The organism is Xanthomonas sp. MLO165, assembly GCF_018831305.1.
Classification (GTDB): Bacteria; Pseudomonadota; Gammaproteobacteria; order Xanthomonadales; family Xanthomonadaceae; genus Xanthomonas; species Xanthomonas arboricola.
Map to the genome: position 1 here is coordinate 57,672 of NZ_CP029263.1, position 56,428 is coordinate 114,099.

Consider the following 56,428-nt stretch of genomic DNA (forward strand, 5'->3'; position numbering starts at 1 on the left):
GATGCTCGCTTGAGTCCGGCCGCGAAACCTTCAGCAGTCCATAGATCCGATGTCTTGACCGAATACACCTCGACGACCCTGTCGATTCTTGATGCGAGCGATGCTCGGCGCAGTTCCGGGAGCTTTTCTTGCATGTGTTTGGCGGTATCTAGAGAGATGGACTTACCTTCTGCGCAGTCGGACAGGGACTTTCGCAGTGCTTTTTGGACTTTTCTCCAGGCTGAGGATCCGATTTGCAAGCCATCTGGATCCCCAGAAACGGCATTGACGATGGTCTCCATAGCAGAAAAAGCCATAAAGTAAGCAGTTTCCAGGAAGCTGACATAGGAGTGCGATAAAAATCCGATTCCTCGATCAAGTGACTTGGACTCAGGATGGTCTTTCAGTGTTTGGACGAGAATCGAGAGGCCGCCATCTCGAAGGTTTGAGGAGTCGATAAGTTCGTTATCATTAGTCATTTCCCTGCTCTTGTGCCACTTTCGCCTATAAAAAGCGCGTTTGATTGGATTCTCTGATGTTGCTTTCCAGAGATACTCAATCTCGTATGCGTCGACCGGTTGCCTGTAACAAAGGGAAAGTGCGCTACAGATCGGGAAAATTTCTTCCAGCAATCGGTCATGCAGTGATCTCAAAGTATCGCCCACTTCAAGCTTGAACTTACCGATCAGGCGGACGCGTTGAATACGATGTACGACGTTGTCACCGAATGCCTTTCCATCCAGATAGTCGTAAGCCTCCGTCGCCTCGATTTGGCCGAGGCTTGTCTGCACGAGAATCTGCCCCTCATCTCTATGTAGTGTATTGATGTCGCCGTTACAGTGAAGCTCGATCGATCCAAAGCCGGAGAGGATCCCGCTCGGTTGTAGTTCAACCGTGAAACTCACCTCTAGAGGCTGATCGTCATCATCACGATCAATGCCAATCTCAATAGCGCCAACCTCAAGCGTCATGCCAGTGATGCTTGATCGCCATCGAGTCAGTCCAAGCAGGTTGATCGAGTCTTCACTCTCGTTTATGGCGTGTAGCTTTACTAGGTTGATGTCGATGGCCCTGGTTGCACGATATGCCTCGGCACGTTCTTCTTCGCCTCCTAGAAACAGGATCTCAACGTCAAGGGAGGTTGGATCATGCTTTTGGTAGCGGATCGAAGCAGCGAAACGCAGCGGGATGAGTTGATCCGGCTGGAGCGAAAATTGCCGTTGGATATGCACCTTTCCATCTTTACTCATCGTATTTGTCCGGTAAGTGCTGAATAGAATATTTTCATACCGCAGCTGCATGTTTCACAGCGCGTGAGGCGGTAAGTTGAATCATCTGAGTGCACTTCCATTGGGTAACCCTTACAGTGGCAATGTACGGGAAGATTCGTTGGAAGGTAGTACTCGCAAACGAATAAAAGCTATCTCACAGAAGATGCGCGGCAGCGCGGGCCCTGCACCCATTATGCCTCCGCCCGACTCTGCGGTTCTGTTTAGTAACAAGCTCGCGCGAAAGTCGCCTCGGGCATATTTTTCTATCGCAGCCTATGCCTCGCTTTTTATTGGCTGTGCCATTGCAGCTTCCGGCTGATTCCAGCCACACGCCTGAGCTATCGCAGCGCCCACTCGCCCCCCTGCCATCCGACCTATTGACTACACCTGTCGCCAGGCTTACGGTGGCGACAACTGTAGTCAGGGAGAGCGGCATGCGTGGCAAGACCATCGGGGACCAGGAGCTGGCCCTGCTGCAACACATCGAAGAACAACGGCAGGCCAGTGTCGGCGAAGTGGCGGCCGCATTCGGTGAGCCGCGTGGGCTGGCGCGCTCGACCGTGCTGACCATGATGGAGCGCTTGCGCGCCAAGGGCTTTCTGCGCCGCGAGCAGGTGGACGGCATGTACCGCTACAGCGCCACCAGCGGGCAGGACGCGGTGGTGCGCTCGGCGGTGGGGCAGTTCGTGGAAAAGACCTTGCAGGGCTCGGTGTCGCCGTTCGTGGCGTGGATGTCGCAGCGCGCCGAGGTCAGCGACAGCGAGCTGGCCGAGCTCGAAGCCCTGGTCGCCAAGCTGCAGTCGCAGCGCAAGGAGGATTGAGCATGTCGCCGATGATCGAAGCATTGCTTTGGAAACTGGGCGCCACCAGCGTGCAGACCGCCGTGCTGGCGTTGGCGGTGTGGGCGCTGTGCCGCAGCGTGCGGCGGCTGCCGGCCACCACGCAGACCTGGTTGTGGTGGCTGGTGGGAGTGCAGGCCGTGGTCGGCCTGCTGTGGAACGCGCCGCTGCAGTTGCCGGTGTTGCCTGCAGCCACGCCCACGCCTGCCTTGATTGCCGGCGACAGCCTGGCGCCGATGGTGATGGCCAATGCCACTGCATCCGGCGCCAGCGCGGTGGCCAGTGCGGGCGCGGCAGACGTGCTGCAGGGTGCAGGCGGTCCGTCCTGGGCGCTGTGGCTGGCCGCGTTATGGGTTGCCGGCGTTGCAGTGATGGCGCTCGGCACAGTGCGCGCATACCGACGCAGCCGCGCCCTGGTACGCGCTGCCGCACCGTGCACCGATCGCGCCCTGGTCGCCGCACTGCGCATGGCCGCAGAAGCGCATGGCCTGTCGCAGCCGCCGGAAATACGTCTGTCGCAGCAGATCGCCTCGCCGCAGTTGATCGGGCCCTGGCGCCCGGTCTTGCTGCTGCCCGCCGCACGCCTGCCGCACATGGCCGACGACGATCTGGATATGGCGCTGACCCATGAACTGATCCATCTGCGCCGGCGCGATCTGTGGTGGGGCTTGCTGCCGTCGCTGGCCCAGCACCTGTTCTTCTTCCACCCGCTGGTGCATCTGGCCGCGCGCGAATACGCCACTGCCCGCGAGGCCGCCTGCGATGCCGCGGTGGTCGCAGGCCACCGTCATTGCCGCCACGACTATGGCCGGCTCTTGCTGCAACTGGGCGTGGCACCGCGCCCGCACGGCGGCGTGGCCAGCGCCTCGCCGTCCTTCCTCAGCCTCAAACGGAGATTGCTCATGTTGCAGAACCCGACCTCGTTCCCGCGGTTTGGCGCGGCCTTGATCCTGGGCGCGGTGGCCATCACCGGCGTGCTGCCACTGCGCCTGGTGGCGATGCCCGCCGCGCCGGCTGTTGCTGCCGCATCAGCAGCCGCAACGGCCAAGCCAGCTGCCGGCGCGTCCAGCACAGCGGCACCGGCCACTGCCGCCGCTGCAGCCGCACCGGCAACTGCGGCAGCGAACGCCGCACCGGCAAACGCCGCCGCACCGGCTGCAGCGGCGTCATCCACCAGCCAGACCTTCACCACCACCTCCACGCACGGCCAGATCAACCTGTCGCATGACCCCGACCGTGATGCCTACGTGCTGCTGCAGGGCAACGACAGCGTCATGAATGGCTCGGTGGACGATCTCAAGCATGTGCGTCGCCTGGCCGGCAAGGATGGTCAGCTGATGTGGTTCCGCAAGGATGGCAAGCAGTACGTCGTGCGCGATCCCGACACCTTCAAGCGATTGAATGCGGTGTATGCGCCAGTCACCAAACTGGGCCAGGCGCAGGGCGCGCTGGGCGAGCGCCAGGGCAAGCTCGGCGAACAGCAGGGCGAGTTGGGCGCGCAGATGGCCGAGCTGGGTGCACGTGCTGCCGACGCGGCCGCAAAGCACGTCAATGCATCCTTGCTCGACACCGATGCACTGACACAGCAGGCCGCCGAGCGTGCGGCGCGGGAAGCAGAACGCGCAGTACGCCAGGCCGAACAGGCCATGCAGCGCAGCGGCGCCGACCAGCGGATGCAGGCGCTGGCCAGGCAGCAGGCGGCGCTCGCCACCGAGCAGGCAGATCTGGCCAGCCAGCAGGCCGCCGCCAGCGTCCGCGCCGACAAGGAAGCCCAGCGCATCATGCGCGAGGCGATCGCACAGGGGCTGGCCACACAGATCGAGGGCTGATCGCCGCAGGCCGCTGCTCGCCGGGACTGTGCAGCACGCGTAGACGACGAGCAGCTGGCGCCCTCTCGGCCGGAGGCAGTGACTGGCGTCAAACCGGTTCGGCGCCGCACGCGCCGTGCAGGCACGCGCGGCGGGCGACACACAGCGCTGGTGACTCGGTGACGCCGCGACTCGCCGATACTGCACAACAGGCGCAGACGGCGAGCAGGCAATGACGTACCGGGTGGTGGTGTTGGGGGGCTTCGGGCATTTCGGCGCGCGCATCGTGCGGGCGCTGGCGGCGACGGCGCAACTGCAGGTGATCGCGGCCGGGCGGCATCCCGGCGATGTGGCGGCCAGGTGGCCGGATGTGGCACCCGGTCGCATCGCGTGCTGTCGCCTGGATATCGACGCAAGCGATTTTGCCGCGCAACTGGCGGCCACTGCCGCCGATGCGGTGGTGCATACCGCAGGCCCGTTCCAGGGCCAGGATTACGCCGTGGCGCACACCTGCCTGCAGGCCGGCATGCACTACATCGACCTGGCCGACGGCCGCGCGTTCGTCCGCGATTTCCCCGCGGCAGTGGATGCAGCGGCAAGGCAAGCGCAGCGTGTGGCCATCAGCGGCGCCAGCACCTTGCCCGCGCTGTCGAGCGCGGTCATCGATGCCTTGCTGCCGCGTTTTTCGGCGTTGCATGGCATCCGCATGGTGATCGCGCCCGCGCAAGGCACACCGCTTGGTCTGGCCACCGTGCGTGCGGTGTTGTCGTACTGCGGCACGCCGTTCACATGGCTGCATGAGGGCCGCTGGCAAACGGTGGTGGGCTGGGCCAGACCCATGCGCGTGCAGTTCGCCCAGCTCGCGCCGCGGCTTGCGTCGCCCTGCGATGTGCCCGATCACGATCTGCTGCCCCAGCGCTATCCAGGCGTACAGAGCGTGCAGTTTCGCGCCGCGTTGGAGGTGCCGTTTCTGCAGCGCTGCCTGGCCGGTGTCGCCTGGCTGCGTCAGCACGGCGTGCCATTGCCGATGGCGCGCCTGGCCGAGGTGTTTGCACGTGCGGCACGCTGGTTTGACCGCTTCGGCACCGACCTCGGTGGCATGCGCGTGGAGCTGCGTGGCATGAGCCATCCCCAGGCTGGCGATCCCCGGCCGCTGCGACTGCAGTGGGACCTCACCGCTGCAATGCTGCACGGCCCGGAGATTCCCTGCTTTGCCGCCATCCTGCTGGTGCGCAAGCTTGCCGCAGGGCAGGCATTACCGATCGGCGCGCATGCCTGCATGGGCTTGTTGACCCTGGCCGAATTCGAGCAGGAGTTTGCGGCGTGGCAGATGGTGACCGAGCTGTTGGAAGTGCCTGTGTGAGTGCGCTGGCGCCACGGCCGATGACGGCCTGTTGTCAGGGCGTCTCCAGCATCGGAATCACGTCACGGTCCTGCGCTTCCACTGCCACCAGGCGCTGCATCAGCAGCGACAAGGTCACCACGTCCTGGTGATTGTGCTCGGCCACGCGACGCAGGTTGCGCGCGCTGCCGCCGCGCAGGTAGCTCAACCAGGCGGCCGGCGCTTCGGAGCCGGGCAGGTCGTCTTCGCGCACCACGCGCAGCAGCTGCCGTTCGATGGTGGACAGCTTGCAGTTCTCCCAGGTGCCGCGATAACGGCGCCGGGTGGGGAACAGCAGGTCCACATGGTCCAGCGCAGAGATCGGGTCGCCGCGGCGCGCCAGGCGGTAGCGCGTCTTCAACAACGGCGCGTCGTAGCAGCGGCCGTTGTAGCTGGACAGCACCGTCTGCGGCGACAGCCAGCTGCGGAACAGATCCAGCATCGCGCTTTCGGCCGCCATCGTGGACATCATCAACTGGCGCACGCGCAGCCCGCTGCCCTGCGTAGCGTCGGTGTACCAATCGGCCACGCCGATCATGAAGGCGCGCGTGCCGGTGCCGCCGGCCAGGCCGGTGGTTTCGGTATCGAAGAACAGCAGGTCCATTGGGTCCACCGCGTCCTCGCGCTTGGCGAACGCCAGCGACAGCGCCTGGCGCGGGATCGCCTGCGGCAGGAAGGCTTCGATCAGGTGCAGGCCGGGCGCGATCTCGTTGCCGGGCAGATGCCGGTCGGTGGACGCCGCGCGCACCGGCGTATGTGCCGAGACCGCGCGCTCGCGCAGGCCGATCATCTTGCGCAGGCCGGCGATATCGGTGCGTCGCTGCGGTGGCGGGTTGGATATGGATGCAGCCGGTGTCGCGCGCATCGCCGGCACGCGCACTGCCGCATCGACCGTCGCACCTGCCGGCTTGTGGCGCACATCGTGGTCCACCCAGGCAAACGCCGAGCTATCGCGCGCAGGCGCTGCAGCAACCGGTGCCTGCAGGGCGCGGCGCGTCATGGCCGGTGCTGCGGTGGGCGGGGTGCGCGGTGCACCGGCAGCCTCTGCGCTGCCGGGCTGCGTGCCTCGCACAGTCGCCTCGCGCGACAAAGCGCGTGACCCAGACGCAGCAGCACCCGGCGCAGGCTGGCGTTGCGCACGCGTGGGCATCACCGCATCGTCCTTGCGCGCCGTGGGCGTCAGCCCGCCGACCTGGCGGCGCAGCAGGCGCAAGCGTTCTGCGCTCACCCCAGGATCGCTGCCAGGCACCGGCGCTGCCAGCGCACGCATTGGCTGCGCCGCCGCAGGCATGTCACCTGCGGCACGCGTGTGCGCATCGCCTGCCACTGCATCCGCACCGACTGCATCACCCGAGGTACGCGCCGCCACTGCCGCGCGCAGCGGGTATGCATCGGCCTGCACGTCGACCGCAGCGGAAACATCCGCACCACCCACTGCATCGCCATCTGCAACTGGCGCTGGCACATCGGCATGCCCGGCCTGACGCCGCAACAAGCGCAACCGGTCCGCACTCACGCTCATGCAAGCACGTCCAGCGCCAGGTCGTCGTCCACCTGGGTGGCATGCCGCAACGGCGCATCCGCATCGAACAACAGCGCCAGCACCGTCAAGGCCAACGACTTGGGCGACTCGCCCTTGCCTTCCTCATGCGCGGCCAGCACCGGGCCCACGCAGGCCGGGCAGCCGGCGCTGCAGTCGCAACGCCGCACCAGCTCGTCGGCGCGCTGCAGCAGCTCGGCCTGGCGCAGCCACAGCGGCTCGCTCAGGCCCACCCCGCCGGGGAAGTTGTCGTACAGATACACCGTGGGCACGAAGGCCTGCTGCAATTCCACCGCGCCTTCTTCGCCCTCGTCCACGCCGCGCAGCTGTCCGCGCCCGGTCTGGTCGGCCACCGCAAACCACGCGCCGTCGCCATTGCCCACCGCTTTTTGCAGGTCGCGCGCATCGGCCATCACCGCCACCGTGGCCACCACGTGCAGCGCATAGGCCGCACCCAAGAAACCATCCAGCGCATCCTGCTTGGACGCGAACGCCTTGCCCAACGTGGCCTGCGGCAACTGCCACCACACCGCAGTGGTGTGCAGTTCCTGGTCGGGCAGATTGACCGGCCCGTAGCCGATGTTCTCGTGTGTGTAATAGCGGATCTTCTTGTAGCCGGACACGCGCCGCACCACATGCACCTCGCCGTGATGCGAGTCGCCGCGCCCGGCCACGCCGCCGTCGAAGCGGTCCAGCACCTTCAGCTTGGTGTAGTCGATGCTGTCGGTGTAGTAGTCCACATGGGTGCGCGTGACATAGGCCTTGCGGCCTTCCCAGTCCAGCCGCTCCACCTGGTACGGCGTGCTCTGCACCATGTGGATGGCGCCTTCGTACAAGGTCAGTGCCGCGGCCGAATAATCCACCTCGGCGATGATCTGCTGTTTGCCGTCGCTCTTGTCCACCACCACGAAGTTGCCGTCGGCCACCGAGCGCAGACTCACCGCATTGGCCGGGTAGCTGTCGGCGATCCACTCCCAGCGGTCGCCTTCCTGGTGGATCACTTCGCTCTCGGCCAGCGCTTCCAGGAACACCAGCGGGTCGATCGGCCCGAACGGCTCGCTGGCAATGAACGGCAGCTCGAACGCCGCGCAGCGGATGTGGTCGAACAGGATCAGCGGCTGGTCCGGCGCAATGCGCGCATGTTCGGGCGAGGCATCGGCAAAGAAATCCGGGTGCCGCACCACGTACTGGTCCAGCGGCTGCGAGCTGGCCACCAGCACGCCCAGCGCCGGTTGCTGGCGGCGCCCGGCGCGGCCGAAGCGCTGCCAGGTCGCCGCCACGCTGCCGGGGTAGCCGTTGAGGATCACCACATCCAGCGCGCCGATATCCACACCCAGCTCCAGCGCCGACGTGGACACGATGCCGTCGATATTGCCGGCGCGCATCGCGCGCTCCACCTCGCGCCGCTCGGTGGGCAGGTAGCCGCCGCGGTACGCACGGATGCGTGGCGGCTTGCGCGGGTCGTGGTCGAAGATGTCCTTCAGGTACTTGGTCAGCACCTCCACCATCAGGCGCGTCTGCGCGAACACCAGCGTCTTCAGTCCGCTCTTGATCGCGATGCGCGCAATGCGGTTGCTCTGCGAGCGTGCCGATGCGCGCAGCCCCAGGTCGGCATTGACCACCGGCGGGTTCCACAGCAGCACGTGCTTGTCGCCGGTGGGCGCGCCGGACTCGGTGATCGCATGCACCTGTTCTTCGATCAGGGCCTGCGCGTGCGCATGCGGGTTGCCGATGGTGGCCGAGCACAGGATGAACTGCGGGTTGGCGCCATAGAACGCGCAGATGCGCTTGAGCCGGCGCAGCACATTGGTGACGTGGCTGCCGAACACGCCGCGGTAGGTGTGGATCTCGTCGATCACCACATAGCGCAGGTTCTCGAAGAACTGCGCCCACTTGGTGTGATGCGGCAGGATCGCCTGGTGCAGCATGTCCGGGTTGCTCACCACGATGTCGCCATGCAGGCGGATCGCCTGGCGCGCATCGCCGGGCGTATCGCCGTCGAAGGTGAAGGCCTTCACTCCCAGCTCGCCGGCGCGGTTCAATTCCAGCAGCTCGGCCACCTGGTCCTGCGCCAGCGCCTTGGTCGGGAACAGGTACAGCGCCTTGGCCCCGGAGCTCATCGCCGCGCTCACCACCGGCAACGTGTAGCACAGCGATTTGCCCGACGCGGTGGGCGTCACGATTGCCACATGTTCGCCGCGTTGCGTGGCCGCCCAGGCATCGGCCTGGTGGCTGTAGAGCTGGCTGATGCCACGCGTGCGCAAGGCGTCGGCCAGCGCGGCCGGCACGTCGGCAGGAATCGGCGCATAACGGCCGTCGCGTCCGGGCAGGGTAAAGCTGCCGGTGATGCGGTCGTGGTAACGCCGTTCCAGGCGTTCGGTGAGCAGTGCGCCATCGCGGCTGGGCCGGCCATCGGTGGTGGCCAGCGCGCGTTCGGCGGTTTCGGTGCGGGGAGCGAGGGCAAACGGAGGCATACGGCGGCTCCCAAAGAGGGGCATGAGACAGGGGAGGTGTCTCAGGGTATGAGACCAGCGCCGAACCGGCGAGCCTGTGTCACTGAGCGGATTCAGCAAGCCGGGTATTCTGTTGCCCCCACCGCGTCACCGTTGCCTTGCACGCTGTGGCTCCCCCATCTCGAAGAACCGCCGTGCCCGTTTCCCCCAGCCTTACCGCGCCGCACTACAAGACCCGTTCCGCCCGCCGTGCCGATGTGATCGTGCATGCCGCCGGCCTGTTCCTGGCCATCGTCGGCGGCGCCTGGATGGTCTGGCGCGCGCATGCCAACCAGACCATGCTGCTGGCCACCTGCGTCTACGCGCTGGGGTTGCTGGTGATGTTCGGCTGCTCGGCGGCGTACAACTTCGCCCCGCCGCAACGCCAGCCGATGCTGCGCAAGTTCGACCACGCCGGCATTTTCGTGATGATTGCCGGCTCCTACACCCCGTTCCTGCTGGTCGCCCTCGACGGCACCTGGCGCTGGGCGATGATCCTGGGCGTGTGGGGCGTGGCCTTGTTCGGCGTGTTCGCCAAGCTGTTCCTGCCCGGCATCGCCAAGGGCTTCTGGGTGGTGATCTACCTGTTGCTGGGCTGGGCCGGCATCGTGGTGATCAAGCCGCTGCTCGCCGGCCTGGACAGCACCGTGCTGTGGCTGATCGCCGCCGGCGGCGCGTTCTACACCGTGGGTGTCACCTTCTACGTGCGCAAGTCGCTGGTCTACAACCGCGCCATCTGGCACGCCCACGTGCTGGGCGGCGCGCTCTCGCACTGGTGCGCGATCTGGTTGTGCCTGCAGCCCCTGGGTGGGATGTAGCCTCGCCCGGCACAGCCGACTTGCCCCACCCGCAGTGATACTTTAGTGTCACTGCATGCGCACAGAACTTGTCACCACGCTCAAGCGGCAGGCCACCGAGCTCCTCGCAGATGTCGAGCGCGACAAGGAGCCGATCCTGATCACCCAGCATGGCCTGCCCAGCGCATACCTGGTGGACGTCGCCAGCTATGAACGCATGCAACAGCGGATGGCGATCCTCGAAGGAATTGCCCGTGGTGAAATGGCGGTAGCCGAAGGCCGCAGCCTGAGCCACGAACAAGCCAAACAACGCCTGGCGCGATGGCTGAAATAGTCTGGTCTGAGCCGGCAGTGGCCGACCTGGACGCGATTGCCGACTACATTGCGCTTGAGGACGCTGCCGCCGCAGCGGCACTGGTGAGACGGGTGTTTGCGCATGTCGAGCAATTGGCCGAACACCCGGAGAGTGGAAGCCGGCCGCAGGAGCTCAAGCGCTCCCGCTACCGTCAAATCGTCGAGCCACCTTGCCGCGTGTTCTACCGTGTGGACGGGCAACGCGTTGTCGTGGTTCACGTGATGCGCTCGGAGCGGTTACTTCGGAAGAATCGTCTTTCGCGCTGACAGGCGCGTCTATCTTCCAACTGCATCGCATTGCACACGCGTTGCGGCGCATGCGCCCACACCGCGCGCAGGCACGGCTTACAGCGCCACCCGCTCAATTAAAAAGCGGCTCACACCCTCACAGCTTGGTCTTCATCACCGCCTCGAAGGCCGCATCCGGCGCGATGCTGTCGGAGAGCACGACCACCGAATGCAGCGTGCCCTTTGCCTGCACGTTGTATTCAAAGCCCACCGGCTTGCCGCCGCGGCTGAACACCTCGATCTCGCTGTACTCGCCGAGCCGGCCTTCATAACTCTCGCGCTCCAGCCCGTGCTCCCTGGCAAAGGTGCCGGCGGCGCTGCGTGCACCCTCCCACACCGCGTCCTCGTAGCTCATCGGCTGCAGCAGGCTGATCATGTGGGTCGCGCAGGCGTTGGTGCTGGTGACGCCATAGCCATCGACCTCGCCCAGCAACGGGATCTTGCGGACATCGCGTTTGGGCGTGGCGGTGACGGTGCAGCCAAGCTGCTGCAGCTCGGCAAGGGTGAAGTGCTCGGACTCCGGGCGCGGCGCGCTGGGGGTGGCCGTGCCACCGTTGCAGGCAGACAGCAGGCCCAGACAGGCGAGCGGCAGGAAGCGGCGTAGGGAAACGTGCGACAACGGTGACGTCCTTGTAGTGGGTGGAAGAGCGGCGCGGCTGTCCTCGACATCGGTGCGCAACATGACGCCAACGCGTCACGCAGTCGCCCAGGTCGAGGCAGCCAGGGCGCGCGAGGGTAGCGCGCCAGGCGTCAACGCATGCTGAGAACCATCCACCACGCCGCCGCGCTCATTCCGGCATCACCATGCGGATCGCGCGTGTGCCGATCTCTGCACCGGTGACTGCGTCGATGGCGACCGGCTGCAGCTCGGTGCCGGTTTCCGCATCCAGAAAACGCAGCAGCTTGCCCTCGCCACGGTGTTTGCTGCCCCACGCACCGATCATGAACAGCACCGGCAGGTAATCGCGCCCTGCCTGGGTCAGCACGTACTCCTCGCGCGGTGGGCGGGTGGAATACAGGCGCTTTTCCAGCAGCCGCTCCTCGGTCAGCGTCGCCAGCCGCTTGGTCAGCATGGTCGGGGCAATCCCCAGGCTCTGCCGGAACTGATCGAAGCGGGTCAGCCCGGAATTGGCGTCACGCAGGATCAGCATCGTCCACGCATCGCCCAGGAAGGTCAGGCTGCGCGCGATCGGGCACAGGCTGTCCGACGACGTTTTTGAGTTCATATCATTTCCGTATTGACTCACTATCAAATCGATACTAGCATGCGGCGCATGGGCCGTCCAACCGTGCGTATCAGGCAGGTGACGGGCGCCCAGGCCGCGGCGGCAACCGCAGCATCTATCTGCATCAACGCACACCGCAATGTAGGTCAGCGTCAGGCATCGCGTAGCTGCACGCCGATGGCTGGCGATGTTTCTCCACCTTCCCTAAACCGCATTCCTTCAGAGACACCACGATGAAAAAGACAGTGCTGATCACCGGCGCATCCTCAGGGTTTGGCCTGTTGCTGGCCACCAACCTGCACAAGCAAGGCTTCAACGTCATCGGCACCAGCCGCGAGCCGGAAAAGCACCAGGCCAAGCTGCCGTTCAAGCTGCTGCGCCTGGATATCGACGATGACGCCTCGATCCAGTCGTTTGCCACAACGCTGTTTCAATCGGTCGACCGCCTGGATGTGCTGGTCAACAACGCCGGTTACATGGTCACCGGTATCGCCGAAGAAACCGCCATCGACGTGGGCCGCCAGCAGTTCGAAACCAACTTCTGGGGCACGGTCAAAACCACCAATGCGCTGCTGCCGTATTTCCGCAAGCAACGGAGCGGGCAGATCATCACCGTCAGCTCCATCGTGGCGCTGATCGGGCCGCCGAACCTGTCGTATTACGCGGCCTCCAAGCATGCGGTGCAGGGGTATTTCAAATCGCTGCGGTTCGAACTTGCCCAGTTCAATATCAAGGTCAACATGGTGGAGCCGGTCTGGTTCAAGACCAATCTGGGCCACAACGCAGTGCCTGCCGCCGGCAACACCATTGCCGACTACAACGCTTACCGCACGCAGGCCAACGCGGCGACCCAGAAGGGAATCGACACCGCAGAAGCACCGGATGCCGTGGTGGACACCATCCAGAAGCTGATCCAGGCCAAGGACCCCAAGTTCAGCAACCCGGTCGGAAAGATGACCGGCATGATCCTGTTCCTGCAGAGTTACCTGCCAAAGATGTTTGAAGGCGCGATTTTCAAAAGCATCAAAACAGCCTGAGTGCTGTGCGTTACATGCAGCGCCAAACCAGCTGCTGATTCAATCAAGTAAACCGCGCAAAACCCCGTGTTATCACCCGATCAACGGCTTTGCTAAAGCCGTGACGCATCCCCTTTGCCACGAGTACACGAGAATGAAAGCGTATTTCTGCAAATTCATCCCGCCGCGCGCGGACTTTCTGGCCACCATGTCGGATCAGCAAAAAGCCCTGATGCAGCAGCATGCCGCGTTTCTCGACCAGCGCCTGGCCGAGGGAATCCTGCTGGCGCATGGCCCGGTCATCGATGAAACCGGCGGCTTTGGTCTATCGCTGTATCAGATTGCCGACGACCAGGACATTGCCGCCATCACCGCACAAGACCCGATCATCAAACACGGCGTCGGGCAGTATGCGCATTACCCCATGCTGCATTTGAAGGCGCGCGGATAAAACGCCGCGCTGCATATGGCACGCTCAAATCGTCATCGCAGCAGCGCGTTGCGGTGACGAGCGCGCCGCGCATGCAGCAAGCAATGCCAGGCAAAGGCGTGCTGCGCTCAGGCCACGCTGTCAGTTGCCTGCCGCCCGAACGGGGCGGGCGAGCGCTCTCACCGCACCGGCACCCGCACGCTGGCGCCCAAACCCTGCGTGGGAAACGCCGCTTCCACCGGCGCACGCCGCTGCACCCACATGTCGCCCATCATCCGGTCCAGCCCGCGGTCCAGGCCGGTGACCAGCCCCGCGCCCGGGGTAAAGGTCAGCTCGCCGAAATAGACCTGCCCGTGCTGGATGTACCAGTCCACGCGTACGTAATCGAAGTCGCTTGCCAGCAGCTTGCTCAGCTCCAGCGCCTGTTCCAGCAGCGCCGGCGTGCAGGGTGGTGCGCGCCCGTCGTCGCGGATGCGGTGAAAGGCCTCGTGCAGGTTGCCGACAAAGAAGGTCATGCCCAACTTCGGCGTGTCGAAGCGCCCGTAGATCACCTGCAGTACGTACTGAAAACTGCCGTCCGCCTGCCGGAACATGTGGAACTTGTAGTCCACCGGCACCTGCTGCGCATCGCCGATGTACTGCTCCACCAAAATGCGCGGCGGAATATCGCGGTAATGGATCTCGCGCACCTTGTCGGAGAAGTCGGTACGCAGCCATTGGCCGCAGCGCTCGATGATGCGGCGCTTCTGCTGCGCGTCCGGCTCATCGCGCACCACCTCCACCATCGCCGCGCCATGGTTGGCCTTGATCACGGTCTGCCGCCACTGCGGCAGGCGCAGCAGCTCCTGCGGGTCGGTGCTGTCCAGCAGCAGCGGGATCAGGTGCGCCTCGCCGATCCTGGCCGCCACATACGGGCGCACCGCAAACTTGTCCGCCAGCCGCCGGTACAGCGGGTAATCGCCGTGCACGCACTTGCGGTAGAGGATCTTCTCGTTGAAGCACTTGGGCGCGTACAGATCCGGCAGCCGGCCGAAGGTGTGCAGGTAGTACAGCCGGTCCTGGTGCCGCCAGGGCAGGGTGCGCAGCAGGCCGCGCGCGCCCTTGCGCAGCAGGCGCTTGAGGCCGGCCACGTCGGTGCCCGTGGGCGTGGCGCGGCCGTCGCCCGGAGACGTCGTCAACACCGGCAGTAGCGCAGCCCACGGCTGACCTGCCCCACCGTGCGCGCCCAGCGGCTGCGCCTGCAGCCCCATCCCGTTGTCGGCCATCGCCAGATCCCTCGTCCGTAGTGAAGTGAGACTTGCATCACATTCGAGTGTGATGTGTGTCACGGTATACGGAAAGACGCAGACCAGGGTTGCGAATCGTCTCAAGCGACCCGATTGCGCAAAGATCGCGTCGCTTTGGGCATACAGGCCGGCGCCCGGGCCCGCGCTAGCGCCCGCTTTTGTGCGCCGCGCAAACCTGCGCAGGCCAGGGCCTGCGACCGGCCGCCTGGCGCGTGCGGCACCAGCAACCGGCACAACGCCGCGCCGGGTGCGCCCGCCCGGGCTGCGGGGCAGGCGCGCAATGGCGCACGCATGCCCCGCCACCTGGGCGGCAGTGCGTGGGAGCAAATGCCGGCGCGGCCGGCAAGGGGAGGCAGTCGCATCGCAGGCCGGCATCGCGCAACATCACGCACCGGCACTGCAGCCCGCAACGGATGGCCCATGCACGTCACCAAACTCCTGTCCCTGGCAGCGCTGTGCCTTTCGCTTGCCGCCTGCGCAGACACAGACCAAGCCGCACAAGCCGATAAGGCGCCCACATCGGCGCAGGCAGCAGCCAGCCCCGCCACCGCAGATGGCAACGCCGCCGCACTGCCGCCCGCCCAGGCGGCCAATAGCAGGCCGCCTTCGGTCAGCCAGCAGGCAAGGCGCTATCTCTGCCCGCAGGGCCCCAATGCCTGCCCGGCCGGTGGGCCGTTGATCGCCAACTCCGATGCAGAGGCGCAGTGGCTGCTGCGCCACGGCTACCCGACGGAACACGAACTGGCCCGCTTGGAAACCCTGACGCTGGACCAGCTCAAGGCCGAGTCGCAGGCAGGCAACCAGGCCGCAACGGTGATCTACGGCAAAAAGACCGCACTGGCGGGCCGTTTTTATCAGGGCATCGGCATCCTGCGGCGGGCCGCAGTGGCGGGGAATCTGTATGCGTACTACGGGTTGTCGGACGTATACGTCAGCGACACCGCAAACAAGAACCTGGTCGACAGCCTGGCCTACCTGCGCCTGGCCTATCTGCTGGGCGATGCAAAAGCCTCGGCCGTCATCGCATCGCGTGGCCTGAGCAGTGTTGAAAACGTCGTTGCCGACGAGCGCGCCGCCTCACTGCACAAGACGTTTTCCAAGTACCAGCGCCCCTCGCCACGGCCGCTGGAATAACGCCGGGCGATCAGCCTCCCACATTCAACTGCGGAATCTTGGCAAACGCCTCGGCAATAAAATCCATGAACACGATCGCCCGCTTCGGCACCAGCCGGTTGGCCGCATACAGGATGTGCATGGGCACCGCAGGTGCGGAGAATGCGCCCAGCACGATCTGCAGCTGCCCGGCCTTGAGCCCCTGCTCGAACAACCACTCCGGCCCCTGCCCGATGCCCAGGCCCGCACTTACCGACTCGCGCGCGGCCTCCGGCGAATTGACCCGGATCCGGCCGGACACCGGCACCTCCACATCCTTGAAACGCCACGTCGCCCCGGAGGCCAGCAGGGTGTACAGCACGCAATCGTGCTGGCGCAGGTCCTCGGGCACGCGGGGCACGCCGCGCTCGGCAAGATAGGCGTTGCTTGCCACGCACACGCGCTTGAACGCGCCGATCCGCCGTGCGCGCAGCGCGCTGTTTTCCAGATGACCGATGCGGATGGCGAGTTCCGCGCCCTCGTCGAGCAGATTGACGAAGCGGTCGTTGATCTGCAGATCCAGCTCCAGGCCCGGAAAGCGCCGTAAAAACTCCGGCACCAGCGGCATCACATAGTGGTGCGACAAGGCCGTGGGGCAGGCCACCCGCAGCAAGCCGGACGGTTGCACGTTGTCGTGCAGCGCCATCTCCGACTCGCCCACCGCATCCAGGATGCGGCGCACCTCCGCGTAGTAGCGCTCGCCCTCCGGCGTCAGCACCAGCTTGCGGGTGGAGCGGTTGAGCAGCCGCGTGTGCAGGTGCTCTTCCAGCGCCGCCACGTGGCGGCTGACATTGGGCTGGCCCAGGCCCAGGTCGCGCCCGGCCGCAGAAAAGCTGCCGGTTTCCACCGCACGCGCAAAGCAGGTCATCAGCAGAAACCGGTCCATTTCCCACCCTCATTCATGCGCATACCGCATGAATGGTATGTGCCGGCGCGGTCTTCCGCCACATTCGGCATGAGCGCACGCTGCACCGCATCGAAGGCCAGCCACATGCGGCGGGCCTGCCAACTCCCAGGAGCACCCATGTCCCGTCTAGCAGGCAAACGCACCCTCATCACCGGCGGCACCAGCGGTATCGGCCTGGAGACCGCACGCCAGTTTCTGGCCGAAGGCGCCCGCGTCATCGTCACCGGCAACAACCCCGAGTCCATCGCTAATGCCAAGGCCGCGCTGGGTGCCGAGGTGCTGGTGCTGCGCGCCGATTCGGCCAGCGTCGCCGCGCAGCAGCAGTTGGCGCAGGCGGTGCAGGCGCATTACGGCCAGCTCGACATCGCCTTCCTCAATGCCGGCGTGTCGGTGTGGGCACCGATCGAAGACTGGACCGAGCAGGCCTTCGACGCCTCCTTCGCCATCAACGTCAAAGGCCCGTACTTCCTCATGCAGGCGCTGCTGCCGGTGTTCGCCAACCCCGCCGCGGTGGTGCTCAACACCTCCATCAACGCGCATGTGGGCGCGGCCCGCTCATCGGTGTATGCGGCCACCAAGGCGGCGTTCCTGAGCATGACCAAGACCCTCTCCAGCGAACTGCTGGCGCGCGGCATCCGCCTCAACGCGGTCAGCCCCGGCCCGGTGGAAACCCCGCTGTACGACAAGCTCGGCATCCCCGACGCATACCGCGACCAGGTCAACCAGGACATCGCCGCCACCATCCCGCTCGGCCGCTTCGGCACTCCCGATGAAGTGGCCAAGGCCGTGCTGTACCTGGCCTCGGACGAATCCCGCTGGACGGTGGGCTCGGAACTCATCGTCGACGGCGGCCGCACGCTCAACGGCTGAGTGTTTCGAAGGCAGTGGCAGGCGAACGGCCACGCCCACACCCTTCAAGCGCGACACCGAGCGCTGCAGTGTGCGTCCACGTTGCGGCGCAAGTGCAGCGACTCAATAATGCGCACGCCCTCTTCAGCGGATGACACGTGCGCGCTTTATTCGTCTATGCCGCTGTCCCCGCGATCCTGCTAACGGCGGTGGCAACCGCCCACGCAGCCCCTGCCGCTGAGTTATGCGAGGTCTTGCGCGCCTTTGTCGGTGCAGTACAGCCGGGCCAGACACGCAGTTTTGCGTTCCACACCTCGTGGGGAACCAACTTCAAGCATGCGCAAGAGCAGGCGCTTTCCGCCAAACGGTGTGAGCACGGTAGCGACCCCGCCGCGCAGGCGGTTTGTGCCTACCTGATGCAGCATGGGCAAACAGAGCTTGCAGACGCCACGGTAATGGACTCGGTGGCCTGCCTATCGAGCGGCACCACATTTGATAGCAGCCTGAGACTGCATCACGCCGAGCTGTCCTTTCGTCATGAGGCCATCAACGCAGGCGCGACGGTCACAGTCACCTTTGGCGATGAGGCGGAACAGGGCGGCAGGGTGTTTCGACTTCAGGCAGAAGGCGACTAGGCGCCGCCCTACATTTGCTCAGAGGCGCAACGCGCGTCGAGATACCAAGCAACCGCTCACTAACCGCGCGTGCGGTTGCGTCATGCGGCTGTGGAAGGTCCGCATCCGGGCACGTGCTACCGGCGCAACACGCCGGCATGCCGCGTCAATGAATCTGCAACGCCGCAATCTTGCCGCCCACCAGCTGGAACACATGCTCCAGCTGAAGCGGGCTCTGCGGGAAATCGCCAGACACCTGCGCGGTGACACTCACTTGCTCGCCTTGGGTGTGCACGCCAACCGGCACCGCACGATACGGCGTGGTGGCCTGCGCCTGTGCCAGCCAGGCAGCAATGGCGGCAGCGCCACGGTGCTGGCGGTGCTCGTCGTGCACCACCGCATCGTCGGCCAGGTGCGGCAGCAGCACCGCGGCATCGCCGGCATTGCTGGCAGTAAAAAAGCAGGCAATGGCGTTGGGCAGGGCAAGCGACATGGCGGCGGTCCGGTAGAAACGGTATGCCATGATCAGCAGCGGCATCACCTGCCGCAAGAACGCACGCAAAGGTAAGTCACGCACCCATGGGAAAGCCGCACACCCCGGACACCGCCGCGTGCGATGTCGAAGCCCTGCTCAAACTCATCGAAGGCCGCTGGAAACTGCTGCTGCTGTTCCACCTGTTCGACGGCAAGGTGCAGCGCTACTCGGACCTGGAGCGGCTGATTCCCGCCATCTCGCAGAAGATGCTGGCCCAACAGCTGCGCCAGCTAGAACGCGACGGCCTGGTGCTGCGCACCGTCTACGCGCAGGTACCGCCGCAGGTGGATTACCGCCTGACGCCGTGGGGCCAGGCCCTGTGCCCTGCGCTGGATGCAATGCTCACCTGGGGCCAAGCGCGGCAGCCGTTGCCCGACACGTCGTCGCAGTAAACGCTTTGCGCACTGCTGTGCACGCGGACCTTAAAACATCAGGCACACAGCACCGCCCATATCGCCAGATAACTGGCCCAGATAACACAGCGGCGGTCTTGCAGACTCTGCCGTCTCGCGCGCTGCAACCAGACTTGTACGGCCAACATAATCGGCCTAGTTTCGCCTCGCTACCATTCGGGTGGTGAGGCGGTCACAAGCATGGCGACCAACGAAAAAACCGGCCCTAAAGCGGCCCAGGCCGCAAGCAAGCCTGCGGGCGGAGGTGGAGTATGCGTTTCGGGTGATCAAGCGCCAGTTTGGCTACGTCAAGGCGTGCTATCGCGGCTTGGCGAAGAACACCGCACACGTGGTGACCTTGTTTCCGCTGTCAAATCTACGGATGAAGCGAATGCACTTACTGCCTGCGATGGGGAGCATGCGCCTGTAACACAGCGATTCCCCACGGACCACGCAGGGAATGACGCGAAATCCAAAACCCCGAACGCGACACCTCGGGAAAATGCCACATCCTCGTTGTCAGATTTCGTTGATCAGAGCATCTCTAAGGCCATGTGCGACAAGTTCTAAGCCGATAGTAGCTTCCCCGATGCCGCTCACCATACAGGCACAGGGCCCGAGCGGACACATGCAGTGAGATAGCTGTCTCAACCAGCTAGTCAGCACAAGCTTGATATGCTCAGATCAAAGCCAGGGGTAGGGTCGATCGCGCATGTACGTAAGTAGCCTTTCTTTAAGAAATTATCGCAACTTTCGTTCGGCGAAGTTCAAATTTGTAGAAGAGGGGGCTAATACAATAATTGGTGAGAATGCTGCAGGAAAATCAAATGTTTTCAACGCGATGCGGCTCATCCTAGATGAGTCAATTCCATCGAACGCTAGATATCTCGCAGTTAATGACTTCAACCGATCAATCGGCGATCCACGAGGGCACTGGATAGTTATCACGCTTGACTTTGGAGGGCTTGGAGTAACTGATGAGGAGCTGGTCATTGCACAGCACGCGGCACAGCTTACCGGCAACTCAGCGTTCGGAACATACAGCTTCGTATTTAGGCCGAAGTACCACATCAGGAAGCTGCTATTCGATAAAACTCATCTGCTTAGAGGAAGGGCTGAGCGTATCGAAGCTTTGCGCGACATTGTGGGTGGCATCGCCATAGATAAAGAGTATTACGAAGCCGTTGCGTTCACAAGATCGTCGGCTGACTTCAGTTGCGATGATATTTATTCAAAGTTTGTCGGTGATTTTTCTAACGCTAGGTTCCCCGATCCAGATGACGAAGATGCGTCCCAAATTGGGAATTTGAAGCCTGCGTATTTTTCCTTGGTTAAAGAAGTGGCTTGCACCTTTGTAAAGGCTATGCGGAATGTGGTGGCTGATTTAAGGTATGCTCGTAGCAATCCGCTTCTGAGTTTGCTTTCCAAGGCCGGGGGCGGCGAAATTGACGTAGATGACGCTAGGAAAATCGTCAATACTGCAAAGGAGCTAAATTCTCTGATCGGAAGATTGGATCAGATTAGAAGCCTCAGTGGAGGTATACGAAAAACAATATTAGAAGCTGTCGGGCAAACTTATTCTCCGAGCATTGAGATTTCATCGAACGTACCTGAAGAGATGTCGGCATTGATCCAGTCTCTCGGACTATTAGCCGAGGACGGTATCGCCGATGTTGGTACAGGGTCGTTAGACGACATTAGCTTGGGTGGGGCGAACTTAATCTATATCGCTTTGAAGCTTCATGAGTACGAAAGTCAGATAAAGAAAGAAGGGAAGATCGCGCATTTTCTGCTCATTGAGGAGCCAGAGGCTCATATTCATACGCATATACAGAAAACTCTCTTCTCTAGATTTTCCTCTCGTAAAACCCAGATTTTTGTATCAACTCATTCGAGTCAAATAAGCTCGGCTGCACGTCTGTCTGGGACAAATGTTATATCGCGGAAAGCGGGGTGCTCAGAGGTATTTTGGCCGGGCGAGGGCTTAGAGAAAAGTGAGACTATAAGAATCGAACGTTATCTTGACGCGGTCCGCAGCACTCTTCTGTTCGCCAAATCGGTAATCATATGCGAAGGGGACGCGGAGCAAATATTGATACCGTTTCTTGTAAGGCAGGTGTTAGGCGTTTCTCTCGATGAGATGGGCATAAGCCTGCTCTGCATCGACGGGACCGTTTTTACACATGTCGCATCCTTATTTCATTCGCAGCGACTCCGTAACTATTGTGCGATCATCACCGATCAGGATTCGGCGTTCATTCGCGAGCCTACTGAATATGCCAGTCAGAAATATGTTGATCATCTATTGGCCTCGGAGGAATCCGGATTGCAAAGGGCGAGAGTGCTTGCCGAACAATTCGCGAACAATAAATATGTCGCTACTTATTTCTCAAAGAATACATTCGAGGTAGACCTCTTTGCAGCTGGAAATGCCAGTTTATTTATCAAATCAGTAGAGCAAATGTATACTTTGGAGCGTACAAAAAGGGACGTGATTGCTGATCTAACGTCGGTTGATAAGAATCGTCAATACTTTAGGGCGCTGCAGCTGGCTGAGAAGGCCGGTAAAGGCTGGTATGCCCTCCTGCTGAGCGACGGCGTTGATAAGTCTGCACGGATACCAGTTTACATTCTGCGTGCCCTTCGTCATGCCCTCACCGAGCAGGCGACTACTGGGTTATATCGTCAGATGATTGATTATCGCTTGAAAGCAATTGGGTCTTCATTGGCGCATGTTGAGGGTGACGTAGGAGAAGACATTGCCGACATTATTTCCACTTTTGAGGATATGTGCCCACACGACTGTCTTTTGGAACTTTTCAAGTGAGATTGCTCGAATCCCTATCCGAAGAGCAAATGGAGGTTGTCAAGTTTAGTGGCAATATCCTGCTTACGGCCTGCCCGGGTTCTGGTAAAACGAGAACCGTGGCCGCCAAGATTGCCCATCGAATCTCAAGCAGGCGCGGTTTCAATAAGCGCTGGATCCTAGCGATCACACATACTAGGGTTGCCGCAGAGGAGATTCATGAGCGATTAGATAAATCAGGCATCGAAGATTCGCAGCTGTGGATCGGGACAATACATTCGTTTTGTTTGGAATGGATCATAAAGCCATTTGCAGGCCTTAATAAACGTGTCTCAAAAGGGTTTAGGGTCATAGATGAACACGAGCAACGTCAATTAATTCGTAGAATAAAGGCCCAGTTGGGGATAACGAGTTGGGGAGATTTCCCGACTCGTGTTGATCGAAATTTCATGTTGCCAGAAAACTTGCATTCATCGGATCGCGACGCTGCAGTGTTGTATCACGAGGCCCTTTTAAGTGGCCGTCTTATAGACTTCGATCTGATACTTAGTATTGCTCAAAACATGGTTTTGGTCCATCCTGAAATAGGCAGGCGTTTAGCGGGAGTTTTTGAGTCAATAATGGTTGATGAATATCAGGATCTGAGTCAGCAGCAATACGACATAATATCTTCGATAACGCGTGCTGGCATTTCTGAAATTATGCTGGTTGGTGATTCTGATCAGGCAATATTTACTACGTTAGAGGCGGTCGTAAAACGAATTGATGCTCTGAAAGAGCAGTTGTCGCTAAGGGATATGACCGAATTTCATTTAACTGGCTGTTATAGAAGTAGTCAGAAAATTATTGACTTCTATCAACGATTTCAAGAGGTTCCGTATCGCATCGCCAGCCTGAAGCCTAATGTAGATGCGGGCTCAAGCGTCTCATATTGCTTAGATATCGATCGAGCTTTGCTGCCCGGGTACCTTGCCCGCTTGATTGAGGGGCATCTCGAGCGTGGGGTTTCTGCTTCTGAAATTGTAATACTTGCACCCAGCTGGCGTGACGCAGCTTGGGTCGGGAGACAATTGCGCCCTCTGCTTCCCGACATCAAGATTGATTGTCCGAATAGCTCGCCTCTCCCCAATTCCTTTGAAAATCCATGGCATTCCTTGACTCGGTTAATCACGACTCCCGCGGGTCCGGAAAACTATGGCAGGCGTCGTCGTATAGCTCAGGCCGTCTCTTTAGATCTAATGGGAATGGGCGTTGATCTAAAGGGCGCTAATCCGACGCGAGTTATAATGGCAGCAGCCAATTCGGTGAGTAGGCCTTCTGGTGGAGGGATTTCTGATTTCATACGGGGGGCTGTAGAGCAGTTTTGCTCTTCCATCGGAGTTGATATCTCAGCTGCGCCGCAGTTATCAATTAATCTAAATTCCTATTTAGCCGCCCTCGCCGATAGGATAGAATTTTTAGAAGTTGAAGATAATGCTTATAAATTATTTTATGGAGTTCACGCTACGAAAAGCTGCAAGGTGAAGACCTTTCATTCGACGAAGGGTGAGGAGTATGAGGTCGTTATTGCAACTGGGCTTTTAGTGGGAAAGATGCCACATTGGAATGATGTGATCGACAAATCCAAGGCCCACACAGACTACATCACGAATAGACTTCTATATGTTGCAGCATCTAGGGCGATGCATTATCTGCATTTGATTTCGGAGGCCGGTCATCATACTAAACGAGGCGCCCCCTTGCGCCCAACCCCGCAAATTAGATGGGGGGCGACGGATTGAGTTGGTATTGGGATCAGCTCGCACATCTTCGCGCGCTGATGGTCTGTGATGCAGTGCGCAGTATGAGATTTGTGGCGTTCAGGTTTTCCTGGAAGTGCCGATACACGCTCTTCGTGCTAATTGGTAGTGTATGACCATCAATATTATTATTGCCGCATTGGTAGGCGCTCTCTCACCTTTGCCCCAAGAGTATTCCCCAGAGCAGGCTCTGGTAGCATTTGAAATTCTAAAGGATGATGATTTGCAATTTGGGCAGGGTGCAAGTGTAAGTAGGACCATGCCGACTGAAGTTGCACGACTGAGAAGTACCGCTCACCTTGAAACTCGGTGTGGGCCGCTGTTCTCTACTACTGCGAGAAATCTTCCTAATGGATATCTTGTTAGGTTGGAATTTGTTAGTGATAAAATACGTGTGAGTCTGGAGCGGCATGTTCCCCAGAATTTTGATGAGGAGGTCCGAGCATTGAAAAAGGGGCAATGCATGGAAGTAACGCCACTTGATCGGATTGTTTTTGCGGCTAGTTTCGTCATTGACGCTGAGACAAACGATGCAAAGCGGGAAGTTGAACTTGGTGATGGCTACAAGCTGAGATACATCAGCAGCATCGACAGTCGCTAGGGAAATTCTGAACGGAATAATCCTGTCAGGTTTACTTATCTAATCCGGCGCCCCCGCCACCCACCGCAGCATCCGACACCTGCTCCGACCCAATCGCTAGCTGAAGGGCGTGGTGTCGCTTGCCATAGACTTGTACGGCTGCCGAGCTCGCGCGACGTACTTGTTCATTGCTTTACCGGTGACTGAAGCTTATGCCTTGTGCATGCGCCCCTGCGCGTGCGTCTACGCACTACGCTGCCGTTGCCGGTACGATGCATCGCGCGGTGGTGGTGATGCGGTCCATTGCATTCCGCCTGTATGCAATGACCCTAGCCCGGGCGTTATGCAATGCGGGTGGGTCAGGTCGTTTGGTGATCGCTGCACGCTTGGCAGCACACATGGCGCCTTGCATCGAAGGAAACGCACTACAAGGTATTGCTCAAGTCACCCAGCACATCATCCACCTGCTCAGCCAAGTGCTGAAGGCAGTGCGCCCACTGCTGGAGTGGAATGGCCGGCATGCCCATGGCGCCTTCGTCGCGAGCGCGCGGTGTAGCCAAGGTGGCGAGCAGGCGCAGTTGGTCGCGTACGCGCAGCAGGTGGTATTGCGTGCCTTCGGACATCCAGTAACCGGGTTCGTTGTGCATGCCGCTCTCCTTGCCGTGAGGCAGCTCCCGCTGCACTACGCAGCGGGATGCCGGGAGGCTAGAAACCGCACACAGCCGGCGGGCTTATTCCCCTTGCGGGTGTTGTATTCGCCGCCCTCCCGGCGTAGGAACGCCGAGCAGTGCCAGGCCAGATGGCCGAGCACAAAAAACCCACCAAAACTCGGAGGTGGGTACCGCTGTGTGGGGAGTTTCTAGGCTCCGGCTCGAAGTGTGCGGGTGGTGCAGGGCAGGGTCAAGCCGAGGTGACCGTCCGAGTGCGGGGAAGCCGTCTACATAGGAGAATTCTCTGGCTAAGCGCAGCACTGCAATGAGTCGCTGCAACCAGTTGACACACCACCCAACGCGTAGCAATCTCGCTACAAGGAGCCTAGAAACTCCTCACACAGCGGCACCCACCTCCGTCAAACCGGTGGGTTTTTTGTGCCTGCAGTTTCTTGCATGCGTAATCGGCGTGACACTTGCGTCGGAAAGCGGCTAGTGCGAATCCCTTTGGGAAAACGCCCGCCGTCTGTGTGCGGTTTCTAGCCTCCCGACATCCCGTCGCGTCGTGCGACGGGGCTTGTTCGTCAAGGAGGGCTTTGCCATGCGTCGATCCCCATCCCGTTCCACGCCTGCGCGCAAGCGCGCCACGGTGCCGCCGCCCACCGAAGTCGTCTGGCGCTCGCTGGATCCCTCGATCCAGCCGCGGCGCTACCTTGAGCGCACGCCCATCCCCGAACCCCGCGCCGAACCCCGCACACCACGGCGGCCGGGCCGCCCGCGTGCGCCGCAGCAGTGCACCGTCGGCTATGGGTACTATCCCGACAGCCACCAGCGCATTCCCACCCTTCGCCTGCGCGGCCGCTGGCTGGAACAATTGGGCTTTGCCATCGGCAGCAAGCTGCACATCCGCCAGCGCGATGGCGAGCTGGTCATCAGCGTTGTAAGACCCACGCTGATTACGCCGCAGCGCATGCGCGCACCGCATGTGCCCGGCCAGTTACTGGAGACGTCGCATGATGAGTGAGGGCATGACCGGCGCATCGCGTGCAGACCGCCACGGTGTCATCGGCCGGGCGGTCGCGGCACGCGCATACGCCGCAAGCGCGGCGCCGGTTGAGCGATACGGCAGCCGCCCGTGGCGCCACCGCAGCGCCTACGCCGTGCGCGAGCTGCCGGCCCGCGCGCCCATGGCGGGCATCTACGCGCTTGGCCGTTTCACCACGCGCTGGCAGGTGCGCGAGGAGCGCGCACCGCCCAGGGAGCGCTTCGACCAGGCCGTGGTACAGCTGCAGGCGGAGCTGCTCACCTACATGCGGCGGCGCCTGCGCGACCCGCACACCGCCGCCGACCTCGCCCAGGAAGCGCTGCTGCGCATGCTGGCCTACCGCGACACGCCAGACATCCACAGCTACAAGCTGCTGCTGTACCGCATCGCCCACAACGTGGTGCTGGAGCATTGGCGCACGCGCCACCGCAGGCACGCCTCCCGCCATGTGCCGCTGGAGGGCAGCGAACCGCTTGCCGCCGCCGGCACGGCGGTGGACCAGCTGGTGGACGCCCGCCACACCCTGCAGCACCTGCACACCCACACGCTGCCCGCGCTGCCGCCCAAATGCCGCCAGGCCTTCATGCTCAACCGCTTCGACGGCCTCACCTACCCGGAAGTCGCCGCCGTCATGGGCATCTCGGTCAAGATGGTGGAAAAGCACATCAGCCGCGCCCTGGCCGCCTGCCGCGCGGCGGTGGGAGAGTAACGCCAGGGCAATGCATCGCTCGGGTTGGCAATCACGGCCAGTCAAGGCCGTTCACCACCAGGAGCTAGAGTCTCTCCTGGTCCACTCAGGAATCCAACTCGCCGGACTTTATGGAAAATCTCTGCAAGTCTCTTATTGCCGCTTTTGTCTTCTTGGAGTTTTCCGGCAATGACGTCGTTGATCCGGACTCGGCGGTTGCAGCGATGGAGGCGATGACAGCAGAGCTGCAATCTTCATCGGCAGAAGAAAAGGAAGCCCTCACTCGGACATGCGCGCAACAGGCAGCTGCGTTTCGCTCAGCCTCTCACGATGCGCGTATCGCACAGTTCATTGCAGACCTTCCGCAAGCCACAGGCTTGATCGAATACGATGGCTGATAGCTCAATTATTGGCGCTAATCCAGCGTCAGGCGAGGATGGTGTGACGCCGCATTCCGACCGTACACCAGTCGTCGGGCGCCATGAGAGCTCTGTCACTCGCTAGCATCAGGCGTCAAAGCGCATCGACGGAAGTGAGAAAGATTGACGGTAGTCCGTGACTCGGCAAGGATCCTCGCCCTATTTGGAATTTCTTTTCCTGGGTCGCGTCATTTTATTCTTACCGACGCCGCTTCGCTCATCGTTAAAACTCTAGGTATCCCATGAAACAACGTGTGGTGTTTGTAGATGTTGATGACACATTGGTTCGCACCTTCGGCACCAAACGCATTCCCATGCCGCCTGTCATCGCCCGCGTGCGGGAGTTGCACCAGCAAGGAGTAGCGCTTTACCTCTGGAGTTCCGGGGGCGCAGAGTATGCCCGCGACTCGGCAGTGGAGCTGGGCATCGAAGAGTGCTTCGAAGGCTTCTTGCCCAAGCCAGATGTTTACTTGGACGACCAGCCCGTTCATGAGTGGCGCTACTGCCAGCACGTGCTCCCAGGCAATGCTAACGACGCATAACGAGGCATCAAACTAGCTGCTCGGACAGGTGCTACAGGCACTGTGCCCATTGCTGCAGCGGAATCGCAGTTGCATCTAGCGTGCTGGCATTTGGTGCGGTACAGCCGCCCAGCTGGCAGCGTCCAACCTGTGTCGCGTTACTGCAGCGTTGCGTGGATGGCCGCTGCAGTTGGTGCATAGGGCGAGGGCGGCTGGCGCGCGGCGTTCTGCGTACCGAACGAAGCGAGCAGGAAGAGCAGCCCCAACACGGCCGGTACCGTGTCCTTGGGCTTGCGCACACCCAGATGCGCCATGCCCGACAACAGCAGATGGTAGAACATGCCGGCGTAGGCCAGATCGCTCAACGCGGTGTTGAAGCGCCACACAATCGCCACCGGGCCCAGGATCTTGATGACGATCATCCAGGGCACCAGCAACGGTGCCGAATACCCCAGCTCGGCTTGCGCCTTGCGCACGAACTCGCCCTTGGCCAGATACATGCCGGCAGAAGCCAGGTACAACAGGCACAGCAGTGCGGTACTGATCCAGTAAATAGAAATGCTCATGGTGTTTGCCAGTCAATATTTAAATGCAACCGGGCATCAGAATGTCGCCTAAGATATCGATTGAAAAGTAGGATGAATCACCAGGGCTTAGTATGAAAAAGCAGACCATTGAGGACGGCGAGCACAACATGCACGAACAGATGCGTCGCGCATTTGCGTTGCTGTCTGGCAAATGGAAGCTGGAAATCATGTGGCTGCTCAATCAGCGCGTGTATCGCTTCGGCGAGCTGCGCAAGGCCATCCCCGGTGTTACCCAACACATGCTCACGGCGCAATTGCGCGAGCTGGAAGCAGATGGCCTGGTCACGCGCACCGTGTTTGCGCAGGTGCCACCGCGCGTGGAATACGCCATCACGCCAAAGGCGCGCGGACTGGGCCCGACGATGGAAGCGCTGACCGCGTGGTGGCAGCAACATGGCGACAGCGTTGCGAAGCGGCCCGCTGCACGCGGGCGCAAGGCCGGCGTTTAGGAGGAAGCCCAGGGAGTGCGTTGTGCGCGTGCACGTGTCTTGATCACCGTTGCGGCGACGTGCACACACTCCTGGCCGTCAGCCTGGTAACTCAAAAATCATTTCCAAACCCTAAAATGCCAACGCCCCGATCATGTCGGGGCGTTGGTGCGATCTCTCGCCGAAGTGGAATCCACCGTCTACGTCGTGCGTGACGCCTGACGGCCAATCCACTGCTTCAGCGCGGCGGGCGTAATGCCTGCCTATAGTGCTGACTTGCCAGCGTTACTTGGCGGCGTCGCGCACTTTGTCGGCGACCTGGCCAGCCTTGTTCTGCACCTTGCCGACATTCTTTTCGGCAGCGCCTTCCAGCTCGGTGCTCTTGTCGCCGGTGACACGGCCAACGGTTTCCTTGATGGAACCCTTGACCTGCTTGGCGGTACCTTCGATACGGTTCTTGTCCACGGGGTGCCTCATACGGTTGGGGATGTTGCAGCCCAGTCTGTACCCGCAGGACGTGAGTGCGACGTGGGCATGCCGTCATCCCCGCGTCAGCACGCCCAGCTGGCGCGCAGCGCCACCGCGGGGCACGCGCGCGTCTGCACGGCTTGCTGAGGTCGCTGCGTGCAACAATGCGCGCACTTTCCGCCAGGCAATGCCGTCACGTGAGCACACAGCGCCCCGCCACCGAGTCCGCCGGCCTAGAGTTTCTTGCGGGGGGCGGCGAGATGGGCGCGTTGATGCGCACACACGACTGGGCCGCCACGCCGCTGGGGGCACCGGAGACCTGGCCACAGTCGCTGCGTTCGTCGTTGTCGGTGGTGCTCAACTCCACCCTGCTCGGTGCGGTGCTGTGGGGGCCGGAGCTGCGCATGTTCTACAACGACGTGTACGTGCAATCGATGGGCGACCGTCATCCGCAGGCGCTGGGCCAGCCGGTGACCGAGGTGTGGAAGGAAACCTACGCGCCTATCGCGCAGGACTTCGCCCGGGTGATGCAAACCGGTGAGGGCTTCGGCCAGGGAGTCATCGCCTTGCCGATGCTGCGCAACGGCGTCAACGAGATGACCTACTGGAATGCCACCGCCTCGCCGATCCGCGGCGAAGACGGCAGCATCGTGGGGCTGATGAATATCGCCATCGAAACCACCGCACAGGTGGCGGCCGACCGCAACCGCGACATCCAGCACGCGATGTTGAGCAACGAGAACACCCACCTGGTGCACGAGGTGGTCAACCGCACCAGCGAGCGCGATCGCGCGCTGGAGGCGGAAACCGTGGCGCGCCGCAATGCCGAGCGCGTGCAGCTGGCGCTGGCGGCCGGGGCGATCATCGGTACCTGGATCTGGGACTTGCCCACCGACGCGTTTTCGGTGGACGAGGCGTTTGCGCAGAACTTCGGCTTCGATCCGTCCACCAGCCGCAGCGGCCTGTCGCTGGAGCAGGTGATCCAGACCGTGCACCCGGACGACCGCGAGGGGCTGCGCGTGGCCATTGGCGAAGCACTCGCCCGCGGCGGTGCCTACGCGCACCAGTACCGGGTCAAGCGGCGCGACGGAAAGTACTACTGGCTGGAAGCCAATGGCCGGGTCGAAAAGGGCGCCGATGGCACGCCGCTGCGCTTTCCCGGCGTGTTGCTGGACATCGAGGCGCGCCACGCGCTGTCGGAAGAGCGCGACCGCGCGCTGGCGGCACTGCGCGAGCTGAGCGACACGCTGGAGCAGCGGGTCACCGAGCGCACGCGCGAGCTGATGACGGTGGAAGAGGCGCTGCGCCAATCGCAGAAGATGGAAGCGGTGGGGCAGCTCACCGGCGGGCTGGCGCACGACTTCAACAATCTGTTGGCAGGCATTTCCGGCGCGCTGGAGCTGATGAGCCTGCGCATCGAACAAGGCCGCTTCCGCGACCTGGAGCGTTACGTGGCCACCGCGCAGGGCGCCACCACGCGCGCGGCCGCGCTGACCCACCGGCTGCTGGCATTTGCGCGGCGGCAGACGCTGTTGCCCAAGCCGACCAACGTCAACCGGCTGGTGGTGGACATGCTGGAGCTGATCCAGCGCACGGTGGGCCCGGGGATCTGTGTGGAAAACCTTGCCGCGGCCGAGCTGTGGCTGGCCCTGGTGGATGCGCCGCAGCTGGAGAACGCGCTGCTCAACCTGTGCATCAACGCGCGCGATGCAATGCCCGACGGCGGGCGCCTGTGCGTGCAGACCAGCAACCGCCGGATCGACCGCGAGATGGGCCAGCAGCTGGGCATGCCGGAAGGCCACTACCTGTCGCTGTGCGTGAGCGATACCGGCACCGGCATGCCGCCGGACGTGGTGGCGCGCGCGTTCGATCCGTTCTTCACCACCAAGCCGATCGGCGAGGGCACCGGCCTGGGCCTGTCGATGATCTACGGGTTTGCCAAGCAATCCGGCGGGCAGGTGCGCATCCATTCGGAAGTGGGCAAGGGTTCGACGGTGTGCATCTACCTGCCGCGGCATGCCGGTGCCGACGACAGCAGCGACGGCGGTGCCGCCACGCTGGAACTGGCGCCCTCGCTGGCCGGCGAAACTGTGTTGATCGTCGATGACGAACCGTCCATCCGCCTGCTGTTCACCGAGGTGCTGGAAGAGCTGGGCTACACCGTGCTGGAAGCCGGCGACAGCGCCACCGGGCTGGGCATCCTGCAGTCGCCGGCGCGCATCGACCTGCTGATCAGCGACGTGGGCCTGCCCGGCGGCATGAATGGCCGGCAGATGGCCGACGCCGCGCGTGTGGGCCGGCCCAGGCTCAAGGTGCTGTTCATCACCGGCTTTGCCGAACACGCGCAGTTGAACGACCGCCACCTGGAACCGGGTATGGCGGTGCTGGCCAAGCCGTTCAGCGTCAGCCTGCTGGCGGCGCGGGTCAAGGAGATGATTGCGAGCGATTGCTGAGCGGTGGTGCTGCGCATGCGCTTATCAGGGCACATGCGTATCGCGACCGGGCCGGCCTCACTCCACGCTGGCGGCGACCAGCCGTTGCCATAGCGCGGCGTTGGCCGCGTGGTCCGGCTCCAGCGTGGACAGCACACTGAGCGCATGCTCCTCCTGCTCGGCACCGTGGCGGGCGAGCATGGCCAGCGCGGCGGCCAGCCGGCCGTAACGCAATGCCATGCCGAGCGAGCTGGTGAGCAGGGTGGTGTCGTGCTCGGGGCGTTGCTCGTCCAGCGCGGTGCCCAGCGCGGCGGGCAGGTCCCAGGTGGTGGCAATGGTCTTGGCGACGGCGGCGGTGTGGCGTTCGACCAGCGCGGCGGCCACTTCCAGGCTGTAGGGCAGGTTCGGGCGCTCGGCATAGGCATCGCGCAGCACGCGCAGGATCACCACCGCGCCCAGGCCTTGCAGCAGGCCGGCCAGCTGCGCCGACAAGGTGTCGCCACCGCGCTCGCGCATGTAGGCGGCTGCTGCAGCCGCGGTCCGCAGGGCGTAGTCCCACACCGCCGCCGGCAGGCGCGCGTACAGGCCGCCTTCCAGGCTCAGCACCGGCTGCATCACGGCGGCGGCAACGATCTGGCGCACGCCCTCGGTGCCGATATGCACCACGGCCCGCTCCAGGCTTTCCAGCGGGCCGCCTTGCGGGCGATACAGCGCGCTGTTGGCGATGCGCAGCAGGTTGGCGGCCAGCGCCGGGTCCTGCGCGATGATCGCGGCGATGCCGCGGCCGGAAGCATCCGGGTCGTTGACCGCGCGCATCAGCTGCGGCAACAACTGCGGGCGGCGCGGCAACAGCTGCGGGCGTAGGTCCACGTGGTCGAGCGCAGCGCCGACCGCCGCCAGCACCGCGGCCTGGGCCGGGTCGGTCGGCAGGTGGCCGTCGGCCAGCGCCGGGGTGGACATCACCGCGGCATACATGCGGCGCAGCAGCGGCTGCATCGGTGGCGGCCCGGACGGCAGGGGCTGTGCTGCAGCGGCATGCGCCTGGGCCTGCGGCGGCGCCGGCACCTGCTCAGCCGCCGGCTGCGGCACGTGCGGCGCTGCTGCGGCATGCGTGACGGTGGCAGACGCTGCAGAGGCAGCCGTGGTGCGCGCGCGCTGGCGCAGCAGCAGCCAGGCGACGACGCCGGCGAGTCCCAGGCCGGCAAGCAGTCCGGCGGCAAGCAGCAACACAATCACAAAGGTCCAGGAGTCGTCCGATCGGTGCAGCGACTATCCGCGAAGCCGGTGTTGACGGCAATGCAGGCGTGCGGCGGCGTGCGATGCCAATGGCGCCCGCCACGCGCGCGCGTCAGGGCCGGATACCGGCAATGACCTGCTGCACTGCAGCGATGAGTAGGGTGTCTTCAAGTTGACTGCTGCGCTGCACGTGGCCCTAACGCCGCAGGCCGCACTATGCGTCACCAGCTGTGCAGCCCTAGAGCATCTAGGCAGCTTAAAGGGTGCAGGCATCCGCAGTTGGACCACTTTCGATACGAAGACACCGCGCACTGCGCGGTGTCTTCGTTTGTGGATGGCGATGGGCAAGCGCGCGGCATCGCTTGCGGCAGCATCGCGGCACAGGCGCGCTACAGCGTGCCCTGTTTCCACAGCCGCACGATCGCGGCCGGTGCATGTTCTTCGGGGATGCGCAGCGGCTCGCTGGCACCGTCCCAGGCAATGCTGAAATAACGGCGATCGCCGCCACCGGCCTGCGGGCGCGGCAGCGCATGCACCAGGCACTGGTCCAGCAAGGTGCGCAGCTGCAGGCGCTGCGCCTCGTCCAGGTCATCCATCACCAGCTGGCGTTCGCGCCGCATGGCGGGGAAGGCGGCCACCCCGCCTTCGCGTGCCAGCCGCAAGGTCACGCCTGCATCCACCGGCGGACGCTGTGGACTCATGCCAGCACGCCCACGTCGCGCCAGGCCTGTTGCACCGCGGTTGCCTCGGCACTGCCGGCACCGTAGTCCGCACCGGCAATGCTGACGGTGAGCGCGGCAAAGGTGGCGAAGTCCGCACCGGCGGCCAGGTTGCCGCCGCTGAGCGCGCGGTACCAGATGCGCCCGGCCTTCTCCCAGGCGTAGCCACCGATGGCCACGGCCGCGCGATAGAACGCGTGATTGGGAATGCCGGAGTTGTAGTGCACGCCGCCATCGTCCTCTTGTGTGTCGACGTAGCCGGCCATGCTGGCCGGTTGCGGATCCTTGCCCAGGGCCGGGTCATCGTACGCCGTGCCGGGGGCGCGCATCGAGCGCAGGCCCACGCCGTTGATGCCGGGCATCAACAAGCCGGCGCCGATGATCCAGTCCGCCTCGCTTGCCTGCTGCTGCAATGTGTACTGCTTGATCAACACGCCGAACACATCCGACAGCGACTCGTTCAAGGCACCGGACTGGCCCTGGTAGATCAGGTTGGCGGTGCGCTCGGTCACGCCGTGGGTCAGCTCGTGGCCCACCACGTCGATGGCGATGGTGAAGCGGTTGAAGACCTCGCCATCGCCATCGCCGAACACCATCTGCTCGCCGTTCCAGAAGGCGTTGTCGTAGCCGCGCTCGTAATGCACGGTGCCGATCAACGGCATGCCGTCGCCGTCGATGGAATTGCGCCCGTACACCGTCTGGAAGAAGTCGTGCGTGGCGCCGAGATAATCGTAGGCCTCGCTCACCGCCACATCGTCGGTGGCGGCAGCGCCTTCGGCACGCACCAGGGTACCGGGCAGCGCGGTGCCTTGTTGGGCATCGTAGATCTGCCGCTGCACGGCCTGCGCGGTGGGCGTGCTGGCAGCATCGGCGGCCAGCGCCTGGGCGCGTGCGAGCAGGCCGAGCGCGCGCTGCTGGCGCAGCTGCGCGGTGATCTGCCGCGACAACAGCGCGCACTGGCGCGCACGCTCGGGCGCGGCCTGGGCCACGTGGTCCAGCAGGTACGGCGGCAGGATGCCGGCACGGCGTGGCGTGACGAATGCAGACATAAGCGACCTCCACAATGGGCTGCGCCCGCGACTATGCCGAGGCCGGCTTTAGGAATTCGTTAGGTCGGTGCACGATGCGCCGCGTGCAGGCATCGCGATAGGCCTGGCGTTCATTCCAGCTGCGACAAGGCCTGCTGGATCGGCGTCTGCCCGTCGATGAAGCCCACCGTCTTGCCGATGGTGGCCGGCATGGCCAACGCTGCGGCGATGACCTGCGCCACGTTGGCGCGCGACACGCCGCCATCGGCATCGCTGCCCGGATCGCGGGTGATGCGGCCGCTTGGCGGCTCCTGCGTGAGCCGCCCCGGCCCCAGCACGGTCCAGTCCAGCGCGGTGGTGCGCAGCTGCGCATCGGCGGCGGCCTTGGCCTGCGCGTAGGCGAAGAAGCCATCGTCCGGGCCAATGCCGTGTTCCAGCCCGGCACCGAGATAGGACACCATCACGTAGCGGCGCACGCGTGCCTGCGCGGCGGCATGCATCGACCGGATCGCCGCATCGCGGTCCACCGCATAGGTGCGTGCCGCATCGCCGCCACCGGCGCCGGCCGACCACACCACCGCATCGTGGCCGGCCAGTTGCGCGGCGATCGCATCAGTGTCGGCATGTTCGATATCGAACACCTGCGGGGTGGCGCCGTCGGCAATCACATCGTCTGCGTGTGCAGGATTGCGAAACAGTGCGGTGACCGAGTGCCCACCGCGCACCAGCAACGGCGTCAGCAGACGCGCGACCTTGCCATGGCCACCGATTACGACGATACGCGACATTCCAACCTCCAAGACGGTGCGCCATGACGGCGCGGGCTGCACGCATCCTCGCCAACCTGGCGCTAAGGCAGCGTGGATGGGCGTGGAGAGGCGCTCCGTATGCGCATGCACTTGCAGGTGCGTGGATTCGATCCAGCGGGTGCTTGCGTAGTGCGGCGCCATGGCGATTGCCCTGCGCATCACGCGAGCAGGCGCGTGCGATGCACCGCATCGACCGGGCGGCATCGCGCAGCCTTGCCGGCATCCCCGTCACCGGCATGCAGGGCGCAGATGCACCACCTGCCTGCCGCACATCTGGGACACTACGCGCCACAACGTCCGGAATGCCTATGTCCAACTCAATCGATACCGACCTACGTCCACGCGTTGGCTGCGGCGCGTTTATCCGCCGCGCCGATGGCCGCCTGCTGCTGGTGCAGCGCGGGCGTGCGCCCGAGCAAGGCCATTGGGGCCTGCCCGGCGGCAAGGTGGACTGGATGGAAGCGGTGGAACACGCGGTGGTGCGCGAAGTGCTGGAAGAAACCGGCCTGCACGTGCAGCTGCAAGGCGTGCTGTGCATCGTCAGCTACTTCGAGCCGGACCTGACGCCGCCGCAGCATTGGGTTGCGCCGGTGTATCTGGCCGCGATCCAGGGCAGCGAGCACGCCGAGCGCCGCGAGCCCGAGGCGATCGCCGACATCGGCTGGTTCGCACTGGACGCACTGCCGTCGCCACTGACCACCTCCACGCTGCAGGCATTGCAGCATCTGCCACCAACCGCAGCGTCGACACCTGCCGCCTGAGCGCATGACTTCAGTGCATGCGTCGATGCACCGGCACGCGCCGTGGCGGTGCCGGTGGTCGCGATGTCGATGTCCGCCGGATGTAAGCAAACGCATTAACCTGCCTGCGATAGCGACCGCTCGCGCACGCTTGATGCGATGGTCCGATTGCACGCTGTGGTGTGCGTAGTTGCAGCATTTGCGTTACATCGTGTCGTTACATGCAGCGCCATTATCTGCACGCGATGCAAGCCGGCCGCTGACGGTATCCTTGGCGGTTCGACTTGCCTGGGAGGGCACTGCATGACACGTCATTGGTTGAACAAGACGCTGGCGCTCACGTTGATCTGTACCGCGTGCAGCGTGCACGCAACCGCCGCCGAGCCGGCACCACCGGCGGCCGCGTCGGCCCCCGATGGCATCCGGCATGTGCCCGCATTCGACCTGCCGGTGTCGGAGTATCTGAGCCCGGCTGCGCGTGCGCATATGGCCGCCGGGGTGGCCCGTGCCGATCCGTTGGACAAGGCCGACAACGCCACCTTGCTCAAGCAATTGCCGAGCATCCGCGCCGACACCGAGCGTTGGGCCAAAGGCGTGATTGCGCAGCTGCGCACGCGCTACGCGGTGGAGATCACGCCCGAAACCTGGAACGGCGTGCCGGTGCTGCGGGTGGAGCCGCGCACGCGCACACCCGAGCAGGCCAAGCGCATGTTGATCGAACTGCATGGCGGTAGCTTCGTGATGGGCAGCGCGGCCTCGTTCGGCTTGATGGAAGCCATTCCGCTGGCGGCAATGACCGGCATGACCGTGGTCGCGGTGGATTACCGCATGGGGCCCGAGCACCATTTCCCGGCCGCCAGCGAGGATGTGGCGGCGGTGTATCGCGCCGCGCTCAAGACCTATGCGCCAGAGCGCATCGGCCTGTTCGGTTGTTCGGCAGGCGGCGTGCTCACCGGTGAATCGCTGGCGTGGTTCGCCAAGGAGAAGCTGCCGATGCCGGCGGCGGCCGGGCTGTTCTGCGCCGCAGGCGATGCGCGCTACCGTGGCGATTCGCGCATTGTGGTGGCGGCAGTCAACGATGCCTTGTTGCCGGACAAGGCCGGTGCGTTGCCGATCTGGGAAGACCTGTACTACGGCGACAACGTGGACTTCCACGATCCGCTGGTGTCGCCGGTGTTTTCCGATGCGGTACTGCGGCAGTTCCCGCCGACGCTGTTTCTGACCGCCACGCGTGCTGCCGAGCTGAGCAATGCCGCCTACACGCATGCGCGCCTGGTGGATCTGGGCCGCGAATCGGACCTGCATGTGTGGGATGGGTTGGGGCACGCCTTCCACCTCACCAATGCACTGCCGGAGAGCCAGCAGGCGCTGCGGGTGGCCGCGCGTTTCTTCAGCAAGCACCTGGGCCTGCCGCCGCCGCCGCTGGCCGCACCACGCTAACGCCACGCTGACACCGGCTAGGCGCGGCGCTTACATCCTCTCACCTAGGTTGAGGCCGACTGGCGTTGCACATGCAGCGCCGTTCTATCAGGAGAATCGAATGAGTCTGCAAATTCCTCAGGGTGCGTTGGTGGTGGTGGCCGATGGCGGCGAAGCGCGCTGGTTCACCAACACCGGGAACGAAGCCAAGGTGGTGCTGCGCCAGCACGCGCGCACCGATGTGCAGAACGTCGACGACGATGGCCCGGCCGGCAAGGCGCCGCAGGATCTCAGCGAGGCGGACATGGACGAAATGACCTTCGCCAAGCAGCTGTCGCACGCCTTGAACGATGGCGCGCTGAAGCACGAGTACACGCATCTGGTGCTGGTCGCCGACCCGACCACGCTGGGCCGCGTGCGCCCGCTGCTGCACAAGGAAACCCAGCAGCGCCTGGTCGGTGACCTGGCCAAGGACCTGACCAACCTGCCGCTGGAAGAGATCCAGCGGGCACTGTCGTAAGCATACCGGAGCGGCTAGACGATGGGGTTTGTTCGCGACTACGCCACCCAGGCGCCCGAACGCAGCGAGGTGGATGCACAGGCCGGTCTGCAGGTACTGGAGTTCGGCACCGACTGGTGCGGCCACTGCATTGCCGCGCAACCGCTGCTGCAGAAACTGCTGGGTGGCGTGGCGGCGCTCGACTACCGCAAGATCGAAGATGGAAAAGGGCGGCCCCTGGGCCGCTCGTTCCGCGTCAGGTTATGGCCGACCATCATCCTGCTGCGCGACGGCGTGGAAGTGGCGCGCGCGGTGCGCCCGCAGACGCGCGAGGATCTGCAGCCGCTGCTGTCGCAGTTGGGTGAGGCGCTGGTGTAAGCATGCACAGCGACTGATCGGGGGCATGCACTACGGCAGGACATGCGCAGTGCGCTGAGGGCGCAATGTACGCGCCAAACACGCCAACTGCCTTGAAACAGGCAGTTTTCCGCGCTTCTGCCGTCGCGCGGCTGCAGCGATCTGCGCGCTGTAGTACCATAACGGGCTGATCAAGCCCTTGGGCATTGCCCATCCCTTGGTCGTCTGTCCCGCAGCGTCGCTGAGTCCACGCGGCCGTCCGGGAATGCCTCCGGCGTCATCTTGTGCATGTGCCATTGCCATGCCTGCGTGATGCGCCGTGTCCTGTGCGTTGCCAGGGCGAGCGGGCAGCGATGGCCGCACATGGAGACACAACACATGCACGACACGCGCGCGATTGCCTCGCACTTCGGTTGGTTCAAGCGCCGCCGCCAACTGCAACTGGACGAAGTCACCGTGGTGGACCGCGGCATGCTGCGCAAGGCGGTGGGCGCCGCCGCGCTGGGCAATGCGATGGAATGGTTCGACTTCGGCGTGTACGGCTATCTGGCGGTGACGTTGGGTCAGGTGTTCTTCCCGGCCAGCAATCCCACCGCGCAGTTGATCGCCACCTTTGCCACCTTCACTGTCGCCTTCCTGGTGCGGCCGATCGGCGGGCTGGTGTTCGGCCCGCTCGGTGACCGCTACGGGCGGCAGAAGGTATTGGCCGCGACCATGATCCTGATGGCCCTGGGTACCTTCAGCATCGGCCTGATTCCGTCCTACGCCAAGATCGGTCTGTGGGCACCGGCGCTGCTGTTGCTGGCGCGGCTGTTGCAGGGGTTTTCCACCGGTGGCGAATACGGCGGCGCGGCGACCTTCATCGCCGAATACGCCACCGACCGCAATCGTGGATTGATGGGCAGCTGGCTGGAATTCGGCACCCTGGGCGGCTATATCGCCGGCGCCGCCACGGTAACGGCGTTGCACATGACGGTGACCCAGGCGCAGATGCTCGACTGGGGCTGGCGTGTGCCGTTCCTGATTGCCGGCCCGCTGGGCCTGCTGGGCCTGTACATGCGTATGAAACTGGAAGAAACCCCGGCATTTCGCGCCTATACCGAGCAATCCGAACAACGCGAGCGCGAAACCGCCGCGCAGGGCCTGCTGACGATGCTGCGCCTGCACTGGCCGCAGTTGCTCAAGTGCGTGGGCCTGGTGCTGGTGTTCAACGTCACCGACTACATGCTGCTGACCTACATGCCCAGCTATCTCAGCGTGACCATGGGCTATGCCGAGAGCAAGGGCCTGTTGCTGATCATTCTGGTGATGCTGGTGATGATGCCGCTCAACATCGTCGGCGGCCTGTTCAGCGACAGGCTGGGCCGCCGGCCGATGATCATCGGCGCCTGCATCGCGTTGTTCGCGCTGGCCATCCCCTGCCTGCTGCTGATCGGCAGCGGCCACGACGGCTTGATCTTCGCCGGCCTGATGCTGCTCGGCCTGGCGCTGGTGTGCTTCACCAGTTCGATGCCGTCCACGCTGCCGGCGCTGTTCTACACCCCGGTGCGCTACAGCGCGTTGTCGATCGCCTTCAACGTGTCGGTGTCATTGTTCGGCGGCACCACGCCGCTGGTGACCGCCTGGCTGGTGGAGCGCAGCGGCGACCCGCTGGTGCCGGCGTACTACCTGATGGGCGCGGCGGCGATCGGCCTGGTGACCATGCTGTTCGTGCGCGAAACCGCCGGCCTGCCGCTGCGCGGCTCGCCGCCGGCGGTGGCCACCGATGCCGAGGCGCGCGCATTGCTGCGCAGCGACAGCCCGGTGACGGTGGATGCGCAGCTGCCCGGCAGCACGGCGCCTGCCATGGGCCAGCCGCATACGGCGTAAGCGGACCCGGCGTGAGCGAGCGGTCCGCTATGTCGCCATCGGGGACGACAGTTGGCACGCCAGGGCGCCTGGCTTGATGGATCGGCGTCTACCGTGTCGCCCTTATGCCAGCGAGCGGCCGTGACATCAGCCGCCACTAGCGCAGCGTGCGACCGCCGCTGTTAGGCAGCTCGGGGCTGCGCATATCGACCGACGGCATGCCTTCGCCGGTTTCCACATAGCGCTTGAGACTGCTGCCCAGGAAGAAGCGCCAGCCGCGTGCGCAGGCCTCTTTGCAGGGCGAGTCGCGATAGCCGGAGTGTTCGAACTCCACCTGCGTGCCCTGGCTGGTGGAGCGCAGGTCAAAACGCATCACCGTGCCCTTCCAGGCGTCGGTGTCGAGCATGTTGGAGGCGTGGCAACGCCAGCGCACCAGGCGGTAGTCGGCACCGTCGTCGATGCTCAGCTCCACCCGCCAGCCCTGCCGGCTCCAGTCCAGCCGCACCCGGTTCTCGACCAGGCTCACCTCGCGCGTCCACCAGCGCGCCAGCTGCATGGGCTCGGACAATGCGGCGCAGACCACTTCCGGCGCGGCCGCAATGACGATGCTGTGGCGGATCTCACGATTCATCTGTTCGGCATTAGCTGCTTGAACCCCGATGATGGCGCATTTTGCCAGCCAATTGCAGGATGGTGTTTTTCGCTTGCCGAGTTCGCTCGTCCGGCGCTCACATGGCGCTGGGTACCATCGCCGCAAGCCCCCAACGACGAAGAGCAGGCATGACGACGCTTCCGATCCCGGTGATGGACGTTGCCGCGCAACGCGATCTGGCCACCGCGCACGCGCTGTTGGAAAACCCCGGCGTGGCCGCCCGACTGGCCAATGCAATGGGCGCGCCGATCGAGAGCCTGATCACCCGACGGCTGCCGAAGCTGGTCACCCGCAGCATCGACGGCGTGACCCGCCGCGCGCTGCAGGTGGCGATGAAATCGGCATTACTGAGCCTGCGCGGCAAGACCGATCTGCAGCAGCCTGCGTCCACCGCACGCCACACCATGGCGGTGGCTGTCGCCGGTGGTGCCGGCGGATTCTTCGGCCTGCCCGGGCTGTTGGTGGAGCTGCCGGTGACCACGACGGTGATGTTGCGCTCCATCGCCGATATCGCCCGTTCCGAAGGCGAATCGCTGCAGGATCCGGACACCGCGCTGGCCTGCCTGGAAGTGCTGGCGCATGGCGGGCGCAGTGTCGGCGACGATGGCGCCGAATCGGGCTACTTCGCGGTACGCGCGGCGATGGCGCAGCAACTCAGCGCTGCGGCGCAATACGTTGCCGCACACGGGTTTGCCAGCAAGGGCGCGCCGGTGCTGGTGTCGCTGGTGTCGCGCGTTGCGGCCAAGTTCTCGGTCAATGTCGGCGAAAAACTCGCCGTGCAGGCAGTGCCGCTGGTCGGTGCGGTGAGCGGCGCAACCCTCAATACGGTGTTCATGCGCCACTTCCAGGCGATGGCGCGCGGGCACTTCATCGTGCGCCGGCTGGAGCGGCGCTATGGCGAGGACGCGGTGCGACGTGCGTATGACGCATTGCCGGCGGCGCGTTGAACCTAACGCCCCGCGGTGCCGCGCATCTGCGGCGGGCAAGCTGCAAGCGCCATCCAGGCAACCTGCAAGCAACAGCGGAATTTGCGGGCCTGCGTTGATGCACGCGCACGCGCATGCGGGCGCGGCGCCGCATCGATGCCGTCGTGCGCACTGCGCAATGTCGCTTGCGCGCGCGACAATCGGGTTCGCTCTTCCTGGACGTCTTCCATGACCAAACCCTTTTCGCCAGCCTCCGCACGCAACCGCGACCCGATCCTGGAGGTGTTGCAACGGCACTTTGCCGACCGCCGCAATGTGCTGGAAATCGGCGCCGGGACCGGGCAACACGCGGTACATTTTGCGGCGGCGATGCCGTGGTTGCGCTGGCAGGCCAGCGATCATGCCGACCATCTGCCGGGCATGACGCAGTGGCTGGACGAGGCGGCATTACCGAATACGCCGCCACCGATTGCATTGCAGGCGGTGCTGACGCCGACACCGGGCCTGGCGCCCACGCCGCCATTGCCGCCTGCGCAGGCGGGCGAGCCTGCCGGCTACGACGCGGTCTACAGCGCCAATACCTTGCACATCATGGGCTGGCCGCAGGTGCAGGCGTTGTTTGCGGGGTTGCCGGCGGTGATGGCGCCGGATGCGCTGCTGGTGGTGTATGGGCCGTTCAACCGCGATGGCCAATTCACCAGCCAGAGCAATCGCGCGTTCGATGCGATGTTGCGCGAACGCGATCCCGCATCGGGCATTCGCGATGCCGAAGCGGTGGATGCACTGGCGGTGTCGGTGGGCTTGCAGTTGATCGACGATGTGGCGTTGCCGGCGAACAACTGTTGCCGGGTGTGGTCGCGCCAGTCGCGTTGAATGTGGCACCAAGACGTTGCTGACATTGCAGCACGGCTGTTTCCCAAATCAATGCATTTCAAGTGCGACTGTTTGAAAGCAGCACCGCACGCGATCTTGCGCTGATGTGGCCGTGCACTGCCGCAGTCAGCGCCTGCGTCGTTCCAGCCACCACAGTGCTGCGGCCAGCGTGAGCCAGGCCAGCAGCCAGGGCCATCGGGCGCCGGGCTGTGCTGTTGGCGCGCCGACGCTTGCGGGAGCGTCGACGGCGGCCATTGCAACGGTGGCGTCGCGGGTCTGCTGGGTGTGCAGCGCGGGGGCATCGCCGGGCGCGCGGACATAGAGCCAGCGCTGTTCGGTGCCGGTCTGCAGACGATGCCAGCCTGCGGTGGCCGGCCAATAGGCGGCGCAGGCCCGGGTGCCGCTGGCGGGATCGATCAGCAGTCCCTGGGGCGTGCCGGTGGGGCCGATGACAGCCGCGTCCGCGGCGACACCGCACAGCGTCATGCGGTGTTGCGACCAGCCAGTCTGCACCGCAGCCGGCGCGCTGCCGCCTGCGCGGGCGACAGCGCTCACCAGCTGCGCCCACAGCGCGGCATGCAGGTCGCTGCGGCCGGCCAGGACCAGGGCAAAGCTGTCTTCGATCAGGCCGATGCCGATGCGGCCGCGGCCTTGCGGCCGCCACCAGCCCAACGCGCTGCCGTCGTCTGCGCGTGCGGCGATCACGGCGTCGGCCTGTTGCGGCTGCAGGGTGCGGCGTTGCAGGGGCGGCAGTGGCGCGGCGTCGGCCGGTGCTGCGGCTGGGTCGCTGGCGCCGGGCGATGCCACCAGCGAGCGCGGCGCGGGGACCGCTGCGCTGGTGCTGCCGCCTGTCACGGCCAGGCCCAGCTCGCCGAGCGCGGCGCGGGCGGCAGCATCCAGGGGGCCGTCGGTGCGCACCAGCACGCCCAGGCCGCGGCCGATCGCGGCGCGCACGCCCTGGCGCTGCGCGTTGCCCAGGGCGACCAGGCGGCGCTGGTCGATGACCAGCAGGTCCAGCGTATCCAGGCTGGCGGCATCCAGTGCAGCGCCCTCGCCCAGTTGCACGCCGGGGCCGACGGCGATCTGGCTGCGCACCTGCATGCCAGCATCGCTGGCCCAGCGGCGCAGGTATTTCAGTTCCGGCTGCGGCGCGCCGGCCAGCAACAGCACGCGTGCGGACGGCATTGCGGCGATCAGCACCGGCACCTGCACGCGGCCGCGTTCGGCGCCTGCGCCGTCGCGCAGGCGCAGCGCGAACAGCACCTGCCCCGGTGCACGCGCCTGGCCACGCAGCTGCACCTGGCCGGCTGCATCGGCGGTGGCGGTGTCGGCCACCTGCCCGGCCGGGTCCAGCAGTTCCACCCGCGCGCCCGGCAGGTCCTGCACGCGCGCGCTGATGGCGATGCGTTCGCCCGGTGCGACCGGCGGCGGCGTGGAGACGGCGACCAGACCGGTCGGCACCGGAGCCAGCGCCAGCCGCACAGGGACGCGCAGGCCGTCGCGGTCGCGCGCCGGCAGGCCGCTGCCATGCACGACCAGCGCGGTGGTGCCGGGCGCGCGCCGCAACGCGGTGGCCAGGTCCGGCACGCGTGCCACGCCCGGCAAGGCGGGTGCCTCGGGCAGCGCGACCCACGGCGCAGCAGTCGGGCGAACCTGGTCTGCCTGGGTGCCTGCGGTGGCGACATGCAGTTCGCTCGCACTGCCGGCGCGCGGCGGCGGCAGCAGCACCGGGTAGAGCAGGCCGGCCAGGAGCGGTTGGGCGGCAAGCAACAGCCACAGCCGCGCGCGTGGTTGCCGGACATGTGCGCGCAGCAGCCGGAACCAGCTCAGCATCACCAGCAGCAACAAGGCACTGCCGACCAGCCAGGGCAGCGCGAGCGTCATGCCTGCGGCTCCGCTTGCGTACATCCAGCCTGCCGTGGCCCCAGGCGCCGGGTGGCCGCGCGCGCATGCAGCCGGCGGAACCCGCCGCGTGCGGTCAACCGGGGCAGTGGCAGCATCATGGTTGCGGCTCCTGGCGCAGGGCATCCAGATAGCGCTGGCCGCGCGCGTCGGCAGGGGCGCGGCGGTGCAGCGGGGCCGGCGGGGCGACCAGCGTGCGCCAGACCTGGGCGCGCAGCTGGGCGCGGCAGCTGGCGCAAGCGGGTTCGGCGCGCAGGGTTTCCACCGCCGCGGCCAGGCCCAGCGGATCCTGCAGGCGCTCCTGCTGGGCCTGCAGCCACTGCGCGTAGCGGGCCAGGGTGGCGTCGGGTACCGGGGCCTGCTCGCCGAGGGCGTCCCACAACTGCAGCGCCGACGGGTCCGGATCCGGGCGGCTGTCCAGGCCGGCGGCACGGTCGCCCAGGCCGGCGCGGTCACCGCTCAGGCGGCGGCCGGGGTCGATCGGCGGCAACTGCGTGCCGATCCGCGCCAGGTAGATGCGTTCGGCCTGCTGCACCTGCTTGATGAAGCCCAGCGCCTTGTTGGCAAACGGCAACGCACGCTCCGGGTGGCCCTGGCGCAGCTCGCCCTCGGACTGCCACATCTGGTCCAGCGCGGCGCGCAGCAGCGCGCGGGTCTGCGGGTCGAGCAAGGTGGCGGCTTCGGCATGGTCGTGGGTGTGCCCGAACTCGGACAGCACGTCCTGCGCCTGGCCGAAGCCGCCGCGCTCCGGCGCCCCGTCGCCATGCGCATGGTCGTGGTCGTCCAGCGCGGCAGCGCCGGCCTCGGCGGCGTGGTCGTGCGCATCGTGCCCGTGTTCGTCCCGGGTGGGCGCGGGCGCCGCAGGCGTTGCCGGCGCATCCGCGGTGGGCATGTCGGCGGTGGGCAGATCCTCGGCCGGGGCGTCGCTGGTCGGCGCTTCGTCGGCCGTCGGCGGGCCCTTGGGCGCGCCTTCGCTCTCTTCACCCAGGAACTGGCCGTAGCGCAGCCGCAGCAGGCGCTGGTCCACGCCGATGGCGTCGGCGCGCTTGAGGTAGGTGGCCGCCTCCAGGCGCGGCTTTTCCTTCAGCAGCGCCTCGGCGTCGATGATGATCTGGCGCTGGCTGCGGAAGTAGGCCGGCAAGGTCTGCTTGACGCTGGCCTCCAGGCCGGCGGCCATGGTCTGCTCCGGCGGTGGCCAGCGCAGGATCACGCTGGCGCTGCGGCCTTCCTGCGGGCCGGGCTGGCGGGTGTCGTGCACGATGAGCTGGGCGATCAGGTCGTCGCCGGCGGCCATGCCCAGCGCCTGCGGCTGCAGCGTGGTGGAAAAGCCGCGCAGCCGGGCCGGGCCGCTGCCGCCGAGCGTGCGGCGCTGGGTCTTGAAGGTGATGTTTTCGCCGCTGCCCTGGGCCAGGGTCAGGCGCAGCTCGGCGCTGGCGGCGACCGCGTAGTCGTCGCTGGCTTCGAAGCGCAGCGTCCAGCCTCGATTGCCGGTCTGGGACGGCGTCCACAGCACCAGGCTCTGTTCGGGCGCCAGCACGCGCACCTGTGGCGGGCGGTCGGGCAGCACGTCGAGGCGATGCAGCTGGCGGTCGGCCGGCGCGCCGTCGATGAGGATGCGGTACAGGCTGGCACGCTCGGCGACCCACTGGCCCTGCCATCGATCGGTGCTGCCTTGCCGGGACAGCGCGATGCTGCGGCCGTCACTGAGCCGCAGCGCCACGCTGCGCGGAGCCGGGTTGACCTGCAGCTGCCAGTGCAGCCGGGTGCCGGCCGGCACGCGTGCATCCAGGCCGGGCAGGGGCGCGGGCGGCAGGCCGGTGTAGGCGGGCGGGGTGCTGTGCAGCCGCGCCTGACCCAGGGTGGGGGCGCCGGTGCCGGCGCGGGCGGCGGCGATCCGGTCGTTGCCTGCGGTGGGCCGGTGAGCGGGGTGCGGCCACAGCAGCACCGCGGCGCAGGCGAGCAGGCCGGGCAGGCCCCATGCCAAGGCGCGCCGCCAGGGCCAGGCCGGGCGCAGATCGCGCGGGGTGCTGCGCAGGCGTTGTTCCAGGCGCTGGCGTTGCAGGGCCTGCAACGGGCCGAGCTGCCCGGCCGGGGCGAACAGCAGGTCGCTGCTGTCTTCCAGATCCGCGTCGCGATCCAGCCGGCGGATCAGCCAGGTCTGGTCCAGCCGGCGTGCCGCCAGCAGCGCCACGCCGATCAGCGCCAGCAGGCCCAGGAGCAGCAACGGCAGGATCGCCGGCTGCGCACCGGCACGCCACGCCAGCAGCGCCGGCAGCACAGTCAGCGGCAGCCCGCACAGCAGCACGCCTGCGGCCTGCCGCCGCCGCGCGGCCTGCCAGGCGTGGTGCAGGGCCGGTGTGCTCATGCCGCGCGGCTCCGGCGGGGCGCGGTGGCCAGCCAGCGTTCGATCGCAAACAGCAGCAGCACCAGGCCGATCAGCCATGGCGCCAGCGGCCAGGGGGCGCTGGCCAGGCGGATGGCGGGGCCGCGCTGCGGCTGCTGGGTCTGCGCCAGCGCGCGCTGTGGTGCGGGTATCGACTGCAGGGCGTCGTGCAGGCGGGTGGGGAAGTCGGCATCCAGCAGCGCCGGCAGCCGCTGTGGCTGCAATGGCGCGGCCCAGCGCAGCAGGCGGCCGCGGCCAACCGTTGTGGCATCGATCAGCGCGGCGCCGTGTGCGTCCTGCAGCAGCGCTTGCAGCGGGCCCGCCAGTGCGGGTGGGGCCGGCGTCTGCGCATCGAGCAGCAGCTGCCCGCCGGCCGCGACCCAGGCGATGACCGGCGCCGGCGGTGGGCGCTGCGACAGCCAGGCCACCACCGTGCCGGCTGGCCAGCGTGCCGGTTCGGCCGCGCTGGGGGTGCTTACCGGCAATGCGCCGGGCAGTGCCCAGGCGGCATGCACGGCGCGCAGATAGCGCAAGGCCGGCTCGGTGGGGGTGTCGGCGATTGCCTGCAGCCGCAACGGTGGGACGGGCGCCACGGCGGCTGCCGGCGACTGGCCGGGCAGCACCTGCCAGCGCACCTCGCGCGACAGCTGTAGGCGTTGCGCATCCAGCGGCCCCCACTGGCTGGGCACGATCACGCTCAGCGCGGTCTCCGGCGGCAGGCTGGCATCGAGTTCGCGCAGCAGGCTGCCGACCGGCGGCGCGGTGCCGGCGGGCGTGGCGGGTGGGTGTGTCGCATCGGCAGCGATCGGCGGGAAGCCCGGGGCCAGCCACTCCCACTGCGCGTTGGCCGCGTGGCCGAGCGCCCGGGCCGCGGCCAGATCCACGCCGGGGCTGACCACGACGCGCGGGCGCGCCTGCTGGGGGTCGCGCAAGGCCGGCTCGGCCAGTAGCAGCGCCACTGCGGCGAGCAACAGCAGGCGCACCAGCAGCAGCGGCCATTCGTCGAAACGCAGCCGGTGCCGGGGCCGCGGCTGCGCGCGCAGCCAGCGCAATGCGGCAAAGTCGGTGGGCCGGTGTTCGCTGCGTCGGGCCAGATGGATCAGCAACGGCAGCAGCAGTGCGGCCAATGCGGCCAGGCCGGCGGGGAACAGCAGGAGCAGGTTCACTGCTGCGCTCCCTCAACTGCGGCGCTGGCGCCGATGCGCTGGCTCATCGCCGCGCACCGTGTGCAAACAGCTCGCGCAATGCCGCATCCGGTGGCGCATCCAGATAATGCACCGCGTGCGCAATGCCGGCCGCCTGCCAGCGCGCCTGCAGCGCGCGCTGGGCAGCGCCGAAGCGTTGCAGATACGCAGCGCGCACCGCGGCGCCGTCGCCGAGCAGTTCTTCACCGGTTTCCGGGTCGCGGAAGCGGTGCCCGCCGCTGAAGGGAAAATCGCGTTCGTCGCAGGTCAGCACCTGCAGCTGCATCACCTCGCGGCGTGCGGCGGCGAGTTTTTCCAGCGCGCCGAGCAGGTCCTGGTCGAAGCCGTCGCCGATCGACAGCACCAGCGCATGGGCGGCGATGCGTTCCCACAGCGGACGCAGCGCGTCCATGCCCGGCCAGCGGCCACCGGCGCGCAGCCCGTGCAGGGCCAGCCAGAGCCGGTCGCGCTGGCGCGGCCCGCCACCGGCCGGCACGGCCACCAGGCCATCGCCATGCACCGCGAACAGGCCGACCTGGTCGCCTTGCCGCAGCGCGACCTCGGCAGCGCACGCGGCCAGGGTCGCCATCGCCTGCAGGCGGGTGACCTGCGGGCGCGCCTGGTCGGCCTGGCCGGCGGAGGCGGTGGCGTCGAGCAACACCCACAGCGTCAGCGGGCTTTCGCGCTCGGCCTCGCGCACGAAGAACCGGTCTGAGCGGGCGTAGAGCTTCCAGTCGATCTGGCGCAAGGCATCGCCGGGTTCGTAGGCGCGGTATTGCGAGAATTCCAGACCGGCGCCGCGGCTGCGGCTGGCGTGCTGGCCGATCCCCTGCGCGCCCTGCGCCTGCCGCGCACGCAGCTGCAGGCCGCGCAGGCGGCTGCGCAGCTCGGCGGGAATCAGTGCCGGCACGTCCATGCTCACGCCGCAACCCGCCTCACGCCGGGAACGGCACGGCGCGCAGCAGCGCGGCGACCACATCGTCGGCGCTGCGTTGTTCGGCCTCGGCGGCGAACGACAGCAACAGGCGATGGCGCATCACCGGCGCGGCCAGCGCGACGACATCCTCGCGGGTGGCGGCAAGGCGGCCATGCAACAGCGCACGCGCCTTGGCCGCCAGCACCAGCGATTGCCCGGCGCGTGGGCCGGCGCCCCATTTGATCCACTGGCGCACGTCCTCACTGGCCTGCGGGCCTGGGCGGCTGGCGCGTACCAGGCGATTGATCCAGGTCAGCAGATCCGCGCCCACATGCACGTGCCGCACCTGCTGCTGCAGCGCCAGCACGCTGTCGGCATCCATCACCCTGGGCACCTGCGCGCTGCTGGTGCCGGTGGTCTGGCTGAGGATGTCGCGCTCTTCCTGCTCGCTGGGATAGTCCACCCGCACATGCAGCAGGAAGCGGTCCAGCTGCGCTTCCGGCAGCGGATAGGTGCCGGCCTGTTCGATCGGGTTCTGCGTGGCCAGCACGAAAAACGGCGCCGGCAACGCATAGGTGGTGCCGGCGTAGCTCACCGTGCGCTCGCTCATCGCCTCCAGCAGCGCGGCCTGGGTCTTGGGCGGGGTGCGATTGAGCTCGTCGGCCAGCAGCAGGTTGGTGAAGATCGGCCCCTGCTGGAACCGGAACTGGCGATGCCCGGTGCCGTGATCCTCTTCCAGCAGCTCGGTGCCGAGAATGTCGCTGGGCATCAGGTCCGGGGTGAACTGCACGCGGCGGAACTGCAGCTCCAGCGCCTGCCCCAGCGAGCGCACCAGCAGCGTCTTGCCCAGGCCGGGCGCGCCTTCCAGCAGGCAGTGGCCGCCGGCGAGCAGGCCGATCAGCAGTTGCTCCACCACCGCGTCCTGGCCCACCACCGCCTGCGCCAGGGCCGCACGCAACGCGCCGAGTTGGGAGAGCTGCCGGGTGAGGGTGTCGTCGTTGGGGGAAGTCATGGGAACCGTCTCGTTGTGGGACTGCTGGCGTAGGAGCGTGCGATGCGGCGTTAGCGCTAAGGCATCGCGCGCAAGCGCGCTCCTACAAAGGCGTGCGGGACTCGCGGGTGCGACGGCGGAGGTTGGCGGTGGATGCCGTGCCAGTGCCTGCGAAACATCTCACGCGATGTGTGCAGGAGCGCGCTGGCGCGCGAGGCGGTGTTACCGGTACGGCATCGCGCGCCAGCGCGCTCCTACGGATCGATTTCAGTTGGTCAATGCATACATCACGATGTTCACTGCGAACTTGGTGTTGTCTTCGGCCAGGAAGCGTTTGTTGCGCCAGTCGTAATCCCATTCGCAGCCGTAATCCTTGTTGCTGTACAACACGCCGAGCCGGCCGTCGATGCTGATGCCCCTGAGATAATCGTGCACCAGGTCGTCGCCCCAGCCATTGAGTTCGAAACTGGTGGCCGGCGGGCCGTCGGGGAATTTGAAGAATGCGCTGTAGAGACGGTGGTTTTTGGGCAATTTCTGCAGCGCGCTCTTGCCGAAAATGGAGGTCATCTGCGCCTCGAACGAGGTGGCGAACAGCCCGTCGATATCGTGGTTGCAATCGTCCACGAACACGAAGCCGCCATTGCGCACATAGCGCTCGAAGTTGCGCCGCTCGGCGGGATTGAACTCCACCAGCTTGTGCCCGGACAGATAGCAGAACGGCGCCTGCAGCATGCGCGGATCGGCCAGGTCCAGCACATGTTCCTGCGGGTCTACGCGCAGCTGGGTGTAATCGATCAGCGAGGTGATCAGGTTGGACGGCATGCGCGCATCCACATCCCAATCGCCTGAGTCGTAGCGCAGCCGGGTAAACCAGAAATCGTAATTGCCCGCCGCCCGCGCCTGCCGCGGCAACGCCAACGCAGCGACGCTACCGAGCAGCAATCCAAGGAAATGACGGCGCGTCGCGTGCGCCGCCAGGGCGTGTAGACCGGGAACGGGATGTGCAGGAAAACCATCGGGCCGCGAAGAGCTTGCTCCGCTCTCCCATTCCCGATTCCCCACTCCCGATTCCCGGCTCTCAGTCACACCGCATCCGACAACGAGGTAAACGTAAAGTCACGCAACCGCATCGGCGGGATCATCATCACGTAGCTGGATTCATCGCCGGCCACGCGTACCGGCCTGCCCAGCTCGTCGATGTTGTTGAGCATGATGATCGGCGATTCATTGAAGCGGAAATTCTTCACCGGGTACTTGATCTGCCCGTTCTCGATGTAGAAGGTGCCGTCGCGGGTCAGCCCGGTCAGCAGCACGGTCTGCGGATCGACCATGCGGATGTACCAGGTGCGCGTGACCAGGATGCCCTTCTCGGTGCCGCGCACCAGCTCGGCGATGTTCTTGTCGCCACCGGCCATCAGCAGGTTGCCCGGCTCGCCGACCGCGCGCTTGCCGTTCTTCTGCGCCCAGAACCGCGAATACTGCAGGTTGGCGATCTTGCCGTTCTCCACGATCGGCATCTTCTCGCGCGGCAGGCCTTCCTCGTCCCAAGGCAGCACGGCGGCACGCGCATCCCACGGGTCGGCGGTGATGTTCACGCGCGGGTCGTAGACCTGTTCGCCCAGCTTGTTGCCGCCGCCCTTCTTGGACAGGAAGCTGCGGCCCTCGTCGGCCATGCGCGCATCGAAGTAGCGCATCATGAAAGAAATCAGGCCTGCCGCCGCTGCCGGCTCCAGGATCACCGTGTACTTGCCCGGTTCCAGCGCCTTGGCTTCGGACGAGTCGCTGGCCTTGCGCATGGCGATGCGGATGTCCTGCTCGGCCTTGAAGTCGGCGGCATCCTTGAGGTTGCGGCCCACCCAGCCCGAGCCGCGACCGTCTTCGGTACGCACGGTGCAGGTGTAGTCGAAACGCGCGCCGCGCTGGTAGCCGAAGTTGCCCTTGCTGTTGGCGAACGCGGTAAAGCTCTGGCCATCTTCCAGGAAGCCGGCCGCGATCAATCCCTTGCCCTTGCACGGGGCGATCGAATCGGCGGCCACCTGCGCACGGAATGCCGGGTCGATGGCGGCAGTGGATTCGCTGAAGGTGGGGCTGGGTTTGTAGGTCTGCTTGTCCACCGCCGGCATGAACTCCGGGTTTTCCGGCGCCAGCCGCGCCAGGTCTTCGGCACGCCTCACCACGCGCTCCAGCGCAGCGTCGTCGAACTCGTTGATGGTGGCGATGCCCACGCGCTTGCCGAACGCCACCTGCACCTGCAGGTCGGTGTTGTCGACGATGCCGCTGGTGGACACGTTGTTGAGCGCGAAACGGATATTGCCGTCGATCGAGCCGCTAAGCGTGGCGGTGCACTCGTCGGCCTTGGACAGCTTGATGACCTTGTCCAGGATGGCCTTGGCCTGCGCTTCGGTAAGGATGCTCATGTGGGTTTCTCCTGTCAGCCGAGCGAGCGGGCGGTGTTGATGACGTTGATGCCGTCGAAACGGGCGGTGGACGAGCCATGCGAGACCGCCGAGGACTGGCTCGGCTGGCCCTTGCCGTCGAAGAACGAGCCGCCCAGGCGGTAGTCGCGTTGATCGGCCACCGCGCTGCAGGCGTTCCAGAATTCCGGCGTGCGGATCTGGTAGGCCACGTCCTCGAGCATGCGGGTGATCGCGCCGTTCTTGATCTCGTAGAACAGCTGGCCGCCGAACTGCGCGTTGTAGCGCTGCTGGTCGATGGAGAACGAGCCGTCGCCGATGATGTAGATGCCGTTTTCCACGTTCTTGATCAGATCGCTCACGCTCAACGGTGTCTTGCCGGCGGCCAGCGACACATTGGCCATGCGCTGGAACTGCACGCTCGACCACGAGTCGGCGTAGCAGCACCCATCGGAGGCGGTCTTGCCGAGGATATGCGCCTGGTCGCGGATGGCCTGGTAGTCCACCAGCTTGCCATCGCGGATCAGGTCCCACTGCTTGGTCTTGACGCCTTCATCGTCGTAGCCCACCGCGCCCAGGCTGCCGGGCTGGGTCTTGTCGGCCAGGATGTGCACCTTGTCGCTGCCGTACTGGAAACCGGCCTTGAGCTTGTCCAGCGTGGCGAAACTGGTGCCGGCGAAATTGGCCTCGTAGCCGAGCACGCGATCCAGCTCCAGCGGGTGGCCGACCGACTCGTGGATGGTGAGCCAGGTGTGCGAGGGGTCCAGTACCAGATCGTACTTGCCCGGCTTCACCGACGGCGCCTTGAGCTTTTCCTGCGCCTGCTTGGCCGCGGCGATCGCGTCCTCCTTCATGTCGTAGGACAGGCCGTAATTCACCACGCCATTGGGCGAGACGAACTTGCCCGAGGCGGCGCCATCCAGATATTCGTAGCCCAGGCCCATCGGCGCGGACAAGCCGTCGCGGGTGCGGAACTTGCCGCTGGCCTTGTCGATGGCGGTCACGCTCAGCGGCGCCCAGATGCGGTGCACGTCCTGGTCGATATACGAGCCGTCGGTGCTGGCAAAGTACTTCTGCTCGTTGACCACGAACAGCATCGAATTGACGAAGTTGGCGCCGGCAGCGGTGGCGGCAGCGTTGACACCCAGCAGCAGGTCCACCTTGTCCTTGATCGGCACTTCCATCGCGTTCTTCTTGATCGGCGTCTTCCAGCTGACCTCGCCCACGCCCGGCGTGGGCGCCAGCTGCACCGGCGTGCCCTGCACCTTGGCATTGGCCTTGGCGATCGCGGCGGCCTGCGAGGCGGCCTTGGCCACACCCTGTTCGGTGAGCTCGTTGGTGGCGGCAAACCCCCAGGCGCCAGCCACCAGGACGCGCACGCCCGCACCGATGGATTCGGTGTTGACCACGTTCTGCACCTTGTCCTCGCGGGTGATGACGAACTGGCGCAGATAACGGCCGATGCGCACATCGCAATAGCTCGCACCGGCCTGGCGCGCGGCGTTGAGGCCGGCATCGGCCAGGCGCTTCTTGCGGCCCACATCCAGCTGCGTCACCAACTGCTCGGCGGCGATCGCCTTGCCGAAGTAGGCGGGCACGATCAGGCCGCCCATGGTCAGCCCGGTCAGGGCCAGGAAATCACGTCGCTGCACGGCAACTCCCCAATTATCCTGCGCGGCGCGCAGGTAGTGTGGTGACGCACAGATCGCTATCTGCGCGGTATCGCCGATTCTTGCCGGGCGATGAACGCTGCGTCAAATGACTTTCGGCAGGGGTCCGTGCGCAAACGCCGTACCCGCATGAAGCGAGTAGCGCAGCAGGCCTGCGCGTGTGGCGAGCGCTGCTGACCGGCTGCGATGGATGTGGCTGCGCGTTGAGAGCTCTGGATGTCAGGCATGCGTGGTTTGTCTGCGATCGTACATATGCGATCAGCAGGTCGTCGGGTGCGGTGTTGCTTCATGGGGGTCTGGCTGAAAAGCGTTTGATCTGCGGCTTGGTTGCCTGGCCCTTGCCCGCCCACCCTCGTGGGACACGCCGCAAGTACGTCCCTGTAGGCGCTTACGCGGCATCCATGCCGCGTAAGGTCCCGCGACGGTGGGCGGGCAAGGACCTGTCGAGATGGTCGGTGTGCGTGGTTACAGGCATGGCATGACGCGGCGTCTGGATGACGGCGCATCCGATCAGTTACCAACGCCAGGTTTGGTTGCAGGGCCCTTGCCCGCCCACCCTCGCGGGACACGCCGCAAGTACGTCCGTGTAGGCTCTTACGCGGCATCCATGCCGCGTAAGGTCCCGCGACGGTGGGCGGGCAAGGACCAGTCACGATGGTCGGGGTGCATGGTTTTAAACAAGGCAACCAATCAACTGTTTGGTGAGGGCACCACGCCCTCTACCGACCAGCTTCTCTCAACCCAATGCGCGCGCGGTGTTGATCACATTGATGCCATCGAAGCGCGCCGTGGACGACCCGTGCGAGACCGCTGATACCTGGCTGGGTTGGCCCTTGCCGTCGAAGAACGAGCCGCCCAGGCGGAAATCGCGTTGATCGCAGACCGCGCTGCAGGCATTCCAGAATTCCGGCGTGCGGATCTGGTAGGCGCCGTCTTCCACCAGACGCGTGACCTGGCCGTTCTCGATTTCGTAGAACAACTGCCCGCCGAACTGCGCGTTGTAGCGTTGCTGATCGATCGAATACGAGCCGCGCCCGTGGATGTACAGGCCGCGCTCGACGTTCTTGATCATGTCGGCAACAGCCAGCGGCGTCTTGCCTGCCGCCAGCGAGACATTGGGCATGCGCTGGAACTGCACGCTGGACCACGAGTCGGCATAGCTGCAGCCATCGGATGCGGTCTTGCCGAGCAGATGCGCCTGATCGCGCGTGCATTGGTAATCGACCAGGATGCCGTCCTTCACCAGCTCCCACTGCTTGCCCTTGACGCCTTCATCGTCGTAACCCACTGCGCCCAGGCTGCCGGGCTGGGTGCGGTCGGCGACGAAGGTCACCGCATCGCTGCCCCAGCGGAAACCGGCATCGCGTTTGTCCAGCGTGGCAAAACTGGTGCCGGCGTAATTGGCCTCGTAACCGAGCACGCGATCGAGCTCGAGCGGGTGCCCCACCGACTCGTGGATGGTGAGGAACAGATTGCTGGGGTCGATCACCAGATCGTATTTGCCGGCCTTCACCGACGGTGCGGTGAGTTTGGCGCGTGCCTGTTTAGCGGCGGCGATCGCATCTTCGCGCGCGTCATAACTGTGGCCGTAGCCGATGAGTCCGCCAGGCAGCTGGTGCTTCTGGCTGGCATCGCCATCCAGGTATTCGTAGCCCATGCCCATCGGCGAGGACAGCCCGTCGCGGGTGCGGAACTTGCCGCTGGCCTTGTCCACCGCGGTGACGGTGAACGGCAACCACAACCGGTGCACATCCTGATCGATATAGGAGCCGTCGCTGCTGGCGAAGTACTTCTGCTCGTTGATCGCAAACAGGCGCGAAGCCACGAACGTGGCGCCGGCATTGAGCGCAGCCGCGTTGACGTCCATCAGCAGCGCCACCTTGTCCTGCAGCGGCACTTCCATTGCGTTCTTCCTGATCGGCGTCTTCCAGCTGACCTGTCCGGCCGGCGTCACTGGCGCCAGCTGCACCGGCGAGCCGCCCAGCCGCGCGTTGGCCTTGGCGATCGCCACCGCCTGGCGCGTGGCGGTGGCCACGCCATCGCTGGTAAGCGTGTTGGTGGCCGCAAACCCCCACGCGCCATCGGCCAGCACGCGCACGCCCACACCGCTGGATTCGGCGTTGACCACGTTCTCCACCTGCGCCTCGCGGGTGATCACGAACTGGCGCAGATAACGGCCCACGCGCACATCGCAATAACTGGCACCGGCTGCCTTGGCGGTGCTGAGCGCGGTATCGGACAAGCGACGGCTGCGCGCGGCATCGTTGGGTGTGAGCAACTGCT

General features: G+C 65.1%; 53 protein-coding genes and 1 pseudogene (2 of these 54 only partly in view). 29 read left to right on the forward strand and 25 right to left on the reverse strand.

The window, feature by feature from the left end:
- Positions 1 to 1,229, reverse strand: partial view of a hypothetical protein gene (locus tag DGN21_RS00205; protein ID WP_160955041.1) — the 5' portion only. 205 nt of this gene lie to the left of the window's left edge; 1,229 of the gene's 1,434 nt are visible here — the first part of the coding sequence; it begins with the start codon at positions 1,227 to 1,229; its stop codon lies beyond the left edge, outside the window.
- 455 nt (positions 1,230 to 1,684) lie between these two features.
- Here DGN21_RS00205 and DGN21_RS00210 point away from each other — a divergent pair, with 455 nt between their 5' ends.
- The 3 genes from DGN21_RS00210 to DGN21_RS00220 all read left to right on the forward strand — a co-directional run bounded on the left by DGN21_RS00210 (position 1,685) and on the right by DGN21_RS00220 (position 5,260).
- Complete coding sequence (locus DGN21_RS00210; protein WP_046346133.1) at positions 1,685 to 2,071, forward strand: BlaI/MecI/CopY family transcriptional regulator; 387 nt, start codon at positions 1,685 to 1,687, stop codon at positions 2,069 to 2,071.
- 2 nt (positions 2,072 to 2,073) lie between these two features.
- Positions 2,074 to 3,918, forward strand: a complete 1,845-nt coding sequence (locus tag DGN21_RS00215) for a M56 family metallopeptidase (protein ID WP_160955040.1) — start codon at positions 2,074 to 2,076, stop codon at positions 3,916 to 3,918.
- Positions 3,919 to 4,129: 211 nt separating this feature from the next.
- Entirely contained in the window at positions 4,130 to 5,260 is a 1,131-nt protein-coding gene (locus DGN21_RS00220; protein ID WP_160955039.1) for a saccharopine dehydrogenase NADP-binding domain-containing protein, read from the forward strand.
- A 34-nt stretch (positions 5,261 to 5,294) separates the two neighbouring features.
- Here DGN21_RS00220 and DGN21_RS00225 read toward each other — a convergent pair whose 3' ends face one another.
- Together DGN21_RS00225 and DGN21_RS00230 are read right to left on the reverse strand one after the other, a co-directional pair.
- Positions 5,295 to 6,800 (reverse strand): ribonuclease H-like domain-containing protein, encoded by a 1,506-nt coding sequence (locus tag DGN21_RS00225; RefSeq protein ID WP_160955038.1) that lies wholly within the window; start codon positions 6,798 to 6,800, stop codon positions 5,295 to 5,297.
- The gene (locus tag DGN21_RS00230; protein WP_215825055.1) at positions 6,797 to 9,292 is read right to left on the reverse strand and encodes a DEAD/DEAH box helicase; all 2,496 of its coding nucleotides are present in this window, start codon (positions 9,290 to 9,292) and stop codon (positions 6,797 to 6,799) included. Before DGN21_RS00230 ends, DGN21_RS00225 begins: the two co-directional genes overlap by 4 nt.
- Before the next feature lie 173 nt (positions 9,293 to 9,465).
- Here DGN21_RS00230 and DGN21_RS00235 point away from each other — a divergent pair, with 173 nt between their 5' ends.
- From DGN21_RS00235 to DGN21_RS00245, 3 genes are read left to right on the forward strand one after another with little or no spacing between them, the layout of a single operon-like run.
- Positions 9,466 to 10,128: a hemolysin III family protein gene (locus DGN21_RS00235; RefSeq protein WP_024940062.1), complete on the forward strand. Its 663-nt coding sequence runs from the start codon at positions 9,466 to 9,468 to the stop codon at positions 10,126 to 10,128.
- 55 nt (positions 10,129 to 10,183) lie between these two features.
- Positions 10,184 to 10,441: a type II toxin-antitoxin system Phd/YefM family antitoxin gene (locus DGN21_RS00240; protein ID WP_016902922.1), complete on the forward strand. Its 258-nt coding sequence runs from the start codon at positions 10,184 to 10,186 to the stop codon at positions 10,439 to 10,441.
- Entirely contained in the window at positions 10,429 to 10,728 is a 300-nt protein-coding gene (locus DGN21_RS00245; protein WP_016902923.1) for a type II toxin-antitoxin system RelE/ParE family toxin, read from the forward strand. Before DGN21_RS00240 ends, DGN21_RS00245 begins: the two co-directional genes overlap by 13 nt.
- A 118-nt stretch (positions 10,729 to 10,846) precedes the next feature.
- On the opposite strand, the gene DGN21_RS00250 is transcribed toward DGN21_RS00245, so the two are convergent.
- Positions 10,847 to 11,368, reverse strand: coding sequence for a hypothetical protein (locus DGN21_RS00250; protein WP_024940060.1), 522 nt, complete (start codon positions 11,366 to 11,368; stop codon positions 10,847 to 10,849).
- Positions 11,369 to 11,537: 169 nt separating this feature from the next.
- A complete protein-coding gene (locus tag DGN21_RS00255) occupies positions 11,538 to 11,975 on the reverse strand; it encodes a helix-turn-helix domain-containing protein (protein WP_046345220.1) in 438 nt (145 codons plus the stop codon).
- 233 nt (positions 11,976 to 12,208) lie between these two features.
- Between DGN21_RS00255 and DGN21_RS00260 the strand changes: the two genes are divergently transcribed.
- Positions 12,209 to 13,012: an SDR family NAD(P)-dependent oxidoreductase gene (locus DGN21_RS00260; RefSeq protein WP_039518026.1), complete on the forward strand. Its 804-nt coding sequence runs from the start codon at positions 12,209 to 12,211 to the stop codon at positions 13,010 to 13,012.
- Positions 13,013 to 13,145: 133 nt separating this feature from the next.
- A complete protein-coding gene (locus DGN21_RS00265) occupies positions 13,146 to 13,442 on the forward strand; it encodes a YciI family protein (RefSeq protein ID WP_215825056.1) in 297 nt (98 codons plus the stop codon).
- Between the two features lie 158 nt (positions 13,443 to 13,600).
- Here DGN21_RS00265 and DGN21_RS00270 read toward each other — a convergent pair whose 3' ends face one another.
- Complete coding sequence (locus DGN21_RS00270) at positions 13,601 to 14,671, reverse strand: ATP-grasp fold amidoligase family protein (RefSeq protein WP_215825221.1); 1,071 nt, start codon at positions 14,669 to 14,671, stop codon at positions 13,601 to 13,603.
- Between the two features lie 456 nt (positions 14,672 to 15,127).
- Here DGN21_RS00270 and DGN21_RS00275 point away from each other — a divergent pair, with 456 nt between their 5' ends.
- On the forward strand, positions 15,128 to 15,841 hold the full coding sequence (locus DGN21_RS00275; RefSeq protein WP_215825222.1) for a hypothetical protein: 714 nt from the start codon (positions 15,128 to 15,130) through the stop codon (positions 15,839 to 15,841).
- A gap of 10 nt (positions 15,842 to 15,851) precedes the next feature.
- On the opposite strand, the gene DGN21_RS00280 is transcribed toward DGN21_RS00275, so the two are convergent.
- Positions 15,852 to 16,745, reverse strand: a complete 894-nt coding sequence (locus DGN21_RS00280) for a LysR family transcriptional regulator (protein ID WP_065046361.1) — start codon at positions 16,743 to 16,745, stop codon at positions 15,852 to 15,854.
- 138 nt (positions 16,746 to 16,883) lie between these two features.
- Here DGN21_RS00280 and DGN21_RS00285 point away from each other — a divergent pair, with 138 nt between their 5' ends.
- Together DGN21_RS00285 and DGN21_RS00290 are read left to right on the forward strand one after the other, a co-directional pair.
- Entirely contained in the window at positions 16,884 to 17,636 is a 753-nt protein-coding gene (locus DGN21_RS00285; protein ID WP_215825057.1) for an SDR family oxidoreductase, read from the forward strand.
- Between the two features lie 137 nt (positions 17,637 to 17,773).
- Entirely contained in the window at positions 17,774 to 18,250 is a 477-nt protein-coding gene (locus DGN21_RS00290; protein ID WP_252374675.1) for a hypothetical protein, read from the forward strand.
- Between the two features lie 145 nt (positions 18,251 to 18,395).
- Here DGN21_RS00290 and DGN21_RS00295 read toward each other — a convergent pair whose 3' ends face one another.
- Positions 18,396 to 18,722 (reverse strand): nuclear transport factor 2 family protein, encoded by a 327-nt coding sequence (locus tag DGN21_RS00295; RefSeq protein ID WP_215825058.1) that lies wholly within the window; start codon positions 18,720 to 18,722, stop codon positions 18,396 to 18,398.
- Positions 18,723 to 18,808: 86 nt separating this feature from the next.
- Between DGN21_RS00295 and DGN21_RS00300 the strand changes: the two genes are divergently transcribed.
- The 5 genes and pseudogenes from DGN21_RS00300 (at position 18,809) to DGN21_RS00320 (ending at position 24,362) form a co-directional block, all read left to right on the forward strand.
- The gene (locus DGN21_RS00300) at positions 18,809 to 19,156 is read left to right on the forward strand and encodes a helix-turn-helix domain-containing protein (protein ID WP_054591763.1); all 348 of its coding nucleotides are present in this window, start codon (positions 18,809 to 18,811) and stop codon (positions 19,154 to 19,156) included.
- 244 nt (positions 19,157 to 19,400) lie between these two features.
- Positions 19,401 to 19,586 (forward strand): annotated as a pseudogene (locus DGN21_RS00305) (transposase); the annotation flags it as partial.
- A gap of 282 nt (positions 19,587 to 19,868) precedes the next feature.
- Positions 19,869 to 21,983 (forward strand): AAA family ATPase, encoded by a 2,115-nt coding sequence (locus tag DGN21_RS00310; RefSeq protein WP_215825059.1) that lies wholly within the window; start codon positions 19,869 to 19,871, stop codon positions 21,981 to 21,983.
- The gene (locus DGN21_RS00315; RefSeq protein WP_215825060.1) at positions 21,980 to 23,743 is read left to right on the forward strand and encodes an ATP-dependent helicase; all 1,764 of its coding nucleotides are present in this window, start codon (positions 21,980 to 21,982) and stop codon (positions 23,741 to 23,743) included. Before DGN21_RS00310 ends, DGN21_RS00315 begins: the two co-directional genes overlap by 4 nt.
- Positions 23,744 to 23,873: 130 nt before the next feature.
- Positions 23,874 to 24,362 (forward strand): hypothetical protein, encoded by a 489-nt coding sequence (locus DGN21_RS00320; protein WP_215825061.1) that lies wholly within the window; start codon positions 23,874 to 23,876, stop codon positions 24,360 to 24,362.
- Between the two features lie 404 nt (positions 24,363 to 24,766).
- Here DGN21_RS00320 and DGN21_RS00325 read toward each other — a convergent pair whose 3' ends face one another.
- Positions 24,767 to 24,988 carry a hypothetical protein gene (locus DGN21_RS00325; RefSeq protein ID WP_215825062.1) on the reverse strand — a complete coding sequence of 74 codons (222 nt, stop codon included), beginning with the start codon at positions 24,986 to 24,988 and terminating at the stop codon, positions 24,767 to 24,769.
- Positions 24,989 to 25,592: 604 nt separating this feature from the next.
- Between DGN21_RS00325 and DGN21_RS00330 the strand changes: the two genes are divergently transcribed.
- From DGN21_RS00330 to DGN21_RS00345, 4 genes are all read left to right on the forward strand, one after another.
- Positions 25,593 to 26,015 (forward strand): SymE family type I addiction module toxin, encoded by a 423-nt coding sequence (locus tag DGN21_RS00330; RefSeq protein ID WP_215825224.1) that lies wholly within the window; start codon positions 25,593 to 25,595, stop codon positions 26,013 to 26,015.
- 4 nt (positions 26,016 to 26,019) lie between these two features.
- The gene (locus tag DGN21_RS00335; RefSeq protein WP_215825063.1) at positions 26,020 to 26,745 is read left to right on the forward strand and encodes an RNA polymerase sigma factor; all 726 of its coding nucleotides are present in this window, start codon (positions 26,020 to 26,022) and stop codon (positions 26,743 to 26,745) included.
- 110 nt (positions 26,746 to 26,855) lie between these two features.
- Entirely contained in the window at positions 26,856 to 27,122 is a 267-nt protein-coding gene (locus DGN21_RS00340) for a hypothetical protein (RefSeq protein ID WP_215825064.1), read from the forward strand.
- A 263-nt stretch (positions 27,123 to 27,385) separates the two neighbouring features.
- A complete protein-coding gene (locus DGN21_RS00345) occupies positions 27,386 to 27,685 on the forward strand; it encodes a DUF705 domain-containing protein (RefSeq protein ID WP_104594126.1) in 300 nt (99 codons plus the stop codon).
- A gap of 137 nt (positions 27,686 to 27,822) precedes the next feature.
- Here the strand turns inward: DGN21_RS00345 and DGN21_RS00350 are convergent, their stop codons facing one another.
- The gene (locus tag DGN21_RS00350; RefSeq protein ID WP_054591769.1) at positions 27,823 to 28,230 is read right to left on the reverse strand and encodes a DoxX family protein; all 408 of its coding nucleotides are present in this window, start codon (positions 28,228 to 28,230) and stop codon (positions 27,823 to 27,825) included.
- A 92-nt stretch (positions 28,231 to 28,322) separates the two neighbouring features.
- Here DGN21_RS00350 and DGN21_RS00355 point away from each other — a divergent pair, with 92 nt between their 5' ends.
- On the forward strand, positions 28,323 to 28,700 hold the full coding sequence (locus tag DGN21_RS00355) for a helix-turn-helix domain-containing protein (RefSeq protein WP_039517994.1): 378 nt from the start codon (positions 28,323 to 28,325) through the stop codon (positions 28,698 to 28,700).
- Positions 28,701 to 28,964: 264 nt separating this feature from the next.
- On the opposite strand, the gene DGN21_RS00360 is transcribed toward DGN21_RS00355, so the two are convergent.
- Complete coding sequence (locus tag DGN21_RS00360) at positions 28,965 to 29,144, reverse strand: CsbD family protein (protein ID WP_016902944.1); 180 nt, start codon at positions 29,142 to 29,144, stop codon at positions 28,965 to 28,967.
- Between the two features lie 167 nt (positions 29,145 to 29,311).
- Here DGN21_RS00360 and DGN21_RS00365 point away from each other — a divergent pair, with 167 nt between their 5' ends.
- A complete protein-coding gene (locus tag DGN21_RS00365) occupies positions 29,312 to 31,600 on the forward strand; it encodes a hybrid sensor histidine kinase/response regulator (RefSeq protein WP_215825065.1) in 2,289 nt (762 codons plus the stop codon).
- 57 nt (positions 31,601 to 31,657) lie between these two features.
- Here DGN21_RS00365 and DGN21_RS00370 read toward each other — a convergent pair whose 3' ends face one another.
- From DGN21_RS00370 to DGN21_RS00385, 4 genes are all read right to left on the reverse strand, one after another.
- Positions 31,658 to 32,815, reverse strand: a complete 1,158-nt coding sequence (locus DGN21_RS00370) for an HDOD domain-containing protein (protein ID WP_215825066.1) — start codon at positions 32,813 to 32,815, stop codon at positions 31,658 to 31,660.
- Positions 32,816 to 33,204: 389 nt separating this feature from the next.
- Positions 33,205 to 33,516, reverse strand: a complete 312-nt coding sequence (locus DGN21_RS00375) for a protealysin inhibitor emfourin (protein ID WP_026064425.1) — start codon at positions 33,514 to 33,516, stop codon at positions 33,205 to 33,207.
- Positions 33,513 to 34,583, reverse strand: a complete 1,071-nt coding sequence (locus tag DGN21_RS00380; RefSeq protein WP_126966845.1) for a M4 family metallopeptidase — start codon at positions 34,581 to 34,583, stop codon at positions 33,513 to 33,515. The genes DGN21_RS00375 and DGN21_RS00380 overlap by 4 nt, the downstream gene beginning before the upstream one ends.
- 110 nt (positions 34,584 to 34,693) lie before the next feature.
- Positions 34,694 to 35,350, reverse strand: coding sequence for an SDR family oxidoreductase (locus DGN21_RS00385; RefSeq protein WP_126966846.1), 657 nt, complete (start codon positions 35,348 to 35,350; stop codon positions 34,694 to 34,696).
- A gap of 323 nt (positions 35,351 to 35,673) precedes the next feature.
- Between DGN21_RS00385 and DGN21_RS00390 the strand changes: the two genes are divergently transcribed.
- From DGN21_RS00390 to proP, 5 genes are all read left to right on the forward strand, one after another.
- Complete coding sequence (locus DGN21_RS00390) at positions 35,674 to 36,132, forward strand: NUDIX domain-containing protein (protein ID WP_126966847.1); 459 nt, start codon at positions 35,674 to 35,676, stop codon at positions 36,130 to 36,132.
- A 282-nt stretch (positions 36,133 to 36,414) separates the two neighbouring features.
- On the forward strand, positions 36,415 to 37,551 hold the full coding sequence (locus DGN21_RS00395; protein ID WP_164738957.1) for an alpha/beta hydrolase: 1,137 nt from the start codon (positions 36,415 to 36,417) through the stop codon (positions 37,549 to 37,551).
- Positions 37,552 to 37,651: 100 nt separating this feature from the next.
- Entirely contained in the window at positions 37,652 to 38,050 is a 399-nt protein-coding gene (locus tag DGN21_RS00400; RefSeq protein ID WP_016902952.1) for a host attachment family protein, read from the forward strand.
- A 21-nt stretch (positions 38,051 to 38,071) separates the two neighbouring features.
- Positions 38,072 to 38,407 (forward strand): thioredoxin family protein, encoded by a 336-nt coding sequence (locus tag DGN21_RS00405; protein ID WP_046345236.1) that lies wholly within the window; start codon positions 38,072 to 38,074, stop codon positions 38,405 to 38,407.
- Between the two features lie 357 nt (positions 38,408 to 38,764).
- Positions 38,765 to 40,255, forward strand: a complete 1,491-nt coding sequence (proP, locus tag DGN21_RS00410; RefSeq protein WP_047126467.1) for a glycine betaine/L-proline transporter ProP — start codon at positions 38,765 to 38,767, stop codon at positions 40,253 to 40,255.
- A gap of 136 nt (positions 40,256 to 40,391) precedes the next feature.
- Here the strand turns inward: proP and DGN21_RS00415 are convergent, their stop codons facing one another.
- A complete protein-coding gene (locus DGN21_RS00415) occupies positions 40,392 to 40,865 on the reverse strand; it encodes an SRPBCC domain-containing protein (protein ID WP_126966848.1) in 474 nt (157 codons plus the stop codon).
- 173 nt (positions 40,866 to 41,038) lie between these two features.
- Here DGN21_RS00415 and DGN21_RS00420 point away from each other — a divergent pair, with 173 nt between their 5' ends.
- Together DGN21_RS00420 and DGN21_RS00425 are read left to right on the forward strand one after the other, a co-directional pair.
- Positions 41,039 to 41,833 carry an EcsC family protein gene (locus DGN21_RS00420; protein WP_046345239.1) on the forward strand — a complete coding sequence of 265 codons (795 nt, stop codon included), beginning with the start codon at positions 41,039 to 41,041 and terminating at the stop codon, positions 41,831 to 41,833.
- Between the two features lie 207 nt (positions 41,834 to 42,040).
- A complete protein-coding gene (locus tag DGN21_RS00425; protein ID WP_126966849.1) occupies positions 42,041 to 42,685 on the forward strand; it encodes a DUF938 domain-containing protein in 645 nt (214 codons plus the stop codon).
- Between the two features lie 126 nt (positions 42,686 to 42,811).
- On the opposite strand, the gene DGN21_RS00430 is transcribed toward DGN21_RS00425, so the two are convergent.
- The 9 genes from DGN21_RS00430 to DGN21_RS00470 all read right to left on the reverse strand — a co-directional run.
- The gene (locus DGN21_RS00430; protein ID WP_126966850.1) at positions 42,812 to 44,569 is read right to left on the reverse strand and encodes a carboxypeptidase regulatory-like domain-containing protein; all 1,758 of its coding nucleotides are present in this window, start codon (positions 44,567 to 44,569) and stop codon (positions 42,812 to 42,814) included.
- Positions 44,570 to 44,684: 115 nt separating this feature from the next.
- Entirely contained in the window at positions 44,685 to 46,952 is a 2,268-nt protein-coding gene (locus tag DGN21_RS00435) for a DUF4175 domain-containing protein (protein WP_160955014.1), read from the reverse strand.
- On the reverse strand, positions 46,949 to 48,136 hold the full coding sequence (locus tag DGN21_RS00440) for a BatA domain-containing protein (RefSeq protein WP_126966852.1): 1,188 nt from the start codon (positions 48,134 to 48,136) through the stop codon (positions 46,949 to 46,951). The genes DGN21_RS00435 and DGN21_RS00440 overlap by 4 nt, the downstream gene beginning before the upstream one ends.
- Positions 48,137 to 48,179: 43 nt before the next feature.
- Positions 48,180 to 49,076, reverse strand: a complete 897-nt coding sequence (locus DGN21_RS00445) for a DUF58 domain-containing protein (protein ID WP_126966853.1) — start codon at positions 49,074 to 49,076, stop codon at positions 48,180 to 48,182.
- A gap of 13 nt (positions 49,077 to 49,089) precedes the next feature.
- Entirely contained in the window at positions 49,090 to 50,082 is a 993-nt protein-coding gene (locus DGN21_RS00450) for a MoxR family ATPase (protein WP_024940482.1), read from the reverse strand.
- Between the two features lie 246 nt (positions 50,083 to 50,328).
- The gene (locus tag DGN21_RS00455; protein ID WP_046345246.1) at positions 50,329 to 51,147 is read right to left on the reverse strand and encodes a DUF4159 domain-containing protein; all 819 of its coding nucleotides are present in this window, start codon (positions 51,145 to 51,147) and stop codon (positions 50,329 to 50,331) included.
- A complete protein-coding gene (locus tag DGN21_RS00460) occupies positions 51,144 to 52,478 on the reverse strand; it encodes a TldD/PmbA family protein (protein ID WP_039517956.1) in 1,335 nt (444 codons plus the stop codon). The genes DGN21_RS00455 and DGN21_RS00460 overlap by 4 nt, the downstream gene beginning before the upstream one ends.
- Before the next feature lie 14 nt (positions 52,479 to 52,492).
- Positions 52,493 to 54,127: a TldD/PmbA family protein gene (locus DGN21_RS00465; RefSeq protein ID WP_024940479.1), complete on the reverse strand. Its 1,635-nt coding sequence runs from the start codon at positions 54,125 to 54,127 to the stop codon at positions 52,493 to 52,495.
- Between the two features lie 754 nt (positions 54,128 to 54,881).
- Positions 54,882 to 56,428, reverse strand: partial view of a TldD/PmbA family protein gene (locus DGN21_RS00470; RefSeq protein ID WP_160955246.1) — the 3' portion only. The gene runs 82 nt beyond the window's last position; the window shows 1,547 of its 1,629 coding nt (coding positions 83-1,629); the start codon falls outside the window, past its right edge; the stop codon is at positions 54,882 to 54,884.

Coding starts and splice junctions, on each gene's coding strand:
- DGN21_RS00210 (WP_046346133.1), top strand. CDS start 1,685: ATGCGTGGCAAGACCATCGGGGACCAGGAGCTGGCCCTGCTGCAACAC.
- DGN21_RS00215 (WP_160955040.1), top strand. CDS start 2,074: ATGTCGCCGATGATCGAAGCATTGCTTTGGAAACTGGGCGCCACCAGC.
- DGN21_RS00220 (WP_160955039.1), top strand. CDS start 4,130: ATGACGTACCGGGTGGTGGTGTTGGGGGGCTTCGGGCATTTCGGCGCG.
- DGN21_RS00225 (WP_160955038.1), bottom strand. CDS start 6,800: ATGAGCGTGAGTGCGGACCGGTTGCGCTTGTTGCGGCGTCAGGCCGGG.
- DGN21_RS00230 (WP_215825055.1), bottom strand. CDS start 9,292: ATGCCTCCGTTTGCCCTCGCTCCCCGCACCGAAACCGCCGAACGCGCG.
- DGN21_RS00240 (WP_016902922.1), top strand. CDS start 10,184: ATGCGCACAGAACTTGTCACCACGCTCAAGCGGCAGGCCACCGAGCTC.
- DGN21_RS00245 (WP_016902923.1), top strand. CDS start 10,429: ATGGCTGAAATAGTCTGGTCTGAGCCGGCAGTGGCCGACCTGGACGCG.
- DGN21_RS00255 (WP_046345220.1), bottom strand. CDS start 11,975: ATGAACTCAAAAACGTCGTCGGACAGCCTGTGCCCGATCGCGCGCAGC.
- DGN21_RS00260 (WP_039518026.1), top strand. CDS start 12,209: ATGAAAAAGACAGTGCTGATCACCGGCGCATCCTCAGGGTTTGGCCTG.
- DGN21_RS00265 (WP_215825056.1), top strand. CDS start 13,146: ATGAAAGCGTATTTCTGCAAATTCATCCCGCCGCGCGCGGACTTTCTG.
- DGN21_RS00270 (WP_215825221.1), bottom strand. CDS start 14,671: ATGGGGCTGCAGGCGCAGCCGCTGGGCGCGCACGGTGGGGCAGGTCAG.
- DGN21_RS00275 (WP_215825222.1), top strand. CDS start 15,128: ATGCACGTCACCAAACTCCTGTCCCTGGCAGCGCTGTGCCTTTCGCTT.
- DGN21_RS00280 (WP_065046361.1), bottom strand. CDS start 16,745: ATGGACCGGTTTCTGCTGATGACCTGCTTTGCGCGTGCGGTGGAAACC.
- DGN21_RS00285 (WP_215825057.1), top strand. CDS start 16,884: ATGTCCCGTCTAGCAGGCAAACGCACCCTCATCACCGGCGGCACCAGC.
- DGN21_RS00295 (WP_215825058.1), bottom strand. CDS start 18,722: ATGTCGCTTGCCCTGCCCAACGCCATTGCCTGCTTTTTTACTGCCAGC.
- DGN21_RS00300 (WP_054591763.1), top strand. CDS start 18,809: ATGGGAAAGCCGCACACCCCGGACACCGCCGCGTGCGATGTCGAAGCC.
- DGN21_RS00310 (WP_215825059.1), top strand. CDS start 19,869: ATGTACGTAAGTAGCCTTTCTTTAAGAAATTATCGCAACTTTCGTTCG.
- DGN21_RS00320 (WP_215825061.1), top strand. CDS start 23,874: ATGACCATCAATATTATTATTGCCGCATTGGTAGGCGCTCTCTCACCT.
- DGN21_RS00325 (WP_215825062.1), bottom strand. CDS start 24,988: ATGCACAACGAACCCGGTTACTGGATGTCCGAAGGCACGCAATACCAC.
- DGN21_RS00330 (WP_215825224.1), top strand. CDS start 25,593: ATGCGTCGATCCCCATCCCGTTCCACGCCTGCGCGCAAGCGCGCCACG.
- DGN21_RS00335 (WP_215825063.1), top strand. CDS start 26,020: ATGACCGGCGCATCGCGTGCAGACCGCCACGGTGTCATCGGCCGGGCG.
- DGN21_RS00340 (WP_215825064.1), top strand. CDS start 26,856: ATGGAAAATCTCTGCAAGTCTCTTATTGCCGCTTTTGTCTTCTTGGAG.
- DGN21_RS00345 (WP_104594126.1), top strand. CDS start 27,386: ATGAAACAACGTGTGGTGTTTGTAGATGTTGATGACACATTGGTTCGC.
- DGN21_RS00350 (WP_054591769.1), bottom strand. CDS start 28,230: ATGAGCATTTCTATTTACTGGATCAGTACCGCACTGCTGTGCCTGTTG.
- DGN21_RS00355 (WP_039517994.1), top strand. CDS start 28,323: ATGAAAAAGCAGACCATTGAGGACGGCGAGCACAACATGCACGAACAG.
- DGN21_RS00365 (WP_215825065.1), top strand. CDS start 29,312: ATGCGCGCACTTTCCGCCAGGCAATGCCGTCACGTGAGCACACAGCGC.
- DGN21_RS00375 (WP_026064425.1), bottom strand. CDS start 33,516: ATGAGTCCACAGCGTCCGCCGGTGGATGCAGGCGTGACCTTGCGGCTG.
- DGN21_RS00380 (WP_126966845.1), bottom strand. CDS start 34,583: ATGTCTGCATTCGTCACGCCACGCCGTGCCGGCATCCTGCCGCCGTAC.
- DGN21_RS00385 (WP_126966846.1), bottom strand. CDS start 35,350: ATGTCGCGTATCGTCGTAATCGGTGGCCATGGCAAGGTCGCGCGTCTG.
- DGN21_RS00390 (WP_126966847.1), top strand. CDS start 35,674: ATGCCTATGTCCAACTCAATCGATACCGACCTACGTCCACGCGTTGGC.
- DGN21_RS00395 (WP_164738957.1), top strand. CDS start 36,415: ATGACACGTCATTGGTTGAACAAGACGCTGGCGCTCACGTTGATCTGT.
- DGN21_RS00400 (WP_016902952.1), top strand. CDS start 37,652: ATGAGTCTGCAAATTCCTCAGGGTGCGTTGGTGGTGGTGGCCGATGGC.
- DGN21_RS00405 (WP_046345236.1), top strand. CDS start 38,072: ATGGGGTTTGTTCGCGACTACGCCACCCAGGCGCCCGAACGCAGCGAG.
- proP (WP_047126467.1), top strand. CDS start 38,765: ATGCACGACACGCGCGCGATTGCCTCGCACTTCGGTTGGTTCAAGCGC.
- DGN21_RS00415 (WP_126966848.1), bottom strand. CDS start 40,865: ATGAATCGTGAGATCCGCCACAGCATCGTCATTGCGGCCGCGCCGGAA.
- DGN21_RS00420 (WP_046345239.1), top strand. CDS start 41,039: ATGGACGTTGCCGCGCAACGCGATCTGGCCACCGCGCACGCGCTGTTG.
- DGN21_RS00425 (WP_126966849.1), top strand. CDS start 42,041: ATGACCAAACCCTTTTCGCCAGCCTCCGCACGCAACCGCGACCCGATC.
- DGN21_RS00430 (WP_126966850.1), bottom strand. CDS start 44,569: ATGACGCTCGCGCTGCCCTGGCTGGTCGGCAGTGCCTTGTTGCTGCTG.
- DGN21_RS00435 (WP_160955014.1), bottom strand. CDS start 46,952: ATGAGCACACCGGCCCTGCACCACGCCTGGCAGGCCGCGCGGCGGCGG.
- DGN21_RS00450 (WP_024940482.1), bottom strand. CDS start 50,082: ATGACTTCCCCCAACGACGACACCCTCACCCGGCAGCTCTCCCAACTC.
- DGN21_RS00460 (WP_039517956.1), bottom strand. CDS start 52,478: ATGAGCATCCTTACCGAAGCGCAGGCCAAGGCCATCCTGGACAAGGTC.